This is a genomic window from Halomonas sp. WWR20 (assembly GCF_054602495.1).
Genome location: NZ_JBTRHR010000007.1, coordinates 1 through 57,671, shown reverse-complemented (window position 1 = coordinate 57,671; position 57,671 = coordinate 1). Strand labels below are relative to the sequence as shown.

Below are 57,671 nucleotides of genomic sequence, written 5' to 3'. Positions count from 1 at the left end.
TCCAGAGCCTCGCGAGGCGCCAGACTGTCGAGATCCAACTGCATCAGGGCATCCACGACCGGATGCGGGGTGGCGGCGAACAGGTCGGCCTGCTGAGGGACGTTCGCCGCTTTCGGGGCATGCAGCGTCTGATGCACTTCCTGCTGTTCGAGGCCTGCGAGCTTCTCCCGGGCGCGTTGGATGACGCTCTGCGGGACGCCGGCCAGTTGGGCGACCTGCAGGCCATAGCTCTGACTGGCGGGACCCTCCTCCACGCGATGCATGAAGACGATGCCGTCCTGATGTTCGGCGGCGGTCAGGTGCACGTTGGCCACACCGTCGGCGTGTTCGGCCAGCGCGGTCATCTCGAAATAGTGCGTGGCGAACAGCGTGAACGCGCGGGTGCGGGTCAGATGCTCGGCGCTCGCCCAGGCCAGCGACAGACCGTCGAAGGTGCTGGTGCCGCGGCCGATTTCGTCCATCAGTACCAGACTTTCGGCCGTGGCATTATGCAAAATGCTGGCGGTTTCGGTCATCTCGACCATGAAGGTGGAGCGTCCGCCGGCCAGGTCGTCCGAGGAGCCGATGCGCGTGAAGATGCGATCCACTGGCCCGATCTCGGCGCTATCGGCGGGCACGAAGCTGCCGGTATAGGCGAGCAGCACGATCAACGCCGCCTGGCGCATGTAGGTGGATTTGCCGCCCATGTTGGGGCCGGTGATCACCAGCATGCGGCGATGATCGTCGAGGTGCAGGTCGTTGGGCACGAACGGGTGGGTACTGACCTGTTCGACTACCGGATGGCGTCCGCCGCGGATGCATAAGCCCGTAGTGTCGTTGAGCTGGGGGCGAACCAGATCCAGGGACAGGGCGCGCTCGGCGAAGGCAGCCAGCACGTCGAGCGTCGCCAGCGCTCGGCCGGTGGCCTGCAATGTGTGCAGGTCGGCATTCAGCGTGTCGATCAGCGCTTCATAGAGCAACTTCTCGCGTGCCAGGGCGCGCGATTTGGCGGACAGTGCCTTGTCCTCGAACTCCTTGAGTTCGGGAATGATGAAGCGCTCGGCGTTTTTCAGCGTCTGACGACGGATATAATCGGCAGGCACTTCACGTGCCTGGGCCCGGGGAATCTCGATGAAATAGCCGTGTACCCGATTGAAGCCGACCTTGAGTCCGGCGAGGCCGGTCCGGGCGCGTTCGCGACTTTCGAGCTCGACCAGATAGTCTCCGGCATGCTCTGCCAGGCCGCGGTATTCGTCGAGCTCGGCATCGAAACCGTCGGCGATCACGCCGCCTTCGCGAATCACTACCGGCGGGCTCTCGAACAGGGCGCGTACCAGCGTATCGGCCAGCTCGGGATAGGGGCGAATATGCCGACGCAGCTCATCGAGAACGGAACCCTCCTCCAGGCCCGCCAGGTTCTGCTGCAGGCCGGGCAGGGCGACCAGCGCGTCGCGCAGGCGGGCGAGATCCCGCGGCCGGGCGCTGCGTAGGGCGACGCGTGCCAGAATGCGCTCGATATCACCGATCTGCTTGAGGTCGTCGCGGATCGTCAGGTAGTGATCGCTGTCGATCAACAGCTGTACGGCGGCCTGGCGGGCGTTCACCTGCGTCCTGTCGCGCAACGGCCGGTTCAACCAGCGCTTGAGCAGGCGCGAGCCCATCGCGGTGGCGGTAGTGTCGAGGACACTGGCCAGGGTGTTTTCACTGCCACCGCCGAGGTTGATATCGATCTCGAGATTGCGCCGGCTGGCGGCGTCGATGACCACCGACTCGTCACGCGCTTCCACGGTCAGTACCGTGACGTGGGGAAGCTGGGAGCGCTGGGTGTCGCGGACGTAATCCAGCAGCACGCCGGCCGCGGTGATGGCGCGGGTGAGGTGCGCGCAGCCAAAGCCGCGAAGATCGGCGACGCCGAACTGATCGCACAACAGGCGCTCGGCGGTTTCGCAGTCGAACAGCCAGTCGCTCTGACGCTTGAGTCCCGCCCGCTCGGCCAGAGGCGCGGGCAGGTCGAGACTCTCCGCGGCGAGCAATTCCGCCGGGGCCAGACGATGGATCTCGGCCAGCATGTCGGCATCGCTTTCGACTTCGAGCACACTGAAGTGGCCGCTGGAGAGCTCCAGCCAAGCCAGTCCCCAGTGCTCGCCCTGGGCGTGCAGCGCGACCAGCAGATTGTCGCGGCGTGCGTCGAGCAGGGCCTCGTCATGCAGCGTTCCAGGCGTGACGATACGCACTACCTGACGCTCGACGGGGCCCTTGGCCGTGGCCGGGTCGCCGATCTGTTCGCAGATGGCTACCGATTCACCGGTCTTGACCAGGCGCGCCAGGTAACCTTCGGCGCTATGATAGGGAACGCCGGCCATGGGAATCGGTTTGCCTGCCGATTGACCACGACTGGTCAGGGTGATATCGAGCAGTTGGGCAGCACGCTTGGCGTCGTCAAAGAACAGCTCATAGAAGTCCCCCATGCGATAGAAGAGCAGGACATCGGGGTGCTCGCGCTTGATTTTGAGATACTGCGCCATCATCGGCGTATGCTGAGTCGCGGTGGCCTGTGCCATGCGCATCCTTGTCGGGTCTGCAAACAGTTGCGAATGGCACTATTCTACGCGCTCAGGGGGCCATCGTCAGGAGGCTGGCGATGCCGGATAACGATTTTGCCGACGGCGCCTCGACACAGTTTCCGCCTTATTGGAGCCATGCATGCCTGCGATTCCCGACGCACTGGTCAGTCTCGATCCCGTTATTCTCAGCCAGCGGCTCGCACGCGCCTGTCTGGCGCGTGGCGTGGCGGTGACCACGGCCGAGTCGTGTACCGGCGGCGGTGTCGCCAGCGCCATTACCGCAATTGCCGGCAGCTCGGGTTATTTCGAAACCGGCTATGTGACCTATGCCAACGCCGCCAAGACGCGCCTGCTGGGGGTGAGCGAATCGATCCTGGCCACGCATGGCGCGGTCAGTCGTGAGACGGTGGCGGCCATGGTAGCGGGAGCCTGTCGGGAAAGCGGCGCGGCGCTGGGCGTGGCGGTGAGCGGCGTCGCCGGGCCGGGAGGCGGCAGTGCCGACAAGCCGGTGGGAACGGTCTGGTTCGCTTGGGGTAACGCCTCGGCACAGGACACGCTTTGCCAGTGTTTTGCCGGGGATCGGCAGGCGGTGCGTGAACAGGCGGTACGCATGGCTCTAGCCGGCTTGGTGCGGCAGCTGGAGGCCTCGTGATGGGGGCGGCTCAGTAAATTCAGCAGCTTATACGAGAGGCGTGAATCTCTCGTTCAGACATGGGCCTTTGCTATAGGCGGCGAGGAATTTTTTCGTCATAATACTGTCTAGTCATACAGTATTTTTTCGCAGTATCGAGACCGGCCGGTGTGCTGCGTCTCTCTTTTCATGTCCTCACAGGAGACGTTCATGGCACAGGACGATAACCGTTCCAAAGCTCTCAATGCGGCACTGTCCCAGATCGAGCGTCAGTTCGGCAAGGGCACCGTAATGCGCCTTGGCGATACGCCGCGGGTCATCATGCCTTCGGTATCCACCGGTTCATTGGGGCTGGATATCGCATTGGGCATCGGGGGGCTGCCGCTGGGCCGCGTCGTCGAGATCTTCGGGCCGGAATCCTCGGGCAAGACCACGCTGACCCTTTCGGTCATAGCGCAGGCGCAGAAGCAGGGCAAGACCTGTGCCTTCATCGATGCCGAACATGCGCTGGACCCGAGCTACGCCGAGAAGCTGGGCGTCAACCTCGACGACCTGCTGGTCTCGCAGCCGGATACCGGTGAGCAGGCCCTGGAAATCTGCGACATGCTGGTGCGTTCCGGCGGTGTCGACGTGATCATCATCGATTCGGTGGCGGCACTGACGCCACGCGCGGAAATCGAAGGCGAGATGGGCGATTCCCACGTCGGCCTGCAGGCGCGTCTGATGTCTCAGGCGCTGCGCAAGATCACCGGCAATATCAAGAATGCCAACTGCATGGTGGTGTTCATCAACCAGATCCGCATGAAGATCGGCGTGATGTTCGGCAGTCCCGAAACCACCACCGGCGGTAACGCGCTGAAGTTCTATGCCAGTGTGCGCCTGGATATCCGCCGCACCGGGTCGGTCAAGCAGGGCGATGAGGTCACCGGTAACGAAACCCGCGTCAAGGTGGTCAAGAACAAGGTGGCGCCGCCGTTCCGTCAGGCCGAGTTCCAGATCCTCTACGGCAAGGGCATCTACCATGCCGGTGAAGTGGTCGACCTCGGCGTGCAGTGCAAGTTGGTCGACAAGGCGGGTGCCTGGTACAGCTATCAGGGCAACAAGATCGGCCAAGGCAAGGCCAATGCCGCGCAGTTCCTCGAGGACAACCCGGCGATCATGGAAGAGATCGAGACTCAGATCCGCGCGCAGCTTTTGGCTACGCTGGAGACCAAGGACAAGAGTGAAGCTGAGCCTGCCGAAACCGAGGATCTGGGTGACGACACGCTGTTGTAAGCCATGAAGGATCGCAATGCACCGGAATCGCCGCCGCGTGACGATGCCATCCGCCTGCTGGCCCGGCGCGAGTACTCTCGCGCCGAGCTGGAACGACGCTTGGCCGCCAAGGGGCATGACGCCGAGACGCTGAGCGAAGCGTTGGATGCGCTGGCCGACGAAGGCCTGCAATCCGACGCGCGCTTCGCCGAGGTCTTCGTGCGCTCGCGAGTGGCGCGCGGGCAGGGGCCGATGAAGATCCGTGCCGAGCTCAATGAGCGCGGCATCGAGCGTGAACTGGCACGCAACGCACTCGATAACGCCCAGTCGTCCGGGGAGATCGACTGGCACTCGCTGGCGTGCGAAACCCTTGCCAAGCGGTTTGCCGGCCCCGGTGGCGAGCCGCGCGAACGTGCGCGCCGCGAGCGCTTTCTGGCCGGGCGCGGCTTCGACTTCGCGCAGGTCCGTTACGCACTTGAACATGCCTGGCAGTAAGCCTATCCCGATACCCTGAGTCCGCTGCCGCTCTCTCGCTTTTCCTTACGGGGGTCGGCCATGCCGATACCCTCTCTTGCCCTCCCTCGGGAGTGTTTCGCACTGCGCCTCCTCTTTAGTCCCTCGCTGAACGCGTTATACTAATGCGCTTTGCGACGGCTCAGGGTGCAGGGCCGCCATCATTTCTTCGGTGTTTTGCCCCGTAAGCCGCAGGGAAGAACTGCGTGCCCGCAGTGCCCCAACACCGCCACGGATTTTCTATGAAAAGCGCAGACATCAGACAGGCCTTTCTGACCTTCTTCGAGGAGCAGGGGCACACCATCGTACCGTCGAGCTCGCTGGTGCCGGGCAACGATCCGACGCTGCTGTTCACCAACGCCGGCATGGTACCGTTCAAGGACGTGTTCCTCGGCCGCGACCCGCGCCCCTATGTGCGCGCAACGTCAGCCCAGCGCTGCGTACGTGCCGGTGGCAAGCACAATGACCTGGACAACGTCGGCTATACCGCACGCCACCACACGTTCTTCGAAATGCTGGGTAACTTCAGTTTCGGCGATTACTTCAAGCGCGACGCCATCCGTTTCGCCTGGCGCTTCCTGACCGAGACGCTGGGACTGCCCAAGGAGAAACTGTGGGTCACCGTGCACGTCAGTGACGATGAGGCCGAGCGCATCTGGAAGGATGAGGTGGGCATCGACCCCGAGCGTTTCTCCAGGCTCGACGAGGACAACTTCTGGCAGATGGGCGATACCGGCCCCTGCGGGCCGTCTTCCGAGATCTTCTTCGATCACGGCCCCGAGGTTTTCGGCGGGCCTCCTGGCAGCCCCGACGAGGATGGCGATCGCTACATCGAGATCTGGAATCTGGTGTTCATGCAATTCGATCGCGACAGCGCGGGGAATCTGAACCCCTTGCCCAAGCCGTCGATCGACACCGGCATGGGATTGGAACGCGTTGCCGCGGTCATGCAGGGCGTGCACTCCAACTACGAAATCGACCTGTTCGAGAACCTGCTCAAGGCCGCTGCCGAGATTATCGGTCATGACGATATCGCCACGCCGTCGTTGCGCGTCATCGCCGATCACATTCGCTCCTGCGCCTTCTTGATCGTCGATGGCGTCCTGCCCTCCAACGAGGGGCGCGGCTACGTGCTGCGCCGTATCGTTCGGCGTGCCGTGCGCCACGGTCACAAGCTGGGCGCCAGCGAGCCGTTTTTCCACAAGCTCGTCGCCGCTCTGGATGCCGAGATGGGCGAGGCCTACCCGGAACTGCGTCGCGCCCGCGAGCAGATCGAGAAGGTACTGCTCAAGGAAGAGCAGCAGTTCGCCCGGACGTTGGATCACGGCATGGGGCTGCTGGATGCGGCGCTCACGGAACTCACCGGTGACGTGCTGTCGGGCGAGACGGTATTCAAGCTCTACGATACCTATGGCTTTCCCTTCGACCTGACCGCCGATGTGTGCCGTGAGCGCGGCGTGACGCTCGATGAAGTCGGCTTTCAACGCGAACTCCAGGCACAGCGTGAGCGTGCCCGGGCGGCCAGTCAGTTCGGCGCCGATTATACCGCCGGGCTGGAGCTGGAGGGTGAGACGACGTTCACCGGTTACGAGCAACTCGATGACGCGGCGCGCATCACCGCCATGGTCGATGAAAACGGTAATGCCCTGGCCGCGCTTGAGGAAGGGCAGCGGGGCATTGTGGTACTCGATCGTACGCCCTTCTATGGCGAGTCCGGCGGCCAGGCGGGCGATACCGGCTATCTCGAGGCCGAGTCCGGCCGCTTCCAGGTTACCGACACCCAGAAGCAGGGTGGACATCACCTGCATCACGGGGTGCTGGTCTCCGGCACTCTGGACGTCGGTAGCCACGTCACGCCGCAGGTGGATGCCAGCCTGCGCGCCGCGACCATGCGCAACCATTCGGCCACGCACCTGATGCACGAGGCACTCAAGCGCGTACTCGGCGAACACGTCCAGCAGAAGGGCTCGCTGGTGAGTGCGGAGCGCCTGCGTTTCGACTTCAGCCATTTCGAGGCCATGACGCCGGAGCAGCTCGAGCAGGTCGAGGCGATCGTCAATCAGCAGATCCTGCTCAACGCCGCGACCACGGTCGAGCAGATGACGCTCGACGAAGCCAAAGCCAGAGGCGCCAAGGCGCTGTTCGAGGCCAAGTATGCCGATCGTGTCCGGGTATTGACCATTGGTGCAGATGATTTCTCCATCGAGTTGTGTGGCGGCACCCACGTGGCCCGCAGCGGCGATATCGGTTGTTTTCACATTCTTGCCGAGACCGGCATCGCGGCAGGTGTACGGCGTATCGAGGCGGTCACCGGCGATAGCGCGCTGGCATATTTCCGTGACCAGGAAGCGCGGGTGGCACGCATTGGCGAGCGGCTGAAAGCCAAGCCCGAGCAGGTCGAGGAGCGCGTCGAGGCGTTGCTGGAGCGCAACCGCGGCCTCGAGAAGGAGCTGGAGCGCTTGAAGGCCAAGCTGGCCAGTGCCGCAGGCAGCGACATGCTTGCCGAGGCGCGCGAGGTGGCGGGCATCAAGGTACTGGCCAAACAGGTCGAGGGCGTCTCGGGCAAGGAGCTGCGCGGCCTGATGGACCAGCTCAAGCAGAAACTCGGTTCCGGAGTGCTGGTGCTAGGCGTCGGCGAGGGCGACAAGGTCAGCCTGATTGCCGGTGTCACCCAGGACCTGACCGGTCGTATCAGGGCGGGCGACCTGGTCAACCACGTGGCCGCGCAGGTCGGTGGCAAGGGTGGGGGCCGGGCGGACATGGCGCAGGCGGGCGGCAGCGATGCCGCGGCCTTGCCGGCAGCACTCGAGAGCGTGCCGGCATGGGTCGAGTCTCAGCTACACTAAGCTCTTTCAAGGGTCGAGCAGGGCAACCCTCGACCCTTTTTCACATCAGCGATACGGACATAACATTCATCCAACTACGGATACCCCTATGGCGCTATACGTTCAGAAGTTTGGCGGCACGTCGGTGGGCTCGGTGGAGCGCATCAAGGCGGTTGCCGAGAAGGTCAAGCGATTCCGCGACGATGGTCACCAGATCGTGGTTGTGGTTTCCGCCATGAGTGGCGAAACCAACCGGCTCATCGAACTGGCCGGACAGATCAATGACGAGCCGACGCCGCGTGAAATGGACATGCTGGTGTCCACCGGCGAGCAGGTGACGATTTCGCTGCTGGCCATGGCATTGCAGAAGCTGGGCGTGCCGGCGACCTCGTATACCGGTGCGCAGGTCGGCATTCAGACCGACAGTGCACACACCAAGGCCCGCATCCAGCGCATCGAGACCGATGATCTGCGCCAGGATCTCGCCGAAGGTCAGGTCGTGGTCGTGGCCGGATTCCAGGGAGTCGACGACGAAGGCAACATCACCACGTTGGGTCGCGGCGGCTCGGATACCACCGGCGTTGCGCTGGCGGCGGCGCTCAAGGCCGACGAATGCCAGATCTACACCGATGTGGATGGCGTGTATACCACCGACCCGCGGGTCTGCTCGAAGGCGCAGCGTCTCGAGAGCATCACCGTGGAAGAGATGCTCGAGCTGGCCAGCCTGGGCTCCAAGGTATTGCAGATCCGCGCGGTGGAGTTCGCCGGCAAGTACAATGTTCCCCTGCGTGTGCTGTCCAGTTTCGAGGATGGCCCGGGCACCCTGATCGTCGCTGACGCTGATGAAGAAGAGGATTCCATGGAAGAACCGCTGATTTCCGGTATTGCCTTTACCTCCAACGAAGCCAAGTTGACCCTGCTCAACACGCCGGACGTGCCGGGCGTTGCCTCGCGCATTCTGGGCCCCATCGCCGACGCCAATATCGAAGTCGACATGATTGTCCAGAACGTCGCGCCGGCCGGTGACTATACCGATTTCACCTTTACGGTGGCCAAGGGCGATTACAAGCAGACCATGAGGATCCTCAAGGAGCAAGTGATTCCTGACCTGGGAGGCGGCGAACTGCGCGGTGATGACAATATCGCCAAGGTGTCGCTGGTGGGGGTGGGCATGCGCTCACATGCCGGGGTGGCGTCGAAAATGTTCCGTGTGCTGGCTCAGGAAAACATCAACATCCGCATGGTTTCGACTTCAGAAATCAAGATTTCGGTCGTTATTGATCAAAAGACCATGGAGTTGGCGGTACGCGCACTGCACAGCGCTTTCGGTCTCGATAATGACACTATTCAAGGCGACTAAAACTTGCTTTGTGCCCTAACGTTCTACGCTTATGGGGAAGGAACGCTGGAGAGGCCGGATTGGCCTTTCTTTTAACGAGGTTGCGATAATGTCAGAATGGCATGTCGTTGGCCTCGCGGTAGGGGATGTCGCATAATTTGTGCCCGTGCTGTCGTGTGACGATATGCGCATCCCATAGGAGAAGCCCTGAAAGGAGATCAGCCATGCTCATCCTGACCCGCCGAGTCGGTGAAACGCTCATGATTGGTGACGATGTCACGGTCACCGTGCTAGGCGTAAAAGGTAATCAAGTCCGTATTGGCGTTAACGCGCCCAAAGATGTATCTGTCCATCGCGAAGAGATCTACCAGCGCATCCAGCGCGAAAAGACCGAGAGCGAAGATGGCAGCGGTTCGCTCGTTTGAAGTAAAAAGCGTTACCGGGAGGCTGAGTTCGTTCGCTCCCTATGCGGTCTTGGCGTGGTCTGGCAGCATGACTTGTGGCGCTCTTGCCTTTTCCAGTGCAGCGGACCAAGGCGGAATCGGTGCCACCGAAGCTAAAAAGTTCATGCGGTCTCTAGACAAGTTGCTTCAGAAACGGTAACATACGCGCCGTGTTGATGAGGGAGAGGTGGCCGAGTGGCTGAAGGCGCTCCCCTGCTAAGGGAGTATGGGGTTTATAGCCTCATCGAGGGTTCGAATCCCTCCCTCTCCGCCATTAAGCCCTGATAGGGCTTGACCATCAACGTTGTGAAGACACGCGCCCGTAGCTCAGCTGGATAGAGTACCTGACTACGAATCAGGTGGTCGGAGGTTCGAATCCTCCCGGGCGCGCCATCTTCCAGATAGATGTCATCGTTATCGAGATGATGAGGGCGAATGTACAAGCCCTGTTTGCAATAAGCGCCCGTAGCTCAGCTGGATAGAGTACCTGACTACGAATCAGGTGGTCGGAGGTTCGAATCCTCCCGGGCGCGCCAAATTCAACCCGTCCTCGTCAGAGGGCGGGTTTCTCGTTTTTAGAGGCCAGAATCTTCGGGCTCTCGCGCGGATACTCAGGCACGCCAATGCGTGCCTTTTTTGTGCCTCTCTTATCTCATCTGCCGCAGCGTTAACTGTTAGCTGGCTCGCTCACGGCCTGGCAGGGTGGCGCTGAGGTCGCCATCCCGCAGGGCCGGGAGCGACGAAGGGCGCTCAGAAACGCCTCAAGCTCGGTTTGGCGTTTAAGTTCAATGAAGTGGCGCGCCGCCTCGTGGTTGCGATTACGCATCTGTCCCAGCCATTGCTTCAAGAGGGCCAGCACGATTTTATCGGGCAGCGTTGGGCGCTGTCGGGCGGCATAGTCGATGAGCGTATCGGCGCGCGCCGACCAGGGCGTCGCCGGCAGGCGCTCGCCGGTCAGTTGCCAGTGGCGGATGCGTCGTGCCAGCCACGGGTCGGCGAGCATGCCACGTCCGAGCATGACATCGCGGCAGCCGGACAGCGTGCGCGCCTTCCAGTAGTCCTCGAGGGTCCAGATGTCGCCATTGGCCACCACCGGGATCGTCAGCCGCGAACGGATCCGGCCGATCCATTCCCAATGGGCGGGCGGGCGATAGCCTTCCCGGCGAGTCCGGGCGTGTACCACCAGTTGGCTGGCTCCGGCGGCTTCGACGGCCTCGGCACAGGCCAGCGCCAGGCGGCGGTCCTCGAAGCCCAGACGGATCTTGGCGGTGACCGGCGTGTCCCGCGGCGCCAGTGCGTCATGTACGGCACGCACGGCTCGGTAGACGCGCTGCGGGTCGCGCAGCAATGAAGCGCCACCATCGTGACGGTTCACCGTCTTGGCCGGGCAGCCGAAGTTGAGGTCCAGGCTGGTGGCGCCCAGCGCTTGCGCCTGCAGGGCATTTTCCGCCAGTGCCTGCGGGCCGGAGCCGAGCAACTGCACATGCACCGGTATCCCGTTGGGCGTCGTGACCTCGGGGTGGGCAAGTTCCGGGCAATGGCGCAGAAAGACGCGTGGAGGGAGCCGTACATCCACTACGCGGATGAATTCCGTGACGGTCCAATCCAGAGCGCCATCGGCGGACAACAGGGCCCGGGTCGTGGCGTCAATGACGCCTTCCATGGGGGCCAGGCCGAGACGGCCATAAGGGGATGAAATCAACAGCGAATACTCAACAATGGTGCCATTGCAAAAAATCATGGATCAGGCAGATTAGACTAATAGCCGTTTAGAGCGCCGTCATACCCGCAATGCCGGGTGACCATCACCAGGGAGCAACCGAGATGGAAGGATCACAACTGGTACAGGAAGGCTTCAGCCTGATGGCTTTCGGCATGGGCTTTGTCTTCGTGTTCCTGAGTGTGCTGGTCATTGCCATGAGCGTCATGTCGCGACTGGTCATGCGCTTCGCCCCGCAAGCCGCTCCGGCGCCCCGCAAGGCCCGTGCCGCCGCCAGTGACGATACCGAACTGGTGGCGGTGATCAGTGCCGCGGTCCAGCGGTATCGTCGGCAGCGCGACCGGCACTGACAACGGCATCGCCAAGGCCGCAGGAAGCGACCGGCAGTCTATTCGAACACTAGCATAATCACGAGTGGGAAACCCTTCATGAGCGAGAACAAGCGCCCCCTGGGCATTACCGACGTGGTGCTGCGCGACGCGCACCAATCGCTGTTTGCCACGCGCATGCGTCTTGATGACATGCTGCCCATCGCCGAGAAGCTTGACCGGGTCGGCTTCTGGTCGGTGGAATCCTGGGGAGGCGCGACCTTCGATGCGTGTATCCGCTACCTGGGCGAAGACCCCTGGGCACGGATCCGGGCGCTCAAGGAGGCCATGCCCAACACGCGTCAGCAGATGCTGCTGCGGGCCCAGAACCTGCTGGGCTATCGCCATTACGCCGACGATGTGGTCGACACTTTCGTCGAGCGTGCCCGGGCCAACGGCGTCGACGTGTTCCGCGTCTTCGATGCCATGAATGACCTACGCAACCTGGAGCAGCCGATCAGGGCAGTGCTCAAGCACGACGGTCACGCCCAGGGCACGATCTCGTACACGGTCAGCCCGGTGCACACGCTGGAAAGCTGGGTGGACCTTGCCAAGCGTCTCGAGGATATGGGCGCGCACTCGCTGGCAATCAAGGACATGGCGGGGCTGCTGACGCCCTATACGGCATTCGAACTGGTCTCCCGGCTCAAGGCCAGTCTGTCGATTCCCATCCAGTTGCACTGTCATGCCACCACCGGGCTCTCCACCGCGACCATCCTCAAGGCCGTGGAAGCCGGCATCGATAACGTCGATACCGCGATCTCTTCGATGTCGATGACCTATGGTCATAGCCCCACCGAATCGGTGGTGGCGATCATGCAGGGCACCGGCCGCGATACCGGGCTCGATCTGGCGCTGCTCGAGGACATCGCCGCCTACTTTCGCGAAGTGCGCAAGAAATACGCTGTCTTCGAAGGCTCGCTTAGAGGCATCGACTCGCGCATCCTGCTGGCGCAGGTGCCGGGTGGCATGCTGACCAACATGGAAGGCCAGCTCAAGGAGCAGGGCGCCGGCGACAAGCTCGACGAGGTGCTGGAGGAAATTCCCAAGGTGCGCGAGGACCTCGGCTTCATTCCGCTGGTCACGCCCACCTCGCAGATCGTCGGCACCCAGGCGGTGATGAACGTGATGATGGGCGAGCGCTACAAGTCCATCTCCAAGGAAGTGCAGGCGCTGCTCAGGGGCGAATATGGCGTCGCGCCGGCCCCGTTCAATCCGGAGCTTCAGCGTCGCGTGCTGGAAGGCGGCGAGCCGATCACCTGCCGCCCGGCGGACAACCTCGAGCCGGAAATGCAGCGTCTGGCTCAGGAGTTGCGTGGCAAGGCCCAGGAAGAGGGTATTCGCCTGGCACCGGGCGAGCGCGAAGTGGACGATGTGCTGACCTACGCGCTGTTCCCGCAGATCGGCCTGAAGTTTCTCAAGAACCGCGACAATCCCGAGGCCTTCGAACCCGTACCCCAGGCGGCGCAGTCCCAGCCGCCGGCGACCACGCCCAATCCCGCCGCGCCTGTCAAGACGGCCCCCGCAGGGCCCGAGACCTACACCGTGACGGTCAACGGCAAGCAGTATGTCGTCGAGGTCAACGAAGGCGGCGAGATCGGTCAGGTACAGGCCAGCCACTCATCCTCCGCAAGCCATACCGCCGCGGTGTCCCGCGACGAGACTTCCGCGCCCGCGACGGGCGAGGCGATCACCGCGCCGTTGGCGGGCAATATCTTCAAGGTCGTCGTCAAGCCGGGCGACGAGGTGGCCGAAGGCGATGTGGTGATCATTCTCGAGGCCATGAAGATGGAGACCGAGGTTCGCGCCAGCCAGGCCGGCAGCGTTTCCGAAGTCAAGGTCAAGGAAGGCGATAGCGTAGCTGTCGGCGACGAACTGATTCTCCTCTAAGGCGCTCTCATGGATAAGTTGCTTAGTCTCTGGCAGGGCTCGGGACTGTATAATCTGTCGTGGGGGCAGGCGGCGATGATCATCGTGGGCCTGCTGCTGCTCTATCTCGCGATTCGCAAGGGGTTCGAGCCGTTGCTGCTGGTGCCGATCGGCTTTGGTGGCATTCTGGCCAACATTCCCCAGGCCGGGCTGGCACTCTCGGCCGCCGAGCAGGCCGCGCATCTGGCGCGGCCCGAGGTGCTCGAAGGGATGGCCAATGCTCTGAACCTGTCCCTGGCGCCTGGCGCGACGCTCGAAACCTGGCGGCATGCGCTGGCCGAGGTGCTGCATGGCGATACTTCACCGGCGCTGCTGCGCGCGGCGAGCGATGTGGCGGTGGACGCCGGTTACAGCAACGGCATGCTCTACAACTTCTACAGCGTGGCCATCGCCTCGGGTATCGCGCCGCTGGTGATCTTCATGGGCGTCGGGGCGATGACCGACTTCGGCCCGCTGCTGGCCAATCCCAAGACCCTGTTTCTGGGCGCCGCAGCCCAGTTCGGCATTTTCGCCACGCTGTTGGGCGCGGTGGGGCTGTCCGCCGCCGGCATCATGGATTTCACGCTGCAGCAGTCCGCCGCCATCGGCATCATCGGGGGCGCGGACGGCCCCACCTCCATTTATGTCTCGAGCCTGCTGGCGCCGGAGTTGCTGGGGGCGATCGCCGTGGCCTCCTACTCCTACATGGCGTTGGTGCCGTTGATTCAGCCGCCGATCATGCGCGCGCTGACCAGCGAGAAGGAGCGCCGGATCGTCATGACCCAGCTGCGGCCCGTCTCCAAGCTCGAGAAGATCCTCTTTCCGCTGGTGCTGTTGATTCTGGTGGTGCTGTTCCTGCCCGACGCCGCGCCACTGCTGGGGATGTTCTGCTTCGGTAACCTGATGCGCGAGTGTGGCGTGGTCGAGCGTCTGTCCGATACCACGCAGAACGCCCTGATCAATATCACCACGATCTTCCTCGGGCTCTCGGTGGGCTCCAAGCTGGTCGCCGACCGCTTCCTGGCCGTGGAGACGCTGGGCATCCTGGGACTGGGCGTGGTGGCGTTCGGCATCGGCACGGCGTGTGGTGTGCTGATGGCCAAGCTGATGAACCGCATGACCCGGGAGCCGATCAATCCGCTCATCGGTTCCGCCGGGGTGTCGGCAGTGCCCATGGCGGCGCGCGTGTCGAACAAGATCGGGCTGGAGTACAACCAGCACAACTTTCTGCTCATGCACGCCATGGGGCCCAACGTGGCCGGGGTCATCGGCTCGGCCGTCGCGGCCGGGGTGATGATCAAGTATCTGGGCTGAGGACCTGCTGCACGCGGTGCCGCTCGTTGCGGTCGCGTGGGGCTTTTTTGCCGCGGGGGTTATTTGCCGGGGCGTTACTCTTCTAGCAGGAGGAGGCGTCCCTTGAGGCGTGCCTCCAAGCTGCTCAGGTCGATGTCGTATTCACTGGGCCAGGCGATGTGCAGAGTGACGCCATCGCCGGTGTAGTCGGCATGTTCGACCTGAGCTTGCTGTGTGTCGAACCAGGCGCGGGCCTGCGCTTCGCCGGCAAAGTCGACACGCACGCGAAGTGGGCGGCGTTCGATGAACTCGCGCCGGGGCAGCGTTTCGAGCGCCTGCTGTACGGCCTGGGTATAGGCGCGTACCAGGCCGCCGGTGCCCAGCTTGATGCCGCCAAAATAACGGCTGACCACGCAGCCGACCTGGCCGATGCCGCTGCCTTCGAGCGCCTGGTACATCGGACGTCCGGCAGTGCCGCCGGGTTCGCCGTCGTCGGAAAAGCCGATGGCGACCTGTTCGCCGGGAGGGCCGGCGATGAAGGCACTGCAATGGTGACTGGCGCCGGGGTAGTGCTGGCGGGCCTGGGCGAGCAAGGTCGCGAAATCGGCTTCATGAGGGGCATGGCACAGCCAGGCAATGAAGCGGCTCTTGTCGATGACCAGCTCGGTCTGATGCCTGGCGCCTTGAGAGAGATCGGGGATGGGATAGCGCATCAGGCCGCGGCGCTGGGAGAGTGACGCATCACTCCCATGACCAGCCCCAGCACCTGCACGTCATCATTCTTCAGGTAGATGGGAGGCATCGTTTCGTTAGCGGGTTGCAGGCGAACGCCGGACTTCTCGATGTAGAGCTTCTTCAGCGTGACTTCCTGATCATTGATCAAGACCACCGCCGTTTCACCGTTCTCGGCAGACTCGTAGCGCTCGATAATGATGATGTCGCCATCGAAAATATTGCTGTCGATCATGGAATCGCCACGTACGCGCAAGGCGTAGGTGTTACGCCGCACCATTCGTGATGGAATACGCACGGTGACATTGTCGGGGCAGGCTTCCATCGGCAAGCCGGCCGCGACTTGACCGAGCAGGGGAACGTCGACCAGGTCGATGGCGTCGACTTCCTCCCAGGCACTCTCGGATAATGGCAGGTTGGGTAGACGATGCAGGTAGTGCGGCGTGTCTTGCAGCATGGATCTCTCCTCGGGATGAGACGTGAGCCCCAGATACGACATTGGGCATCATATCAAGCCTTCCTGCTGCGGCAAGCCTGGTTTCGCTCGAGAGCGCGGAAACCCCGCCCAGTACGGCCTGCAACCGTTGCCGCGGTGCCTGCCGCAGCGCGGTTGTCTGGTAGAATATGGGCTTTGCGTGTAGAGTCCCGGCCTGATTGGAGAGAGCGAACAGTCGTATGAATGCTGCAGCGGCGATCCGCCTGGAGACACGAAAGCTGGGGTGCGAGCGGGACGACCGCTGGCTCTTTAGCGGGCTGGATATCCAGGTCGGCGACGGCGAAATCGTGCGAATCGAAGGTCCCAACGGCAGCGGCAAAACCACGTTGCTGAAGATCCTCTCCGGCCAGCTCGGCGACTACGCGGGCGAAGTGTTCTGGCAACAGCGTCCGATGCGTAAGGTGCGCGGCGATTTCCTGGGCAATCTGCTCTACCTGGGACACTCGCCGGGCCTCAAGGCGGCGCTGACGCCACTGGAAAATCTCGCCTGGTATCAAGCGCTGGCCGGCGAGAGGGGCGATGAGGCCGCACGCTTCACGGCGCTTTCCGGCGTCGGGCTGCACGGTTTCGAGGATGTTCCCGTTCATCAGCTATCCGCCGGACAGCAGCGTCGCGTGGCGCTGGCCAGACTCGACCTGACGCCCCGTCCACTGTGGATACTCGATGAGCCATTTACGGCCATCGATCAGGATGGCGTGGCGGCACTGGAGCAGCGCTTGCTGCGCCATGCCCGGGAGGGAGGAAGCGTGCTGCTGACGACGCACCACGATCTGGCCCCGTTGGGTGCCATCCGGCGCGTGTCGTTGGGAGAGCGACGTACACGGGGCAGGGCTGGCCATGACATCGATTGAACCGAAGGGCAGGCTTGGGGTCGCACTGGCGGCAATGGTTCGTCGCGACCTGATCCTGATGCTGCGTCGGGGCAGCGAAGTCATGAATCCACTGGTGTTCTTCGCGCTGGTGATTACGTTGTTTCCGCTGGGCATCGCGCCGCAGCCGGATTTGCTGGCGACCATTGCCCCGGGTCTGTTGTGGGTGGCGGCGTTGTTGTCCACGCTGCTATCGCTGGATTCACTGTTTCGTGCCGATTTCGATGATGGCAGCCTGGAGCAGATGTTGCTCGCGCCTCAGCCGCTGGCGGCCCTGGTCCTGGCCAAGGTGGCCGTGCACTGGTTGCTGAGCGGGTTGCCGCTGGCACTGATGGCGCCGCTGCTGGGCATCCTGCTGTCGCTGCCGGCCGGCAGTTACGGGGTTCTGGCCATGTCGCTGGCACTGGGCAGCGCTACCTTGAGCTTGATCGGGGCCATCGGCGCCGCGCTGACGGTAGGGCTCGCGCGTGGCGGCGTATTGTTGTCGCTGCTGGTGTTGCCGCTGTATATCCCCGTGCTGATCTTCGGCGCCGGCGCGGTGCAGGCGGCCATCCTCGGCATGAACGTCGCGCCTTACCTGGCCATTCTCGGTGCGCTGCTGGCCACCGCACTTGCGCTTTCGCCCTGGGCCATTGCCGCGGCGCTGCGTATCAGTATCAACGGTTGAGGACATAACGGTGTGGGCCTTTATTCATAAGCTTGGTTCCCCCAAGTGGTTTTACGCCATCAGTGGACGCTGGCAGCCCTGGTTCTGGGCCGCGGCGGTAATCTTGTTGACGGTCGGCAGTGTCTGGAGCCTGGCCTTCGCTCCCGCCGACTATCAGCAGGGCAATAGTTTTCGGATTATCTATGTCCACGTCCCGGCGGCGATCCTCGCGCAATCCTGTTTCATCCTTCTGGCCGCGGCCGGCATCATCCATCTGGTGTGGAAGATCAAGCTGGCCGACATGGTGGCCACGGTGGTGGCGCCGTTCGGCGCGGCGATGACTTTCATCGCACTGTTCTCCGGCGCGGTGTGGGGCGTGCCCACCTGGGGCACCTGGTGGGTATGGGATGCCCGCCTGACCTCGATGCTGATTCAGCTGTTTTTGTATCTAGGCGTCATTGCCCTGCGCGGCGCCTTTGCCAGCCGCGACAGCGGCGCGCGTGCCGCCTCGATCCTGGCGATCGTCGGGATGGTCAATATTCCGATCATCAAGTATTCGGTCGAGTGGTGGAATACGCTGCATCAGCCGGCCACCTTCACCCTGACCCAACGGCCGGGGATGCCCAGCGAGATGTGGCTGCCGCTGCTGATCATGGTGCTGGGCTTTTACTGTTTCTTCGTGGCGCTGTTGCTGATGCGCACCCGCAACGAAATTCTCAGGCGCGAATCTCGTTCACGCTGGGTGCGTGAGCTAGCCGACGATCCGGCCAGGGGGACACGCTGATGGCCTTCGACTCCTTTTCCCAACTGCTGGCGATGGGGGGGCATGCCGTGTACGTGTGGAGCGCCTGGGGGGTAAGCGCGAGCCTGCTTGTCGCCAGCGTGGTGCATGCCCGCATCGAACGTCGCCGCCTGATCCGTGACCTGCAGCGCCGCAACCGCCGGGAGCGTTTGAACGATGAAGCCTAAACGCAAGCAACGTCTATATATCCTGCTGGGGCTGGTCGCCCTGGCGGCCATCGCCGTGGGGTTGACCCTGTATGCCCTGCGTTCGAACATCAATTTGTTTTTTTCTCCCGAGCAGATTGCCGCCGGCGAAGCGCCACAAGGGCGTACGCTGCGTGCCGGGGGAATGGTCAAGGAGGGTAGCGTCCAGCGCGACGCGCAAAGTCTCGATGTGTCGTTCGTGATCACCGACTATCACAACGATCTCGAGGTGCGCTACAGCGGCATCCTGCCGGACCTTTTTCGCGAGGGGCAGGGCGTGGTCGTGGTCGGGCAGCTCGAACGGGACCGTCTGCTGCGGGCGGATCAGGTGCTGGCCAAGCACGACGAGAACTACATGCCGCCCGAAGTGGCTGAAGCCATGAAGGGCAAGATGCCGCCCGAAGCCACCGAATAGCGCCGAAGCCAGTCGACGGTTGCCGTCTCGGCCGCCGCCAAACCGAAACGTGGAGCCGTCATGCTCACTAAAATCATCCCCGAACTCGGCCACTTCGCGCTGCTTATCGCGCTGGGTCTGGCCTGCCTGCAAGCGCTGGTGCCCCTGGCGGGCGCCGCCACGCGCCGTCCGCTGTGGATGGCCTTTGCCCAGCCCATGGCCTGGGGACAGTTCGCATTCCTGCTGGCGGCCTATCTATGTCTGGCGGCAAGTTTCCTGCTCGACGACTTCAGCGTGGCCTATGTGGCCAACAATTCCAACTCGATGCTGCCCTGGTATTACAAGTTCAGTGCCGTGTGGGGCAGCCATGAGGGCTCGGTGCTGTTGTGGAGCCTGATGCTTGGCGGCTGGGGGTTCGCGGTGAGCATTTTTTCACGCAACCTGCCGCGCGATATGCTGGCCCGGGTGCTGGGGGTGATGGGCGTGGTCAGCGCCGGCTTCCTGCTGTTCATCATCGCCACGTCCAACCCCTTCGCGCGGTTGCTGCCCGACATGCCCCAGGACGGTGCCGATCTCAATCCGCTGCTGCAGGACTTCGGCCTGGTGATCCATCCGCCCATGCTCTACATGGGCTATGTGGGGTTCTCGGTGGTCTTCGCTTTCGCCATGGCGGCGCTGATCGGTGGACGCCTCGATGCCGCCTGGACGCGCTGGGCGCGGCCCTGGACCAATATCGCCTGGGCCTTTTTGACCGTGGGCATCGCCCTGGGCAGCTGGTGGGCCTATTACGAACTGGGCTGGGGCGGCTGGTGGTTCTGGGATCCGGTGGAAAACGCCTCGTTGCTGCCCTGGCTGTGCGGCACGGCACTGATCCACTCGCTGGCGGTCACCGAAAAGCGCGGCACTTTCAAGAGCTGGACCGTGCTGCTGGCGATCTTCACCTTCTCGTTGTCGCTGCTGGGCACGTTCCTGGTGCGTTCTGGCGTGCTGACCTCGGTTCACGCTTTTGCCAACGACCCCTCGCGGGGCACGTTCATCCTCGTGCTGCTGGGGTTGACCGTGGGGGTGTCGTTGCTGATCTTCGCGCTGAGAGCGCCACGCGTCAGCGCTACGGTCGGTTTTGGCTGGCTGTCTCGGGATGCACTGCTGCTGATCAACAACATCGTTCTGATCATCATGACCGTAACCGTGCTGCTGGGCACCGTCTATCCCTTGCTGCTCGATGCGCTGGGGCTGGGCAAGATCAGTGTCGGTCCACCGTACTTCAACGCGTTGTTCGTGCCGTTGACGACACTCTTGTGCCTGTTCATGGGGCTGGGCCCGGTGGCGCGCTGGAAGCATATGTCCGGGCGCGAGCTGCTGCGCCGGCTGTGTTGGTCCGGCGTCGCGGCGCTGGTCGTCGCCGCCCTGTTCCCGCTGCTGTATGCCGGAAAGTGGAATCTCGCCGTCACGCTGGGATTCGCCGCCGCGCTGTGGATCGTGCTGCCGCTGCTGCGCGATCTTTACGACAAGGCGCGTAACGCCGGGTCGCCTGGGGCGGGACTGCGCAGATTATCGCTGTCGCACTGGGGCATGGTGGTCGGACACGTGGGGCTGGCCGTGACCATCATCGGCGTGACGATGGTGTCGAACTACGCCATCGAGAGCAACGTTCGCCTGGCGCCGGGCGGGCAGGCCGAGGTGGGCGGATATACCTTCGCCATGACGGCCCTGGGCGAGCGGCGCGGCCCCAACTTCATCGCCGACACGGCGACGATCGAGGTGACTCGCGATGGCCAGGCGATCACCACCATGCATCCCGAAAAACGTCTGTATCTGGCGCGAGGCATGCCGATGACCGATGTGGCACTGCAGCCGGGGCTGCTGCGGGACCTGTATGTGGCAATGGGCGAAGACCTGGGTGACGGTGCCTGGGCCATGCGTATCCAGGTCAAGCCGTTCGTGCGCTGGCTATGGCTGGGCGCTTTGCTGATGGCTGCCGGTGGACTATTGGCGGTGTGCGATCGCCGTTACCGTCGCCAACGCCGTGAGGCCCGGTCGACGTCCGCCGTTCGCAGCGTTCAGGAGGTGCACGCATGAAACGACGTCTGTTGCTGCTGATTCCCCTGGCGCTGTTCGTGGTGCTGGGTATCTTTCTGTATCGCGGCCTGGCGCTGGATCCCAGCGCTCGCGACTCGGCGATGCTGACGCGTGAATTTCCGACCTTTACGCTGGCGACGCTGGAAGATCCCGACGCGAAAGTGGACGAGTCGCTGCTCAAGGGCGAGGTCACGCTGGTCAACGTATGGGGCGAGTGGTGCCCGACCTGCAAGCAGGAGATGCCCCAACTGCTTGAACTGGCCGAACGGGAAGTGCGCTTGGTGGGGGTGGACTACAAAGACACCCGCGAGAATGGGCAGCGTTTTCTCGAGGAGTTCGGCAATCCCTTTGTACTCAACCTGTTCGACCCTGACGGCACGCTGGGCTTCGACCTCGGCGTTTACGGGGCTCCGGAAACCTTCCTGGTCGATGCCGAAGGTATCATCCGTTATCACCATACCGGCTATATCACGCCCGAAGACGTCGAACAGGTCATTTTGCCGGAGGTACGCAAATGGCAATGATCTTGCGTCTGGGCGTGCTGCTCTCGGCGCTGCTGATGGCGGGTGCCTCGTTGGCGGCGATCGAGGTGCGTCAGTTCGACGACCCGGTTCTCGAGCGGCGCTACGATGACCTCACCGATTCGTTACGCTGTCCCAAATGCCAGAATCAGGCGATCGGCGATTCCGACTCGCCGATCGCCGCCGACATGCGTGAACGGGTCGCCCAACAACTCGAGGCGGGCCGCTCGGATCGCGAAATCCAGGATTTCATGATCCAGCGTTTTGGTGACTACGTGCTCTACAATCCGCGCCTCGACGAGCGTACCTGGCTGCTCTGGGGGCTGCCGGCCGGCCTGGTGGTGCTGGGCGCGCTGCTTATCGCCTTCATCGTGCGGCTGCGCCGCCATGCCCGCGTGCGGGCGCTCTCCGACGCCGAGCGTGCCCGCCTCGATGCCCTTATCGATCAGCATCGCGAGAGGTCTGAATGAATCTGCTCTGGTTGGGCATAGCCCTATTGTTACTGCCGGCGCTGTGGCTGGTAGTGCTGCCGCTGCGCCGTGCCGCGCGCCTGCGCGAAGAGCAGCAGGCCTTCGAGCGTCAGGAGCGCGGCAACGCCGATAACGTTGCCGTCTACCGGCACCGCCTGGCGGCCCTGGAGTCGGCCCTGGCCGAAGGACAGATCGAACGCGCCCGCTTTGATGAAGGCCGCCTCGAACTCGAGCGCAGCCTGCTCGAGGATACCCAGGCGGCACGCCAAGCGCCGCTCAAGTCGGCGCAGGCCGGACGCATTGCCGTGCCGCTGCTGCTGCTGGCGCTTGCCGCAGGCAGTCTGTATGCCTATCAACGCCTGGGCGCTGAGGGCGATCTGTCGCTGTATGCCGTGCAGCAAGAGGTGATGCGCTCTCCGCAGGGCTCGCTGAAGATGCTTATCGAGCGTTACGAGCAGGAGGCTGCACGTCAGCCCGACAACCCCAAGGTATGGCTGAGCCTGTTCCCGCTGTATCGCGATACCGGGATGCTCGCCAAGGCCGGTGACGCCATCGAGCACCTGATCGCACTGGAGGGGCGTCGCGCCGACCTGCTGGCTCAGCTGGCACAGATCAAGTTCTTCGAAGCCAGCCGAACGTTGACCGACGAAGTGCAGGCGCTGGTCGCCGAGACCCTGGAGCGGGACCCGCGTCAGCCCACCCTGCTCAGCATGCTGGGGATCGAGGCCTTCGATCATGGCCGCTATCAACAGGCTATCGATTACTGGCGCCGCGCCATCGCCGGTTTCGAGGACGAAGGCACCGCCTCGGCGCTGCGCGAGGGGATTGCCGAAGCCCAGACCCGGCTGGGGGGGGCGCCGCAACAGGATGGCTCCGTGGTGGCCGGAGAGGATGCCGCCGTGCGGGTCAGCGTCACGCTTGCCGCGGCCCTGCAGGACAGGGTGGCCGAGGGCGCGACGGTCTTCATCGTCGCGCGTGACGTCGACGGCCAACTGCCGCCGCTGGCTATCGCCCAGGCACCGGTGGCCGACTTGCCACTGACCGTGACGCTGGACGACGCTGATGCCATGGCGCCGATGGCACGGCTTTCCCAGGTCGATCGGGTACGCCTGGTGGCGCGGATCTCGGCCTCCGGCCAGGCCACGCCGCAGCCCGGGGACCTCTACGGCGAGCATGCGCCGGTACCGGTGGGCAACAGCGCCGACGAGCCGGTCAGTATCGAGATCGACCGCATCGTCGAGTAAACCTTCCTCGCGGCGCATGTCACATGTCGACATGCGCCGTCACCACATCTTGGGGAACGCCGGCGGCTCCGGTAGACTCCTCCACGTTGCTATCTGAACCCTCCGGAGCGGTGTGAGGGGTGCCTGACGGTGCCCGAAACGGTTTCGGCAGGCTCAGCGTCTATCGTTTCAAAGGACTTCGCCCGCGCATGCGCCTCAAATCCATCAAGCTGGTCGGCTTCAAGTCGTTCGTCGACGCCGTCACAGTCCCGTTCGACGGCAACATGACGGCGATCGTCGGGCCCAACGGGTGCGGCAAGTCCAACGTCATCGATGCCGTGCGCTGGGTCATGGGCGAATCCTCGGCCAAGACGCTGCGTGGCGAGTCGATGACCGACGTCATCTTCAATGGCTCCACCGGTCGCCAGCCGGTGGGCCAGGCCTCCATCGAACTGGTATTCGACAATCGCAGCGGAGGATTGGGCGGAGTCTATGCCCAGTACGCCGAGATCGCCGTCAAGCGCGTGGTTACCCGCGACAGCCAGTCCAGCTACTTCTTCAACAGCCAGAAATGCCGGCGTCGCGATATCGCCGACCTGTTTCTGGGCACGGGGCTGGGGCCGCGCTCCTACGCCATCATCGGCCAGGGCATGATCTCGCGGCTGATCGAGGCGCGCCCCGAGGAGCTGCGCTCGACATTGGAAGAAGCCGCGGGTATCTCCAAGTACAAGGAGCGTCGCCGCGAGACCGAAAATCGCATGCGTCGCACCCAGGAGAACCTCGAGCGCCTGGACGATATTCGCGAGGAACTCGACAAGCAGCTCGAGCGCTTGAAGCGCCAGGCCGAGGCCGCGCGACGCTACCAGACGCTCAAGCAGCAGGAGCATCGGCTAAAGGCCGAACTGGCCTTGCTGCGCGGCCGGGCGCTGCGCGCTCAGCAGCGAGAGCAGGAAGGGCGGGTGCGCGACTTCGAGACCCAGGTCGAACGCGAGATTCTCGGCCAGCGCCAGTGCGAATCGCAGCTCGAGCAGGCGCGTTATGAACACGATGAGATCGCCGAACAGCTCGAGGCCCATCAGGCGCGTTTCTACGAGACGGGAGCCGCGATCGCGCGTCTCGAGCAATCTCTCGAGCATGCCCGATCACGGGATCAGCAACTGGCCCAGGATCTCGAAGCGGCCCGGCGCGAGCTGCGCGAACTCGAGCACCTTCTCGACGACGATGGCGCGAGGCGCGCCGCGCTCGATGAGCGTCTGGAAACGCTGGAGCCGGAGCTTGAGGAGGCGGCCGAGGCGCTGGAACTGCTCGAAGCCGCGCTCGAGGAAGCCGAGCAGCGCACCGAGGCCACACGACACGCCTGGGAGCGGTTCAGCGAGCAGGATCGCAGCATGACGCATGCCGCCGAACGCGCCCAGAGCGAGGTCCAGCGGCTCGAGCGTGGGCTGGACGAGCTGACGGCCCAAACCCAGCGCCGTCTGCAGCAGAAACGCGAGCTGCCGGAAGTGGCGGACCTGCACGACAGCCGCGACGCTCTACGAGAGTCGTTGGAAGAGTGCGACCTCGCCCAGGAAACGCTCGAAACCCGGCGCGAAGAGTGCCGCCGTGCCCGCGAGCAGGCGCAGAGCACGCTCGAGACCGTCGAGGCGGCCCGGGATGCCGATCGCCAGCGCCAGCATCGTCTACAGGGCGAGCTGGCCTCGTTGGAAGCGCTGCTCAAGGCGGCGCTGGAAGACGAGGACGATCAACTGGAGACGCATCTCGAAACGCATGGCCTGTCCCAAGCTCCGCGCTTGGCCGAGACATTGCAGGTGGCTCCGCCGTGGGACAGCGTCACGGCCTGGGTCCTGGCGCCATGGCTAAAGGCGCGGATCGCCGCGCCCGAGGCGGCACATCAGGCGCTGGAGACCCTGCAGCGCGGCGGGCTGGCGCTACTCGCCGATACCGTGCATGACGCCGCGCCGAGCAGTCTGGCCGAACAGGTACGGGGTGCCGGTGCCGCATCCCAACTGCTGGGGCATATCCAATGTGCGCCGACACAGCAGCAGGCCTGGGAACGCCTGGCCTCGCTGGCGCCGGGGGAGAGCGTCATCACGCCTGACGGGTTGTGGCTGGGGGCGGGCTGGGCGCGCCGGCGTGGCGCAGGCGAGACGGCCGATAGCGTCATCGCCCAGCGTCAGCGCCAAGAGCAGGCCGAGCGGGAATTGGCCGAGCTTGACGCACGCCAGGCGCGGCATGAGGATGCCATCGCTGAAGCCCGCGAGGCCATGGCCGGGGCGGAATCGAGTCTCGAGCAACTGCGTCTGGAAGAGCGCGAACTGGCGCAGCGCCGTCAGCAGTGGGCCACGCAGGAAGCGAGCCTGGCCAGCCGCCTCGAGCACGTCGACAGCCGCGCCCGCGATCTCGACGAGGAACTGGCCCTGCTGAGCGAGCAGCACGAGACGCAACTGCTGGAACTTGAAGAGGTCCGTGAGCGCTGGCAGGCCGCGATGAGCGACGTCGAAGCCAACTCCCAGGAGCGGGACACGCTCGAGCGTCAGCGGCGGGAGGCGCAGGAGAGTCTGGCCAACTTGCGTGCACGGCTACTGCCGGCCCGCGAACACCAGCAGCGTCTGGCCCTGGAACAGCAACGCCTGGCCACCGAGCGTGGTGGACTCGAGCAGCAACGTTCGCGCAGCGACGATCAGCGCTTACGCCTGCAAGAAAAATGCGCCTTGCTCGAAGAGCAGCGTGAAACGCTGCGTGAGCCGGAAGATGTCAGCCGCGAGCAGCTCGACGAATTGTTGGATCGGCGCAGCCACGAGGAAGCGCGACTGAATGCCAGCCGCGATCAGGCTCATCGTCTGGCGGAAACCCTGCGCGAGACGGAGCAGCAGCGTCAGACCCACGAACGCAACCTGGAGGCCATTCGCGGCCATCTCGAAGAGGGGCGCATGCAGGTTCAGGCTCTGAAGCTCAAGGCCGATGCCCAGGACGAACAGCTCGCCGAGCTCGGCTATGATGACTCGGGAAATGACGACGCTGGCCATGATGTCGCGGCGTTGCGGGAGTCTCTCGATCCCAATGCCACCGAATCGGCTTGGCAGACCCGGCTCGAAGAGACGACGGATCGGATCCGCCGCCTGGGTGCCATCAACCTGGCGGCCATCGAGGAGTACGACCAACAGGCCGAGCGGAGAGATTATCTCGAAGCGCAGCATGCCGAACTCAGCGAGGCGCTGGAAACGCTCGACCGCGCGATTCGCAAGATCGATCAGGAGACGCGGACGCGCTTTCGGCAGACGTTCGACGAGGTCAACACCGGGCTGCAAGCGCTGTTCCCCAAGGTATTCGGGGGTGGAGCCGCATGGCTGACGCTGACCGGGGACGACCTGTTGGAAACGGGCGTGGCGATCATGGCGCGTCCGCCGGGCAAGAAGAACAGCACCATCCATTTGCTCTCGGGGGGCGAAAAGGCCCTGACGGCACTATCGCTGGTCTTCGCCATCTTTCAGCTCAATCCGGCGCCGTTTTGCATGCTCGACGAGGTCGATGCCCCGCTCGACGACGCCAATGTCGGACGCTATGCCAGGCTCGTCAAGGATATGTCGGCGTCGGTGCAGTTCATCTATATCACCCATAACAAGATCGCCATGGAGGCTGCCGAGCGGCTAATGGGTGTCACCATGCAAGAGCCCGGCGTCTCGCGTCTTGTCTCGGTCGGCGTCGAAGAAGCGGCGGCCCTCGCCGAGGCCTGAGCCTAAAAGTGTTGCCTGAGAAAGACACTTAACCCCGTTACTAACACCCAACATAATATAACGCAGAGTGCCTGGGTATTCGGGGTTAGAATGGGTCCAATTCAGTAGGGTTAATGCAGGGAATTGCACCGCACTTATCAAGCTGAGAGAACTGCTTGACAATTAAAAAAAGTAGCTCATTTTTTGTTAATCGCGTTATGCTACTTATTAACGAGCATGTTTTCAGGCATGGCGCCATAGCGAACAGGCAAGACAACTCATGGAACTACGAGAATGGCTGATCATCCTGGGGCTGGTACTGGTCACGATCATCGTTATTGACGGTGTGCGTCGCCTCCAGCGTCAGCGGCGTGTCCCCCGGCTCGATCTGGCCGCGAGCGACAAGGATACGGAAGGTGCGGATTCGGCCGCGCCGGTGCAGGATCCCGAGGACGCGGCCCGCGAGGCGGAGGTCAACTGGGAACTGCCCAATGGCGGCGCGCGGGTGGTCAGACCCGCGACCTTCGACCCATCCGGTGGGGCCAGGCGGACTCACCCCGAGTCGCCGCGTCGTACCGAGAGGATTCCCGAAGATCAGCTCAAGCCCAGCGTCATCAAGAAGCGGCGTGGTTTCAAGGAAGCGATGCGCTCGCGAACGTTGCGACGTGACGTTGCCGAACCGCATCAAGAGGTCCGGCGCGCTGAGGATGACTTCGCGCAGCCTCCCGAGGCTCACGCCAATGCGCAGGAGACTTCCCCGCTGCGCGCCGAGCGTGACGAGCCGACGGAATTGACGGCGCGGGAAAACGTGGCGGATCAAGAGCGTGTCACCGCAAGGCAGGACGCGCGCGAGGCGCCCCGCTATTCACAAGACCCGCAGGCCCCGGACGAGGTCGGTGTCGAAGACGATATCGAATTCGGCCAGGCAGAAGCGCCGCGTCACGAGGTCGTCACTCAGCATCCCGCCGTGGAGCGCGCCAAGCGCCACCACGTGAGCGCGGCTCGGGCACGCGAGACCCTGGCCGATGCTGATGAGGTCATCGTCATCAGTGTGCTGTCGCGCAACGAGGAGGGGTTCCATGGCCCCGACCTGTTGCACTTGGTGCTGGCGTGTGGACTGCGTTACAGCGAAATGGGCATCTTCCACCGTTACGAAACGGAAGCCGAAGATAGCGAGCTGCAATTTTCGATGGTCAACGTGCTCAAGCCGGGCGTCTTCGATCTGGATGCCATGGACGAGGGGTTCTCCACACCGGGCGTGACCTTCCTGATGCCCCTGCCGGGAGCCAACGACACGGCGGCGGCGTTCGAGGCGATGATCGAGACGGCGATGGTGCTGGTGCGCAATCTCGGCGGCGAGCTCAAGGACGAGAACCGCAGCGTCATGACGGCGCAGACCATCGAATTCGCCCGTCAACGGGTTCAGGAATTCGAGCGTCGCCATCGGCTGCATCGCTATCAGGCCAACTGAGCGAATCGGCGAGTGTGTTTTGTGCGGTATCCATGACGGGGGCTTCGGCCCCCGTCGACATTGTAGAGGGGGATGGGGCTGGGCCAAGGGTTTGGCTACAATGTGGCCACTGCGAACCTATTGATCCAGAGCCTCCGACTCGCCATGAGCCAGATTCCCCAGGATGTCCTCGATGAAACCGCCCAGCTGCGCGCCGAGCTGCTCGAGGCCAACCACCGTTACTACATTCTCGATGACCCGACCCTGACCGATGTCGACTACGACACACGGCTACGCCGTCTGCAGACGCTCGAGACCGAATACCCCGATATCGTGACACCCGATTCGCCGACGCAGCGCGTCGGCGCGCCCTTGGTCGGAGGCTTTCCCGAAATTCGTCATGCCGTGCCCATGCTGTCGTTGGACAACGCCTTCGATGACGAGGAGCTGCGCGCGTTCGTCAGGCGTGTCAGCGACAAGCTGGAGAGTCGTGACGAGGATATCGCCTTCTGCTGCGAGCCCAAGCTCGATGGTCTGGCCGTTTCGCTGGTGTATGAAAATGGCGTGCTGATTCAGGGGGCGACACGCGGCGATGGCCGCACCGGCGAGGGCATCACCGCGAACCTGCGCACGTTACCCTCGGTGCCCCTGCGACTGCGGGGAACGGCCTTACCCGAGCTGCTCGAAGTGCGCGGTGAGGTCTACATGAACCACTCGGGGTTCGAGCGGTTGAATGCCCGTAACCGCGAAGAGGGCGCGAAGCCCTTCGCCAATCCCCGCAATGCGGCGGCAGGCAGCCTGCGCCAGCTGGATCCGCAGATCACCGCGACGCGTCCGCTGGAGTTCTGCGCCTATCAGGTGGCGCGCATCGATGATGCCTTCCAGCAGCCGTCGCACTCGGCGCTGATGTCGCGGCTGCGCGACTTCGGTTTTCGCACCAGTCCGGAACTGGATGTGGTGCAGGGCAGCGAAGGCGTGATCGGCTTCTGCCGACGCCTCGGCGAGCGCCGCGAGATGCTCGACTACGATATCGATGGCGCCGTGCTCAAGGTTGATGACCTGCGTGACCAGCGTGAGCTCGGCTTCGTCTCGCGCGCGCCGCGTTGGGCGATCGCCTTCAAGTTTCCCGCCCAGGAGCAGACCACGGTGATCAACGACGTGGTCTTTCAGGTGGGCCGCACCGGCAAGCTGACCCCGGTGGCCAAGCTGGAGCCGGTGCCCGTCGCGGGGGTCACGGTGTCCAACGCCTCGCTGCACAACATGGACGAGATCGCGCGGCTCGGCGTTTGTATCGGCGATAGCGTGATCGTCCGGCGCGCCGGCGACGTGATTCCGCAGATCGTCAAAGTCATCGAGGACAAGCGCCCTGAAAATGCCCGAACGATCGTGCTGCCCGAACATTGTCCGGTATGCGGCTCCCAGGTCGAGCGCGTCGGCGAGGAGGTCGACGCGCGCTGCTCGGGAGGGCTGTATTGCCCAGCGCAGCGCAAGGAGGCCTTCAAGCATTTTGCCAGTCGGCGGGCCATGGACATCGATGGCCTCGGCGACAAGCTGATCGACCAGCTCGTCGAGCGGGCATGGGTCGCCACGCCTGCCGACCTGTTCCGCCTCCAAGCGGTTCAACTGGCCGAGTTGCCGCGCCTGGGCGAGAAGTCGGCCGCCAACCTGGTCAATGCGCTGGAGAGTGCCAAGCGTACTACCTTGGCACGCTTCGTTTACGCGCTGGGAATCGCTGAAGTCGGCGAGGCGACCGCCAACGCGCTGGCTCGGCATTTCGGCTCGCTGAAGGCGCTGATGAATGCCTCTCTCGAGGACTTGATCGCGATCAGCGATATCGGCCCGATAGTGGCCAGTCATATCCATACCTTCTTTGCCGAAACGCATAACCGCGACACCATCGACGATCTCATTGCGGTGGGCGTTCAGTGGGATGAGGTCGAGATGGGCGAGCGCGCCCAGCCGTTGGCGGGACAGAGTTGGGTGCTGACCGGCACTCTGGAAAGCATGACCCGTGACGAGGGCAAGGCGCGCCTGCAGGCACTGGGCGCCAAGGTGGCGAACAGCGTATCGAAGAAGACCGCCTGCGTGGTCGCCGGCCCAGGGGCGGGCAGCAAGCTGGAAAAAGCCGCTCAGCTGGGCGTCACGGTGATCGACGAGCCGGAGTTTCTCAATCGCCTGAACGGTTTCGAAAATACCCAGGAGGCCTCATGAGCGGTCGTTTTGTCGAAGTCCCCTATCGCATGCTGCCCGGCGAGACATTGAATGCTCTGCTCGAGACGTTCGTCACGCGTCAGGGCTACGATACCACCGATACCGGTGAAGGCATGCGCGGCTGGGTGAACGAGCTGCATCGCCAGCTCGAACGCGGCGAGTTGCTCATCGTTCACGACCTTCAGACGGAGTCCACCGAAGTGATGACGCTGACGCAGTGGCGTGCCTTCGGGCGTGATATCGCCGATGATGAAGAGGGCTGAAAAGCACCGCTTCGCAATGCGAAAGGCGCCCCATGGGGCGCCTTTCGCGTCTGATGGCATACTCGATTAAGCGAAGAAGAGTGGTACGAGCAGACTGGAGATCAGCAGGATCAGCGCACCGCCCAGGCGCGAGGAGATCTGCGCGAAGGGCATCAGCTGCATGCGGCGTGCCGCGGAGAGGACCGCAACGTCACCGGTGCCGCCCATGTTGGCCATGCACAGTCCTGCGGTGATTGCCGATTCGACCGGGTAAAAGCCGACCAGCTTGCCGAGCAGGCCGGCACCGAAGGCCGCACCGGCGACCACGGCGAAGACGATCAGCACGTAGGTGAGCGAGATGGCGTCGATGACCTGGCCCAGGTCGGTATAGGCGACACCGATGCCGAACAGCAGAGCGAAGGTCCAGTTGCCGGCGACGAACTTGAACCAGTGTGCCGCGGCGTCGTTAATCGCTGCGGGGACGAGGTTGAACACCTTCATCGCCGCGACCAGAATGATCATCAGGGCATAGGGATGTAGCGGAATCAGATCGCCCAGCAATTGGCCGGCGACGAAGAAGGTCAGGGCGATGACCAAGCCGATACCCAGCTTGGAAATATCCACCGGCGTGTGCTCTTCCTGGATTTCGACGCCCGGCATCATCTGGCCGTTACCGCTCAATGACGGCATCCGGTTGGCCAAGCCATTGAGCAGGCCGGCGATGATGATGGCGAAGACGTTACCCAGGGCTAGCGCCGGGACCAGGATCGAGATGTAGTAGCTGGCCGGTTGGCCCAGCAGTTCCTGATAGATTTGGCTCATGGGTACGGCACCGGCGCCCATGCCGCCGCCCATGATCGGCAGCGCGATGACGACGACGGCATCCTGAGCGGAGAAACCGGTCAGCAGGCCCATGCCCATGGCAAACAGCGCGGCGAAGAGCACCGCCGCCAGCAATGGCAGGGCGAAGCGTGCGCCGACCTTGACCAGGATGCGCGAATCCATGCCGAGAATGCTGCCGGTGATCAGCGCGGCAATGTAGAAATTGAGAAAGCCGCCACTCTTCATGAAGGTGGTGATGTTTTCACCCACCCCTGCGGGCAACACCGGAAAATACATCAGGGCCGCCGCCCCGAAGATGGCCAGGATGGCACCGCCGCCCAGATAGGTGCGCACGATAGGCAGGCGGTCGCCGACGAAACCCAGCAGCTCGCCGAAGATCATCATCACCAACAGGCTGCCGATCATCCCGGCCGGCAGATTATCGGTATAGATGGCCGTGAGCAGGACTAGGGTCAGCACGGCGAAAATCGGCAGTGACATACCGAAGATGCGCAACGTGTCTGGCCGCTGAGTGGCGGTAGCGGCCGAATTCGCTGTGGAGTTAATGGGTCGATTCATGGATGTCTCCTGAAATGCGGCTTGCCCGACAGGGCCTGCGACAGTTTCGGATAGGCCCGGACCTCACGACGTATTGTCAGATTGGCGTGGTGGGACCGGCTGGCGTCAGGGTGTAGTGCCTTACGGCCTGTCTGGAAAATGTCTGAGCGTGTCCATGCGTGTTAACGATCGGCTTAAAATCGCCATTTCCACTACATGAAATCGCGAGTCCAAACCGTTCTTGCGTCCTGGGCTGCACTCGTCGATTTTTCAGGTACGACCTAGGGCTAGACGCGAGGATAAGCGCGACACACTGGGCGCCAAGTTTTGCCAAGTTATTAAAGCGTTTTGAAAATATTGAAAGCGTTGTCGCAACGTGCGGCATAATCCACCGGTGGCGGGGTATCCCACCAAGGTCGAAGGTGGCGACATTATTGCCCCGGTCATCAACGGCGCTCTGTCGTCAGCGTCACTGCCTAAGCGGAGGCCACTTGCCGGTCAATCGTCTGCGTCTGAATAGCCTCATTTCCCTGCTGGTGACGTTCATGGTCGTGCTGTCGCTGGGGTTGGCGCTGTGGATCTTCACTTTGCAACTGCGGGCCAACGTCGAGCAGGCGCAGCAGAGCCGGGTCGTGGACCTCGCCCAGGTCATCGCCAGCAAGGGCGCGGTGCGGAACGCCCTGCAGCAGAGGCGACTGACGCCGGGGGACACTCCAAGCGCTATCTCCCGGACGAGTGCCTTGCAGCGACAGATCGAGGACCTGCGCCGTAAGCTGGGGGTCGATTTCATCGTGGTCATGGACACGCAGGCGCTGCGGCTCACCCATCCTGAACCCGAGCGTATCGGGCGGCACTTCATCGGCGGCGACGAGGGGCCGGCCCTGGCCGGAAACACGTATGCCTCGCGCTCGCAGGGGTCGCTGGGCGTCAGCATTCGCGGCTTTTCGCCGGTGCGCGGCGGGAATGACGAAGTCATCGGGGCCGTCTCGGTCGGGGTGACGCTCGCCACGCTGGCGTCGATCCTCGCGGACAATCGTCATTGGGTCGTGCTCGGGGTAGTGGCGCTGATGATAATCGGCGCGCTGGGGGCCGGTGGGCTGGCACGCTATATCAAGCGCGTGCTGCTCGGTCTCGAGCCTTATCAGATCACGCGGTTGGTGGAGGAGCGCCAGGCAATGCTGGCCTCGGTGCACGAAGGCATCGTGGCGGTGGACCGGCAGGCGCGCATTACCCTGATCAACCCGGCGGCACGCCAGCTGTTGGCGCGAGCGGGCCTGGGCGGCCCGCCCTTGGGCGAGACGCTGCGGGATTATCTTCCGCAACTGGAACTGAGCGACATGCTGCATGGCGCGGACCCGGTTCTCGATCAGGAAATCATCCTTCATGGTCAGGCCCTGCTGGCCAATCGCATGCCGATCTACCATCACGGCGAAGTGATCGGCGCGCTGGCCTCGTTTCGCGACAAGACCGAAGTGCATGTGCTGGCCGAGGCGCTGACCGGCGTGCGCCGCTACGCCGAGGCTCTGCGGGCCTCGACACACGAATTCAAGAACCAGCTGCATGTCATCCTGGGGCTGGTGCAGCGTGAAGACCTGACCAGCCTGCGAGGCTATCTGCGCGAACTGGCGGATCATCAGTTGGCGTCTTCGGCGGCGCTGGTCGAAGGGGTGCGCGAGCCGGTGTTGGCGGGGTTTCTGGTCGGTAAAGCCAGCGAGGCGCGCGAGCGGGGCATCCAGTTGAACATCGAGGTGGAAGCGGGATTGCCGGTAGCGGACGACCCGACGCTGGTACATACCCTGGTTACCATCATCGGCAATCTGCTGGAAAATGCCTTCGAGGCCGTGGAAGCGGGGAACACGCGGCAGGTGACTTTGACGCTGAGCTACGACGAGGCCGTGCTGATGATCGTGATCCAGGACACAGGTCCGGGGATTCCCGAGGGGCTGCAGGCGCAGATCTTCACGCGCGGGATGTCGACCAAGGGACAGCAGCGCGGCCTGGGCATGGCCCTGGTGCAAGAGCAGCTCGAGGTCCGCGGCGGCGATCTGTCGCTGTATTCCGAGCCGGGGCGGGGCACCATGATCGAAGTGTTCCTGCCCTATCGAGCGGCGGCCGACGTCGCGCCATTCTCCGATGACGAGGGCTGAACATGCGCGTTTTGATCGTCGAAGACGACCCCATGGTCATGCGGCTCAACGTCGAATACTTGAACCGTCTGGACGGCGTCAGCCTGGTCGCCCAGTGCGGCGACGTGCCCTCGGCCCTCGATGTACTCGAACGTGAAGCGGTGGACCTGGTACTGCTGGACATCTATCTGCGTAACCGCAGCGGTCTCGAGGTCGTGCGCTATCTGCATCGCCAGGGCAGCGACGCGGATGTGATCCTGATCACCGCGGCTGCCGAAATGGAGACCGTGCGCGCGGCGCGGCGGCTGGGCGTCAGCGATTATCTGGTCAAACCGTTCGAGTTCGAACGCTTCCGCGAGGCGCTGCTGGCCTGCGCCCATGCCCGGGCCACGCTGCATGCCCTGCCCGAGCAGGTCGCCCAGCGCGACATCGACCGTCTGTTCCAGCCGGTGTCCCCACCTGCGCCTGTTCGGCGCGAAGGCATGCCCAAGGGACTCACGGTGCCGTCCCTGGCCCAGGTGGCGACTGCCATCCTGGCGCAGCAGGAGGAGACGCTCACCACCGAGGCATTGATACCCGCGACCGGCATGTCTCGGGTCTCGGTGCGCAAGTATCTCAAGTACCTGGCCGAGAGCGGTGCGCTGGCCGAATCGTTCCATTACGGGCAGGTGGGACGCCCGTCCTTTACCTATCGCTGCCTGGATCGCGCGGCCCTGGAGGCACTGGCCAGCGCCCCTCCATGAGGGCTAGCGCTTGACGGCGTCCGCCTTGCCCTGGATCAGATCGGCGATCAGGCGGCGCCCGGGATGCAGATGATCGACCAACTCGCGCTCCAGCGGCATGGGCTCGTCGCAGATGCGCGAGGCGATGACCTCGGCACACAGCGGGGCGCTGGCCAAGCCTCGCGAGCCATGCGCGGCGCTGACCCACAGCCCGGCATGGTGAACTCCGTCAACCGCGGGCGCGCGACGGGCGTTCTTGCGCAGTGCGGCGTAATCGCGTCGCCAGGCCTGGGCGTCCGGCGCCGGGCCGGCAAAGGGCGACTTGTCGGGGCTGGCGGCACGCAGGCCGACGCGACCGGTCAGCGCCTCGGGGGTAAGCTCGGCGCCGGCAGCGCGTAGCGCCGCGACGAATGCCGGCAGGGTGCGCTCGAGTTCGGCGAGGTTGGCGAGGTGATCCGACTCGCGCAGTGTCATATCGCTATCGCCGGGCGCGAAGGTGGCTCCGAAGCACAGCACGTCGTCCAGGGCAGGAGAGACGTAGCCACCGGCACACACCACCTGCCTGAGGCGCGGGGCGGCGGCGGGCAGGGGGAGCTCGCTGACCTGGCCGCGAATCGGCTTGAGCGGCAAATGCGTCAACGGGGCAAAGTTGCGCGAGGCATGCGCCGTCGCGACCACGACTTGATCGCAGTCCAACACCGCGCCATCCGCCAGGCTCAGCCGCCAGCCGTCCTCTTGCGGGGCCAGTGCCTTCACCTCGGCGCAGCGAAAATGAATCCTCTCGGTCGCGGCCAGCCGCTGACACAGCGCCGCCGGACGTACCCACCCCGCTTGTGGATAAGCCAGCCCCGCGTGGTCACATTCCTCACGGGGCAGCGGCGTACCGGCTGCGGCCGACGCCGCTTGACCGTTCACGCTATGCACAAGGGCTGGCGGCAAGGGGTGGCGCTGCAGAAAGCGCTTCTGACGGCGAGTCTCCGCGTCGTGCGTCGCCAGTTGCAGAACGCCGCAGTCCTGCCACAGCGTATGTTGCGGGTCGAGGCGTTCCAGCCAGCGCCGGGTCAGCATCAGCCCGGCCAGATAGAAGCGGCTTTGAGGGTTGGTTTCGGCGGCCAGCTTGACGTATAGCGCCCCCTGACGGTTGCCCGAGGCGCCACTGCCCGGCGCTTGGCGGTCGATGAGGGTGACGCTCACGCCACGCCGGGCCAGGGCATGCGCCACGCTGGCGCCGGCAATGCCGGCGCCGACTACCGCCACGTGGCGGGCGGGCCGTGCAGGCGGTGGCGTGAACCAGCGAGTACCCGTGCGGCGCTCATCAATGGGCGGTGCGGATATCTCGCCACGCAGCATCTCGCGCTTGCGCCCGAAGCCCGGCACCTTCTCACAACGGAATCCGGCGCTGGCCAGCCCGCGGCGCACGAAACCGGCGCAGGTGAAGGTCGCGAAGGTGGCGCCGGGCCGGCTGCGCGCCGCCATGGTATCGAACAGCGCCTGAGCCCACATGTCGGGGTTTTTGGACGGCGCGAAACCGTCGAGGAACCAGGCGTCCACCTGGCCATCGAGGCGTGACAGGCGTTCGGCGGCGTCGCCCCAATGCAGATCCAGCGTCACCCGCGCGCTCAGCTCCAGACGATGTACGCCCGTCACCGGCGCTGGCCACTGGGCGAGCAAGGGGGCGGCGCGGTCGGCCAGATCGGGCCAGGCGGACAATGCGCGGGCCAGCGAATCGCGGTCAAAGGGGTGCTTTTCGGTCGAGACGAGATGCAGCCGGGTACCGGCCCGTGCATGCGCCTCGAAGCATTCCCAGGCACATAGCATATTGAGCCCGGTGCCGAATCCGCTTTCGGCGATGACGAAAGGCCGCGATTCGCGCCAGGCGGCGAATCGCTCGGGCAGATGGTTGTGCCGCAGAAAGACATGCGCCGTTTCGGCGCGCCCGTTCTGACGCGAAAAGTAGACGTCGTCATAAAGGCTCGAGAAGGGCGAGGCTGACCGGTCGTCGTCGCTGCGCCAATCCAGGCAGGCGGCATCGAGCGCCGCCAGCGGCGGCAGCGGAGCAAGGGCGTTATCGTCCGGCACGGGAGGTCTCTCTTCAGGCCCGAGGGCCTTTGCGGATGGGGTCGGCGGCAAACGGATGCTCAAAAAATAGCCAATGCCCACGCAGCGCCATGCGCTCGGGGCCCGAGAAATTCGTTCGCCGTCTGTTAACAGGCTTGTCCACAATAAGTGTGAGTAAACCGCTTGTGGGTAACTGCATACATGTCGTGCGCCCGGCTCAAGGTGAACCGAGCGCACGAGCGGCCTGGCTGCGATCTACGGCAGCACTTTCTTGAAGGGCTTGACCGTCACCTTGGTATAGACGCCGGCAATCATGTAGGGGTCGGCATCGGCCCAGGCGCGCGCCGCCTGCAGACTATCGAACTCGGCAATGACCAGACTGCCGGTAAAGCCGGCGTCGCCCGGGTCCTCGGCGTCGATGGCCGGGTGAGGGCCCGCCAGGACCAGACGTCCTTCGTCGCGGAGCTTTTCCAGGCGCGCCAGGTGGTCGGGGCGCGCGCTCTTGCGGCGTTCCAGACTGTCTTGGACATCTTCACTGAGAATGGCGTAGAGCATCAGCTTTCATCCTTTTGCGTGTCACGCGGTTTGTGATTTTCTCGTGGAATGTGCCGGGCCAGGAACAGCGACTGGCACAGCACGAAGACGAGTGTCAGGCCCAGCATGCCGAACAGCTTGAAATTGACCCAGGTAGCTTCGTCGAAGGTCTTGAAGACATAGATGTTCAGCGCGCCCATGGCGACGAAGAAGATCACCCAGGCCAGATTCAGCCGTGTCCAGACCGCGGTGGGCAGGGTAAAGGCCTTTTCCATCATGCGCTGGATCAGCGTCTTGCCGCCGAACAGCGGTGAAAACAGGAAGGCCAGGGCGAACAGCCAGTTGACGATGGTCGGTTTCCACTGGATGAAGCTGGCATCATGGAACACCACCGTCGCGCCGCCGAGCACCACGACCAGGGCCAGCGTCACCAGCTGCATCTTCTCGACCCGGCGATACCGCCACCAGACATAGGCCACCTGGGCCAGCGTGGCGGGGATCAGAACCAGCGTGGCCAGCACGATATCCTGGGTCCAGTGATAGACCGCGAAGAAGATCGCGATGGGCAGGAAATCCAATAGCATTTTCATGAGTGTTCCTCAAAAGCGCGGCCATGACGCGAAGGGCGGATGACGGGCGGTGGCCGGCAGCCAGCGCGCGTGGCAACGCGGTCGACATTGACCGAGGCGTTCGCGACGCGCACCATGGAGCGCCTATTCTGACAAAGTCGCCGTCTGGCGTCATGCCGATGATCTCATTGCCTCTTCTGCCGTTACCCGACAGCCTCGACGCGGTTGCCGGTCTCGACCTTCATATGCACTCCACAGCCTCGGACGGGGCGCTGGCGCCTGCCGAACTGGTGACATTGTGTCATACCCGCGGTATCGCGCGACTGGCCCTGACCGATCACGACACGGTGGCGGGAGTGGCTGAAGCGCAGCTGAGTGCCGAAGCGCTGGGTATGCGATTGTTGCCCGGGACCGAACTTTCGGCCCAGTGGCGCGGCATCACCCTGCATGTAGTGGGTCTGCTGCCCGACGGCGCTCAAGGTGCGCTGGCCACAGGATTAACGGCGCAGGCCGAAGCGCGTACGGCGCGTGCGCTGGACATCGCCAAACGGCTGGAGGCGGTGGGGCTCGACGACGCGCTGGCCCGTGCCCGCGAGCAGGCCGGCAGCGAACGTCCCCTCGGGCGCCCCGACTTCGCCCGAGCCCTGGTGGCTGCGGGCATCGTGCCCAACATGGCCGCGGCCTTCAAGAAGCACCTGGGGGCGGGCAAGGCGGGGGACGTCAAGACCCACTGGCCTTACTTGAGTGACGTGGTGGCCTGGATCGTAGCCTCCGGCGGGGTTGCGGTACTCGCGCATCCGCTGCGCTACGGTATGACGCGGCGCAAGCGTGGGCTGCTGCTTGACGCCTTCCGCGAAGCGGGCGGCGAGGCGGCCGAGCTGGTCAGCGGTTTCCAGAATGCTGACGTCACGCGGGACTTGGCTCGCCAGCTTGCCGAGCGCGATCTGCTGGGGTCGTTGGGCAGCGATTTCCATTTTCCCGGCGGCCCGCTGGCGCCGGGCAGCATGAGTGCCGTGCCGCGCTGCCAGGTCATGCCGGTATGGAAACATCCGCGTCTGGCTGACTTCGCGGCCTGATCCGGCTCGCGAGGATGCCGGCGTCGCCCTAGACTGAGCGTAGCGTGTCGTGATGTTTCGTTATGGACGACGCCATCCCCCGTAACCGGACAGGAGTCTCGAATGCCCCAATTTTTTCAGATTCATCCCGACAATCCCCAGAAGCGCCTGATCGATCAGTCCATCGATATCCTGCGTCACGGCGGGGTGATCGCCTACCCCACCGATTCCGGCTATGCCCTGGGGTGTTGTCTGGGCGAGAAGAAGGCCATCGAAAGGATCAAATGGCTGCGTTCGCTGGACGATCGGCATAACTTTACCCTGGTATGCTCGGATCTTTCCGAGATCGGCACCTATGCCAAGGTCGACAATGTCGCCTTTCGCTTGCTCAAGACTCACACACCGGGGCCTTACACCTTCATTCTCAACGCCACCAACGAAGTGCCGCGCCTGTTGTTGCATCCCAAGCGTCGCTCGATTGGGGTGAGGGTTCCCGACCATCGCATTACTCACGACCTGCTCAAGGCACTCGGCCAGCCGCTGATGAGCGTAACGTTGATTCCCGAGGGCGAGGAGTTGCCGATGACCGATGCCGAGGAGATTCGCGAGCGCTTTGGTACCCATCTCGACCTGATCATCGATGGCGGCGCCTGCCATCTGGAGCCGACCAGCGTAATCGATCTGCGCGAGTTGCCACCGGTAGTCGTACGCGAAGGGCGTGGAGACGTGACGCCGTTTCTGAGTTAATCCCCACGTTTGGATGGGCCGGGCTACGCTGGTCAGACGGCCTCAACCGCGCCACGAGACATGGGCGGTTGAGGCAAGTGAGTGACTCGAATCGGTCAGCGGATATCGCTTGAAAGGGAGGGGGGTGTCCCTTCCGCCTGCGATGTCAGCTATCCTGGTCGTTCTGGGAGGCGCTCTGGCTGTCCGTGTCGCTGGATTCCGGCACGGTTGTGGCCGCGCTGTTGCTCTGCTGGGAGCTGGAACTTGATGAACCTGAGCCCTGCTGAGCGCTTGAACCCGACCGGGCACTGGGCCCCTGACGTCCTGGCCCCTGCTGGCTGCCGCTCTGGCTGTTGGAGACCTGCTGGAGGGCTTGGGCATAACCTTGCTGATAGCCTCGCATGAAGCCCTGCTGCAGACCGTCTTCCTTACCTTCCATGTAGCCATGCAGGTAAATGTACTGGAACGCCTGTTGACGGTCCTGCTGCTGCCCCTGGTTGGCGGAGTTGCCCCGAGATCCCTGGCCTCCCCATTGCTGGCTACCCTGGTTGTTGCCGTAGTAGCCCCCTTGATTCGACTGCTGGCCGCTCTGGCCGCCCCACGACTGGCCACCTTGGCTGTTGTCCCCGTAGCGCTGGCCATAATCCTGGCCGGAGCCTTGATTGTAGCTCTGACCAGAGTTCTGGCGACCCCACGACTGGCCATTCTGGTTGCCGTAGTTCTGATCTTGGTTATAGTTCGGGGTGTTCCACTGCTGGCCGCTCTGATCGCTGCCATAGCGATTCTGCTGGCTCTGCTGGCTGCTTTGGCCATTATTTTGGCCGCTATCGTATCGGCTCTGGCTGCCATCCACCGGCTGGGCGGTGGCCGTACCGGCCGCCAGTGCCGCCGAAACGGCGGTGGTCAGGAGTGCTGTCTTGAACATGATCCCTCCTTATCTCGTGCATAGAGAAAGCGTGGCTTTTATTACGCAACATTGATCAAGCTAGATTCTCTGGCCAGGATTGAAAGCCAAGGACGCCGAAGTCGGCTTGTCCGTAACAAGATTCATAACCGACGTTTCCTAAGTGAACAGAAGCGCCTTGTGGCAAAAAGACGGCGTTGATAGCGAAGCGCCTTACCAAATCTGCTTGTAGGCAAAGGCATATAGAGTGGCATGGCTGAGATAAGGCGGGGCCGGACGCGAGTAAGAGGGGATTCTGTTAATCGTTTGAACGGCAATCTATGCTACGCCCGGTCACTCGCACAAAGGCTTTGGCAATGAAGATTATCATCCTGGGAGCCGGCCAGATTGGCAGAAGCCTCGCCGAGCATCTCTCCCACGAGGAGAACGACATCACCGTGGTGGACATCGATGCCGGACGCCTGCAGCGGCTTCAGGATCGCCTCGACTTACGCACCGTCAAGGGCACGGCGTCCTATCCCATGGTTCTGCGCCAGGCCGGCGCCGAGGATGCCGACCTGCTGGTCGCCGTGACCAGCTCCGACGAGATCAACATGATCGCCTGTCAGGTAGCGCATACCCTGTTTCGCACTCCCACCAAGATCGCCCGGGTACGCGCCAGCGCCTACTGGAATCGCAAGGGATTGTTTTCCGGCGATGCGATTCCGATCGATGTGCTGATCAGCCCCGAACAGGTGGTCACCGATTATATCCGGCGCCTGATCGAGTATCCCGGGGCGCTCCAGGTCGTCGACTTCGCCAATGGCCTGGCCCGGCTGGTCGCCGTCAAGGCGTATTACGGCGGACCGTTGGTGGGACAGGAACTGGGCTTCTTGCGCCGCCACATGCCGAATATCGATACCCGCGTGGCGGCCATCTATCGTCGCGACAGGCCGATCATTCCACGTGGCGATACCGTCATCGAGGCGGATGACGAGGTTTTCTTCATTGCCGCACGCAAGGATATCCGCACGGTGATGAACGAGCTGCGCAAGGCCGAACGCGGCTACCGGCGTATTGTCATTGCCGGCGGCGGCAACATTGGCGAGCGCCTGGCCCGGACCCTGGAACACGACCATCACGTCAAGCTTGTCGAACATAACCTGGATCGCTGCGTGGCACTCGCCGAGCGGCTCGACCGTACCGTGGTCCTGCATGGCAGTGCCACCAGCAAGCAGTTGCTTCAGGAAGAGAACATCGAAGATTGCGATGTGTTCTGCGCCGTTACCAATGACGACGAGGACAACATCATGGCCTCGATGCTGGCCAAGCGACTGGGGGCCAAGAAGGTGATGACGCTGATCAACGATGTCTCTTACGTCGACCTGGTGCAGGGCCGCGAGATCGATATCGCCATTTCGCCGCAGCAGGCGACCATCGGCGGGCTGTTGACGCACATTCGCCGCGGCGATTTTGCCAATATTCACTCCCTGCGTCATGGCGCGGCGGAAGCCGTCGAAGCTATTGCCCACGGCGATACCAGCTCTTCGCGAGTGGTCGGGCGGGCCATCGGCGAGATCGAACTCCCCAGCGGCACCACCATCGGCGCTATCGTGCGCGGCAGGGAAGTGTTGATCGCGCACCATGACGTCGTGGTGAAAAGTGGCGATCATGTGATTCTGTTTCTGGTGGACAAGCGTCGCATTCGCGAGGTCGAGCGTTTGTTCCAGGTCGGATTGACGTTCTTCTAGTGGCCCTCGATAAACTTTGGTTACACTTGGCCGCCGCCCCAGATCCTGGCCGGGACAAGCGAGAGGAGAAGGCTGTTGATGAGCGTGATGCGCAGACGCGCCTGGCGTGTCTTTGAGGACGTAGGGCCGGTTGCCAAGGTGCTGGCGGCGCTACTGCTGGTGCTGTCGGCGTTTATGGCAGTGCCTTGGGTCATGTTGCTGCTGGAGGGCGACCCTGACAGCTGGGCGTTCACGTTGTCGCTTGGCATCATTCTCGGCGTGTCTTTGACGCTGCTGGCGATAACGCGGCATATCCAAGTCGAATTGCATCCCCGGCAGATGTTCATTCTGACCACCTTGAGCTGGGTGGTGGTGTGCGGTTTCGCCAGCCTGCCGCTGATCCTGGGGGCTCCTTATCTCTCGTTCACCAATGCCGTCTTCGAGTCGGTCTCGGCAATCACCACCACCGGCTCGACCATCATGGTCGGCATCGAGGGGCTTTCCGACGGCCTCAAACTGTGGCGGGGCATGATGCAGTGGCTGGGCGGTATCGGCATCATCGTCATGGCGATCGCTATTCTACCGTTTTTGAAAGTCGGCGGTATGCGCCTGTTCCACACCGAGTCTTCCGACTGGTCGGACAAGGTACTGCCGCGTGCCGGGGGAATCGCCAAGGCCACCGGGGCGATCTATCTCGGCTTTTCCCTGCTGGCGTTCCTCAGCTACTGGTGGGCCGGCATGTTGCCGCTGGATGCAGTGGTTCACGCGATGAGCTCGGTTTCCACCGGTGGCTTTGCCAATTCCGATGCCTCCTTCGGCGCTTATGCCGACAGCCCGCTGATTCTCTGGCTGGCCTCGTTCTTCATGCTGTGCGGGGCGCTGCCTTTCGTACTCTACATTCGTGCGCTGCGCGACGTCCGCAGCGCGCTGTGGCGCGACCAGCAGGTGCGCGGTCTGCTGTATCTGCTGGCGTTCGTGATCGCCGTGCTCACGCTGTACCGGATATTCCTGGGCATCGGCCCCTTCGAGGCGCTGACCCAGGTCACCTTCAACGTCATCTCGGTAGTGACCACGACAGGCTACGCTTCCGACGACTACACCCTGTGGGGACCCTTCGTGGTAGGTGCCTTCTTCTATCTGACCTTCGTAGGCGGCTGCAGCGGCTCGACCAGCGGCGGCATGAAAATATTCCGCTTCCAGGCCGGGCAGATCATGCTCGCCAACCAGCTGCGCTATCTGGTACATGCCAACGGTGTCTTTTCCCAGCGCTACAATGGCCGGCGCCTGCCCGACGAGGTGGTGCGCGGGGTCATCGCCTTCTCGTTCTTCTTCTTTCTGACCGTGGCGGGGCTGGCGCTGGGGCTGGCGATGATGGGGCTGGATCTGGTGACCGCCCTGTCGGGAGCGGCCACCGCAGTGTCCAATGTCGGGCCGGGGCTGGGAGATATCATCGGCCCGGCGGGTAATTTCTCCTCCCTGCCCGATGCCGCCAAGTGGCTACTATGCATCGGGATGTTGATGGGGCGTCTGGAAATCCTCACCGTGTTGGTGTTGTTCACGCCGATGTTCTGGAAGAAATGACGCCTCTCGCTGCGCAGGCTTCAGCGGGCCTCGGTGCCGTCTTCTGAGTCATCGAGGGTGGCCCTGACGGCTTTCGGGTCGGGGTGGGTTTCGTCCAGCCAGGTGCCGCAGCGCTTGCAGTAGCGTGCGTCGCGCTCGTGGCGGTCGAGACCGCAACCGGGGCAGGCCTCGTTGGAGTAGCGTTCCTCGCGCAGCGAACGGATCACCTCGGCGGAAAATACACCGGTGGGCACGGCGATAATCGAATAGCCAATCAGCATCAGCATGACGGTGATGCTCTTTCCCAACGGAGTGACCGGCACGATGTCGCCATACCCCACCGTGGTCAGGCTGACGATGGCCCAGTAGATGGAGATGGGAATGTTGGCGAAGCCGGCCTCGGCGGGCTCGATCAGATACATTACCGAGGCAAAGATGGTCACCAGCGTGAAAATGCTGAACAGAAACAGCACGATCTGATGCCAGCTGCGTTGCAGGGCATCGATCAACAGCTGTCCTTCGCCGACAAACTGCATCAGCCGCAAGATGCGGAAAATCCGCAGCGACCGCAGCAGCCTTACCACCAACAGCGATTGGGTCCCGGGGACCAGCAGCGCGAGCCAGGTGGGCAGAATCGAGATCAAATCGATAATGCCGTAGAACGAAGTCAGGTACTTAAATGGACGTTCGAGACAGTACAGGCGTACCGCCAGCTCCAGCGTGAACAGCAGTGTGAAGCCCCACTCGATGGCGTAAAACGCCTCACCGAAGCGCTGGTGATAACTGTCGACACTGTCGAGAACGACTACCAGGACACTGGCCAGTATCGAGATGATGAGCGCGATATCGAAGCCCTTGGCCATCCGGGTATCCGACTCGAAGATGATCTGAAACAGCCGGGTGCGCAGGTGCGAGTTGGCAGGCTTAAGGGGTGGAACCAAGGTATCCTCCGGGATTCGTTACGGCTCGATTAGCATAGACGAGGTGACCGCGGGCGGGTTCATGCCGGGGTGAAAGCCTGCATGAGCCGTAGCCAGTGCCCGGCAAGCTCCGGCGTTAGCCAGCCATTGTCGGCGCTGCCCTGGGCCCGCGCGAGCGCTTTACCCAGCGCGTCGAGAGACGCCCCGAGAGCGGGTTCTGCGCCAACGTCGCGTTGCAGGCGCTGCAGTTCGTCCATTGCGGTGGCGTGCCAGTGCGCCTTGCCGCTGTCGTGCCAGGCATCCAGCGCCAGGATCAGCGTGTCCCAGTGGCGGGCCGGGATATCGTCGGCAGGCGTGGGCAGCTCCCAGGCGTTTTCCAGCAGTGCCGCGCCGCGCTGGGCCTTGCTGGCATTGGCGGGGCGCATCGCCACTCGCTCGGCGAGCCGCTCGGCGAGATGCCACAGCGCTTGCGGTTTGCCGCGCTTGAGCTCCAGTTCCAGCTCGTGAATGGCCACCTCGCGTCCCGCCGCAAGTACCTTGCCCAGGTCCAGGGCGATTTCGATGTGTGTCTCGTCGTCCACATATTGCCAGCTCTCGCGCACGAAATCGGTGGTGAAGCGGGCGCTAAGCCGTGCCAGCGTGGCTTCGTCCAGTTGTTCCGGGGCCCGCTGCCTGAGACCGGAAAGGTCGAGTCCCTCGCCTTCGATCGGCCACTCCCACTCGCCACGCGAATGCAGCCCGCCGCTGCCCTTGCCCGCGGTCTTGAGAGTCTGCAGGCGGCCCTCTGGCGTTTCGCGAATGCGCAGCGCCATGCGTGACGCCTCGAGATCGCCGTCGGGAGTGTCGAAGTAGGTGTTGGCCAGCCACTGGCGGTGCACGCTCAACGCCGCGATCAGTGGATGACGGCGAAGCTGTCCGGGCCCCTGCGGGCCGAGCGCCAGCTTGAGTTCGATTTCATCGGGCATGGTGTGTCACATTCTCAAGTCAAAAAAATGAATTTTTCATGACGCAGCAGAGCTCAATCACTATACTTGCCGCTGCCAATCTCAACGGATCGATCCACATTATGGTGACTTCCAATCCTTTTTCCGCGCTGTTCGGGCGTTCGCCTTTTCAGCCGCTGTTGGCCCACATCGTCAAGACCAGCGAATGTGCCGAGCAGTTGCTGCCGTTCTTCGATGCCACTCTGGCAGGAGACTGGGACGAAGCGGCCAAGTACCGCGAAAAGGTAACCAGCCTTGAGCATGACGCGGATATGCTCAAGACCCAACTGCGTCTCAACCTGCCCAACACCATGTTCCTGCCGGTATCGCGCTCCGATCTGCTCGACCTGATCAGTGTACAGGACAAGATCGCCAACAAGGCCCGAGACATTACCGGCATCATGATGGGCCGCTGCATGCAGGTACCGCCATCATTGGCCAAGCCGATGCGCGATTATCTGCAGACGGCGATTGCTACCGTGGCCCAGGCCCGCAAGGCGCTGGAGGAACTCGAGGATCTGCTCGAGTCCGGCTTTGGGCGCAACGTTTCCGACGTCATGCATAACCTGATTCGCGAACTTCACGACCTCGAGCATCAGGCGGACGGACAGGAAGTCCAGATTCGCCGCCAACTGTTCCAACTGGAGAAGGAACTGCCGCCGGTGGATGTGATGTTCCTGTATCAGATCATCGAGTGGATCGGTGAACTGGCCGACCGCGCCGAGCGTGTTGGCAGTCGCCTGCAGATACTGACGGCCCGCTGATGCGGGTCGTTTGCTTCGGCACTCTCTCAAACTCTCGCTAGCCAAATAGAACGCTTGCCTATGTCCATCATTGCGCAATACGGCGATGTCTTCATCATTCTCGCCTGTGTCTTCGGTTTCTTCATGGCCTGGGGGGTCGGCGCCAACGATGTCGCCAACGCCATGGGTACCTCGGTCGGCTCCAAGGCCATCACCATCAAGCAGGCCATCCTGATTGCCGTCGTCTTCGAATTTCTCGGCGCCTGGCTGGCGGGCGGTGCAGTGACGGAGACCATCCGCAAGGGGATCATCGACCCCGCGTTGCTGACCGACGATCCGCATCTGCTGGTCTACGGCATGCTCGCCTCGCTGCTGGCGGCGGGATTATGGCTGATGATTGCCTCCTTCAAGGGCTGGCCGGTTTCCACCACGCACTCGATTGTCGGGGCCATTGTCGGTTTCGCGGTGGCGGGGCTGGGCGTCGATGCCGTGGGATGGGGCAAGGTCGGGCAGATCGCGGCCAGTTGGGTGGTGTCGCCGTTATTGGCGGGAACGATCGCCTTCGTGCTGTTCCGCTCCGTGCAGGTACTGATCTTCGAAAGTGCCGACCCCTTCGTCTCGGCCAAGCGCTATGTGCCGGGCTACATGTTTTTGGTGGGGTTCATCGTCTCGATGGTCACCCTGGTCAAGGGGCTTTCCCATGTCGGCCTGGACATCAACTTTGGCGAAAGCCTGCTGATCGCAGCCGCCATCGGCGTAGTGATCATGGTGCTGGGCATTCTGCTCGAAAACCGTATCGGGCGCGGAAAGAAGGGGGCCGGAGATAACTTCAATTTCTCAGGTGTCGAACGCATTTTCGGCATATTGATGATGTTCACCGCCTGTGCCATGGCCTTCGCTCACGGCTCCAACGATGTCGCCAATGCCGTAGGGCCGCTGGCAGCGGTGATCAGCGTGGTGCAGTCGCATGGCGAGGTAGGCGGCGCCGCGATTCTGCCCTGGTGGGTGCTGGTATTGGGCGGCGGCGGTATCGTGGTCGGCCTGGTCACCTACGGCCACCGAGTCATCGCCACCGTGGGTACCGGCATTACCGAGCTGACACCCAGCCGGGGATTTGCCGCCACTCTGGCCGCGGCGATCACCGTGGTACTGGCCTCGGGCACCGGACTGCCGATCTCCACCACTCACACGCTGGTCGGCGCGGTTCTCGGTGTGGGCCTGGCGCGGGGCATGGCGGCGCTCAACCTGGGAGTGCTGGGAACCATCGTGCTGTCCTGGCTGATCACCCTGCCGGCCGGTGCGCTACTCTCCATCATGTTCTTCTTCATGTTCAAGGGCATGTTCGGCTGATCCCTGTCGAATATCGTGAGAACGCCAGGGCGGGACCATACGGTCCCGCCCTGGCGTTGGCTTTGCTATAGTCAACGTCCCTTTCACCTGCTGCCGGAGCGCGGCCTTGAATACTCGCTTTCCCTTCGTCGACTGGTTCCGCAACTCCTCGCCCTACATCAATGCGCACCGCGGGCGCACGTTCGTCATTCTTGTCGAAGGCGAGGCCATGGCCTCGGGGCGCTGGGAGCAGTTGATCCAGGATCTGGCGTTGCTGCATACGCTGGGCGTGCGGCTGGTGGTGGTGTATGGCGTCCGCCCGCAAGTGGCGCAGGCCCTGGCTGACGCGGAGATCGTCCCGCAGCATATCAATGGCCGCTGGGTGGCCGACCGCGACATCATGTGCCATGTGGAGCGCGTGGCCGCTGACCTGCGTCTGCGGCTCGAGGCCCGTCTGTCGTTGGGCCTGCCCAACACGCCGCAGCATGGCGTCGAGCTGACCGCGGTGTCGGGCAATCTGGTAATGGCCAAGCCGCTCGGCGTGCGGGGAGGTGTCGATTTCGGTCACAGCGGCGAGGTGCGGCGCGTACGTGCCCGGACCATCGAAGGGCTGCTGGAGCGCAACGCCCTGGTCGTGCTGCCACCGCTGGGCTTTTCGAGCACCGGTGAGGTGTTCGATCTCGATGCCGCCGAAGTGGCGCAGCATACGGCGATTGCCTTGAAGGCCGACAAGCTGATTCTGCTCGGCGAGTCGGTGGGCCTGCATGACGAAAGCGGCCAGCTGCAGCGCCAACTGACTCCCGACGATGCCGAGCCGTTGCGCCAGCAGGCCGCGCCCGGCAGCGAACTGGCCCGTCATCTACAGGCCGCCTGCGAGGCGGCACGACATGGCGTGGCGCGTACCCACCTGCTGTCGTGGCACGATCACGATGCCTTGTTGGGCGAGCTGTTCACGCGTGACGGGGTGGGGACGATGATTACCCAGAACCGCTACGAGCAGCTGCGCAAGGCCGAACTCGACGATATTGGCGGGCTACTGGAATTGCTGCACCCCCTGGAAACGCGCGGCATGCTGGTGGCCCGCTCCCGCGAACGCCTCGAGCACGAGATAGAGGATTATTGGGTGATCGAGCGCGATGGCATGGCCATCGGCTGTGCCGCCTTGCATGTGTTTGCCGAGGCGCGGATGGGCGAGTTGGCGTGCGTGGCGGTGCATGGCGACTACCGGGGTGGGGCGAGGGGAGAACTGTTGCTGGCCGAGATAGAGCGCAGCGCGCGTCGTCAGGGCCTGACCGCGCTGTTCGCCCTGACCACGCATACCGCGCACTGGTTTCTGGAACACGGCTTCGTCCTGGCGGATCTCGCGGCGTTGCCACCGTTGCGTCGCGAAGCATACAACCATGCGCGCAAGTCCAAGGTGCTGCTCAAGACCTTGAGCTAAGATATTTCTCGTGCGCGGTGCAGCCTACCCGTTTCCTACTCCGTTGGGTGGCGCTCAATGCAACGATTCTTGACAGAGTGTCTGCCGTTCGGATGCGCTTAAGGTTGCATTTGTAGCCACTCTGCGACACATCAAGCGTATGATTTCATTGGCAAAAACATTTTATTGCCTATTGGCGTCGCTGTTCGGCGACGCTTCTTGACTCCTGCCGACCCTCTCGCGACCCGATTGGCGAGATGACATGCTTCTGTTGGCCAAGCCGTTTTCATAAGTTTTTGAAAAAACGAATATTTTTAAATAGTGGCACGCTAATCGCAATATTTAGGGCGAGCGACGAGAAGCGGTTTAGCTTGGCTCGATCACTTCTCGACTGGTTGTGCTGAAAGGGCGGCGACGCCGCATACCATTAGCCGACTCGATCAGTCAGCGTCTGCTCTACGCGATGTGTGACTTAGGTTGCGATGAGACGGGTACCGCTTACGGGCAAGGATGTGTACCACAAGGGCAAGGATGCCCTAGGCAAGGATGCCTCTCCCCCTTCACGGGGGGCAGTTTACGGCGCAGTGCTACGGCGCTGTTCCACGGTACGGAGCACGGCGACGGAATCGCCGACATGGTGTAGAACGGTTCCTGGTTGACCCAAGTTCTTATCATGGCTTCGGGGCTGCAATGCCCAACCGGTCATTGTTGGTGGTCTGTCCAGGCGGGCTTTCAGGAATGATCTTTTGACCCTTCAGTTCCCTGCGTACCTTGGGCCGGCTCTGCCGGCCCTCTTTTTGTGTGTCCGAATATCCTTTTTTTGTCTCATGGCTGCCTTCAAGGATAGGGCTTGGCCATAACTCTGTTATTCTATGTAGACGGATTCGTAACTCCCACCTTCTTTCTGCGTAGAAACGTTTACATGGCCAACCAGGTCTCGCGCCGCTGGCGCCCCCGCTCCCTGCTGCAACTCGTTCTGCTGGCCTTTGTCGCGGTCATGCTGCCGATTGCCGTACTGATGTTCCAGGCCGGACAGGCCCTGTCCGAGCTTTCTCAGCTTGCCGATGTCAGCGCACGCCAGGCGGTGGAGCAGAATCGGCGCGCACGCATGCTCAGTAGCTTGGCGTTGGAGATGGAGCGCAGCGCCCGTCAATATGCCGTTCTTGAAGAGGAAGGGCTGCTGGATATCTACACCGAGAAGGCGCAGCGCTATCAGGAACTGCTCGAGCGTCATGCCAGCTTGTTGCCGGACGATCCGGATATCCAGGCCCTGCTAGAGCAGGTGCGGCGCCTGCAACGGCTGCCCGAGATGCCCATGGAGGAATTCCAGGCCGCGCTCGACGAGTTCGGCGATTTCGCCAGCCGCACCGATGATGTGGTGATGGCGACCAACGAGCTGGTCGACAACCGTATCGAGCGGATCCGCGAGCAGGCCCAGGGCGTGCGCGACCGGTTGTGGCTGCAGACCACGGCCTCGGTCTCCATCAGCCTGGCGTTGATGCTGCTGTTCACCTGGTTGATCATCCGGCCGATTCGCCAGCTCGAGCGCCGCATTCTGAGCCTGGGCAGCGGTCAGGAGGCCAAGACGGCCAAACGTATCCAGGGGCCGGCGGAGCTGGTCAACCTGGACGAACGACTCTCCTGGCTGTCGGCGCGGCTCGCGGAACTCGAAGCCCAGAAACAGCAGTTTCTGCGTCACATGTCGCATGAACTCAAGACGCCACTGGCCAGCGTGATCGAGGGCACGGCGCTGCTGGCGGATGGCGTGGTCGGCGAAATGACCCCGCGGCAGCAGGAAATCGTCGGATTGATCGACGACAGCGCCGTGGAACTGCAGTCGCTGATCGAACAGCTGCTCGATTACAACCTGCTCCAGCACAATCGCGGGCTGAAACTCTCGCGCTTCGACATGTATGCGGTATTTCAGGAAGTGCTCTCCAAGCATCAGCTGGCGCTGGAGAAGAAGGGGATGGCGGTCGAATGGCCCCGAGCGCCGCTGCAGTGGCAAGCGGATCGTTCGCGCACCATGCGCATTCTCGACAACCTGATCTCCAACGCGATTGCCTACGGCGAGGATGGCGGTGAGCTGGTGATCCGCACGCAGCGCGCGCCGGACAAGCTGGTCATTGAGGTGGCCAACAGTGGCGAGCCGATTGCCGAGGCGGACCGCGAACGCCTGTTCGAAGCGTTCTACCAGGGCAAGACCCAACGCAAGGGGCCGCTCAAGGGTTCGGGCATCGGCCTGTCGGTGGCCGCCGATTGCGCCAAGGTGCAACATGGCGACCTGGCGTTGGTCGAAGATGATACGCTACCGGTCTGTTTCCGCCTGACGCTGCCCTGGGTGACGGCAGATCAGGAACCGGCCCACACTCAAGAAGCGACGCCCGTATCGTAGGCGTCGACGATGATGCGAGGAACTGAGCCCGATGAACATCCATACCCTGCTGGCTGTGGTCCTGGCCGGTTCGCTATTGGCGGGTTGCCAGGGGTTGAATGAGCAGCCTGAGGAGGCGGTCGACACGGTGCCGTCTTCGTGTCTGGGGGACGTCCCGACATTGGCCGACAATTACTGTTTGATAGATGCCTGGGTCGGCTACGGACTCGAGGCCCAGCGCGGCGACGATGCCTGGCGCGAACGTATGCTGGAGCGTCTCGACGACGGTTATCCTCATCAGCGTCTGGCGCGTGCCGTGGTGCTGTCGTGGGGCAATAGTGCCGCCCAGCGGGATGAGGCCTCGGAACTGTTCAAGGCGGATATTTCGGCCGCGCCGAGCCGCCTGCAACCATTGCTGCAACAGTGGCTCAACGGTCTCGAGGCCCGCCGCCAACTGAATGAGAAACTTGTCCATAGCCAGGCCCAGAATCGCACCCTGCAACAGCAAAATGCGGAACTTGCACAGAAGATCGAAGCTCTGACCGCTATCGAACAGAGTATTAATTCGCGTCAGTCACCCTGAAGGCTGGCGCTTCATGTCTAAGGTGAATGCCAAGGAGCTCGACGTGATGCAAGCCGCTGCCCATATCCTGCTGGTGGATGACGATACCAGCCTGCTCAGGCTATTAAGCGTACGCCTCGAGAGTCGCGGATACCGGGTGACAACGGCGACCAGCGGCCGCCGGGCAATGGAATTGCTGGCCGAGAATCGCCCCGACCTGGTGCTGACGGATTTGCGCATGGACGAAATGGACGGTCTGGCGTTGTTTCATGATATCCAACGCCAGGCACCGGGCCTGCCGGTGATCCTGATAACCGCCCACGGCTCGATTCCCGATGCGGTCAGCGCCACGCGCCAGGGCGTGTTCAGTTTCCTGACCAAACCGGTCGACCGCGATGAGTTGTTTCTCGCCCTCGACGAAGCCTTGGCGCAGACGCCACGCACCGGCGGCGCGGCCGACGAGGCCTGGCGCTCCAGCATCATCACGCGCAGCCCGCAGATGGAGCGCATTCTCGAGCAGGCGCGCATGGTCGCGGCCTCGGATGTCAGCGTGCTGATCACCGGGCCCAGCGGCAGCGGCAAGGAGCTGTTGGCCAACGCCATTCACCAGGCCAGCGGCCGCGCCGACAAGCCTTTCATCGCCATCAACTGCGGTGCATTGCCCGAGCAACTGCTGGAAAGCGAACTGTTCGGCCATGCCAAGGGCGCCTTTACCGGGGCGGTCAGCCAGCACGAGGGGCTATTTTTGGCCGCCGATGGCGGTAGCCTGTTTCTCGACGAGATTGGCGACATGCCGCTGGCGCTGCAAGTCAAACTGCTGCGAGCCCTGCAGGAGCGCCAAATCCGTCCGCTGGGTTCGACCGCTTCGGTGCCCATCGACGTGCGGATCATCTCGGCGACGCACCGCGATCTCGACCGTGCCATGCACGACGGCGACTTCCGTGAAGATCTCTATTACCGGCTGAATGTCGTCAACCTGCGCCTGCCGCCGCTCAAGGAACGTGCCGAAGACGTACCGTTGCTGGCCAAGCACTTGGTTGCCCAGTCCGCCGCGCGCCACAAGCCGTTCGTCAAAGGCTTCTCGCCGGAAGCGATCAACCTGCTTGCCGCCAGCGCCTGGCCCGGCAACGTACGTCAACTGGTCAACGTGGTCGAACAGTGCGTGGCACTGACCAGCTCGGCGATCATTCCCGACGCCCTGGTAGCCCAGGCCCTGGCCAGCGAGGAGAGTGCGTTGCCATCGTTCGCCGATGCGCGGGCGGGGTTCGAGCGCAGCTACCTGATCAAGGTCCTCAAGATTACCGAGGGCAACGTCACCCAGGCGGCACGTATCGCCGGACGCAACCGTACCGACTTCTACAAGTTGCTGGCTCGCCACGACCTCGAGCCGGGCATGTTCAAGCCGGGCGCCGAAGAAATCAGCTAATCTCGATAGTGAGAGCCATTCGGGGCAGAAAAGCTTGGTGACGCGCGGTATCTCTGCGTAATCTCCTCTATAGTGGACAGACAAGGTTCGACAAGGAGATAAGTATGTCAGTGCACAAGGAAATGCTTCGTATCGGTTTAGGCGCGGGACTGTTCGCGCTGACGACGACGATGGCGTCAACCACGCTGGCGGTGGAAAGAACGCCCAAGCAGGAGCAACCGCTGGTCGAGGAGTGTCATCAGCAGGCCCTGGAAAGTGGCGATGACGATCAGTTGGAAGGCAAGAACCTGAAGGACAGCAATTATCCCGACTATAAGCCGGGCGAGGAGTATGAGCTTCGTCTCAGCTTTCTGGGGGGAGGTAATACCTTTCATAACGTGACCTGCCATATCAGCCCGGAAGGCGAGGTCAGCTATAAAGAAGTCGATCAGGAAGGTCTTCCTAGTGTGAGCACCGACTAACCGGGTGGGTGTTCTGACCAGGGTTGTGCAACCCTCAACGTACTTTGGATAATCGCGCCGAGATTTCCCGACCGGATAGCTTCTCGGCGCGTCTGATGCCATTCCTCCGCTGTTTTCGGTATCCCCTAGCCACTCGCCGGAGTGGCTCCGGCCTGAGCGCACGCCACCATGTAGTTAAACGGCGCCCGGCATCCGATGATCCAGCAGGCCGTCTGTCCCGCTAGGAAATGATGAAGAACAGGTTTTCCTGGCCGTTTCTTATCGGTTCCTGGGCGAACTTATAGCCCCTGCGCAGGGCTTCCTCCGGCACATTCCTGAATGAGCCAGGACAGTCGGTAATGACCTGAAGCAGCTGGCCTTTGGGCATGTCTGCCAGCGTCTCGAGCGTATAGATCACCGGGTAGGGGCAGGACTCCCCCCGGAGATCCAGGGTGAAGTCCGCCTTCAGTTCAGTTTGCAAGGCCCTTCTCCTTGACTGGCGTGGCACCGAGATGGCTTCTCGGATACCACCGCGTGATGCCATAAAGCAATCCCAGCATCGCCAGGGTCATGGTGAGTGCCGTGATCGGACCTACCGTATGGATCAGGTTGATCTTTTCGCCGCTGGCCACGAGCGTGCTGTAAATGCCTAGATGATCCCAGGCGTAAGCCAGCAGCGTGGCGCCTGCGACATTGCCGATGAAAACCGTCAGATAGAGCACCTGGCCTTCCATGAGGCGATACATCATGCCGGTTTCGCAGCTGGAGGCCATCACGATTCCCAGCCCGAACAATACGCCCCCGACGAAAGTGCTGGGAGCCGCTATCTGGGTAATGGGAGAGAGGCCGTTGAGCATGATGAACCCAAGTGTCATGACTGAGCTGATCGCCATGCCGGCGATGATGGCCTTGGCCATGACGCCACGCCCCATGAGCCACAGATCGCGAAACGCCGAGGTAAAACAGATCTGGCCACGTTCGATGAGAATGCCGAACAGCATCCCGAACAATGCCGCAATGCCCAGCTTGACCTGCCCGGAAAGAAAGAAATAAGCGATCAGCCCGAAATACGTGAGGGCGAGCAGGCTGCCCAGCAGTGGCTGGATGCGGGAGGAGCCGGGTCGACTCGGTGCCGTCTGGCCTTTGGTCAGATTGGGCCGGCCCTTCCACCAGCGCATTCTGACGACCTTGGTCCCCCACCAGGTGCCTATTCCGGTAGCGACGATGAAAATCCAGGCATGCAGGGAGAACTGGGGAACGCCGGTGAAGAAAGCCGCCAGGTTGCAGCCCAGCGCAAGTCGCGCGCCGAAGCCGGCGATAACGCCACCGACCAGCCCTTGAACCAAGCGTCTCTTCTGTTGAGGCACTCGAATCTTGAAGCTGTTACTCAGCAGCACCATCATCAGCGCACCGATGAACATGCCCCAGACGATCCAGCCATCGGTGCGCGTAAGCGTAGTCCCTTCCAGCTTGACGATATCGAAGTAGGCCCAGTCCGATGTATCGACACCCATGAGGTGGAGAACATGGCCTCCCAGCCGGGTGAACTCACCGGTCACGGCCCATACGGTGCCGGTCAGGCCGAAGTAGATGGCACTCAGGATACCGGCCAGCATGAGCGCCGGTAGCGGGTTCCAGTATTGAGTCAGAAGGCTATAGCCGCGCCATGACGGTTGTTTCATGATTTCTCCCTGGCAGGGACGCTGTGCGTGACCCGCATGCATCCCCGATGGCGAACGTGGGTATCGCCGCCCCAGTATCGATGACGATCATCGGCGCAACGGAGGGCAGCGTTATTATCGTGAAATTATTGCATCTGCTAATTTAAGCTAGGACGAATGGATTTGAAAAGTGCCGGAGGCACTTTCATGCCAATATCGTCAGGAAGAGGCAATAGACAGGCACCGCGAACCATCGGCCCGCTCGCTCGTGTCTTCAGGATGTTCCAATCGCGTAGATGAAGTCAGGGAGAAAATATTCATGCAGATCAAAGCCGCTGTTACGGCCGCGCAGGGCGAGGACTTCACGCTTCAGCCTGTCGAGCTGGCACAGCCGAAAGGCAACGAAGTTCTGGTCAGGATCGTGGCGACCGGTGTCTGCCATACCGATGCTGTCGCTCGCGACCAAGGCATCTCGCCGTATCCCATCGTGCTGGGGCATGAGGGGGCAGGCATTATCGAGCAGGTTGGGGAGAGTGTCGCCGGGCTTGCCGCAGGTGACCATGTGGTGCTCTCCTTCTCCCATTGCGGCCAGTGCCACAATTGCCTGACGGGGCATCCTTCTGTCTGCAAGGATCTCAACCAGTTGAACTTCGGCGGGCAAATGGCGGACCAGACGTACCGCCTATCCAGCGGTGAACAGCCGCTGGCGACTTTCTTCGGCCAGTCCTCCTTTGCCACTTATGCCGTAGCCAACGCACGTAACGTAGTCAAAGTGGATAAAGAGGTGGATCTGTCACTGCTTGGCCCGCTGGGTTGCGGTATCCAGACGGGTAGCGGCACGGTACTCAACCGGCTCAAGCCCTCCTTCGGCTCGGCGATAGCCATCTATGGCTGCGGGGCGGTGGGGATGAGCGCCATCATGGCCGCAAGGATTGCCGGATGCCGACAGATCATTGCGGTAGACAGGCATGAAGGTCGCCTGGAATTGGCCAGCGAACTGGGCGCGACCCATACCCTGAACGGCAGCGAGGTCGATGTGGTCGACGAGATCAAGGCCATCACCGAAGGCGGGGCACTCTATGCGGTGGAGACGACAGGCGTGCCTTCGGTGGTTCGCCAGTCCCTGCAAGCCCTTTGCCCCTTGGGGCAGGTGGCCATCGTCGGTGTGACACCCGAGGTGACCCTGGATGTCCACAACGACTTGATGGCCGAGGGAAAGTCGATGATCGGCGTGATCGAGGGCGATGCCGTTCCGGCCGTCTTCATTCCTCAACTCATCGCCTACTACAAGGACGGCAGGTTTCCCTTCGACAAGCTGGTCAAATTCTATGACTTCGACCAGATCAATCAGGCTTTCGAGGATTCGAAGAACGGCGAAACCATCAAGCCGATACTGCGTGTCGGGTGACGCCTGGCTTAGCGCTTGCCTTTGGCGACAGACGAGAGAACATTCCAGCCTTTAGCGGCTCTTGAAGCGTCGCTTCACTTCCACCTTCAGCTTTCCCTCTCCCAACCGGGCTGTCAGCAACTGGCCCGGTTGCGTCTCGTGTGACCCACGCACGACCTGTCCCTTGTCGTCTTCGAGAATCGCGTAGCCGCG

The 57,671-nt window shown here is 62.9% G+C and carries 49 protein-coding genes, 3 tRNA genes and 1 pseudogene (1 of these 53 running past the window's edge); 39 read left to right on the top strand and 14 right to left on the bottom strand.

The genetic code is table 11. The annotated features are described in order from the left end of the window. On the bottom strand, positions 1-2,540 hold the 5' portion of the coding sequence (gene mutS / locus ACW4DH_RS13820) for a DNA mismatch repair protein MutS (RefSeq protein ID WP_459636978.1). 31 nt of this gene lie to the left of the window's left edge; the window shows 2,540 of its 2,571 coding nt (coding positions 1-2,540); the start codon lies at positions 2,538-2,540; the stop codon falls past the left edge of the window. Positions 2,541-2,682: 142 nt separating this feature from the next. Between mutS and ACW4DH_RS13815 the strand changes: the two genes are divergently transcribed. The 9 genes from ACW4DH_RS13815 (at position 2,683) to ACW4DH_RS13775 (ending at position 10,084) form a co-directional block, all read left to right on the top strand. Next, positions 2,683-3,195, top strand: coding sequence for a CinA family protein (locus ACW4DH_RS13815; protein ID WP_459636977.1), 513 nt, complete (start codon positions 2,683-2,685; stop codon positions 3,193-3,195). Between the two features lie 189 nt (positions 3,196-3,384). Beyond that, positions 3,385-4,449, top strand: a complete 1,065-nt coding sequence (gene recA, locus ACW4DH_RS13810) for a recombinase RecA (protein ID WP_459636976.1) — start codon at positions 3,385-3,387, stop codon at positions 4,447-4,449. Positions 4,450-4,452: 3 nt separating this feature from the next. Continuing rightward, positions 4,453-4,923 (top strand): regulatory protein RecX, encoded by a 471-nt coding sequence (locus tag ACW4DH_RS13805; protein ID WP_459636975.1) that lies wholly within the window; start codon positions 4,453-4,455, stop codon positions 4,921-4,923. 260 nt (positions 4,924-5,183) lie between these two features. After that, entirely contained in the window at positions 5,184-7,787 is a 2,604-nt protein-coding gene (gene alaS, locus ACW4DH_RS13800) for an alanine--tRNA ligase (RefSeq protein WP_459636974.1), read from the top strand. A gap of 88 nt (positions 7,788-7,875) precedes the next feature. Continuing rightward, positions 7,876-9,126, top strand: a complete 1,251-nt coding sequence (locus tag ACW4DH_RS13795) for an aspartate kinase (protein ID WP_459636973.1) — start codon at positions 7,876-7,878, stop codon at positions 9,124-9,126. Between the two features lie 203 nt (positions 9,127-9,329). Then, positions 9,330-9,530, top strand: a complete 201-nt coding sequence (gene csrA / locus ACW4DH_RS13790) for a carbon storage regulator CsrA (protein WP_459636972.1) — start codon at positions 9,330-9,332, stop codon at positions 9,528-9,530. Between the two features lie 199 nt (positions 9,531-9,729). Beyond that, positions 9,730-9,822: transfer RNA gene (locus ACW4DH_RS13785), tRNA-Ser, on the top strand. 42 nt (positions 9,823-9,864) lie between these two features. Beyond that, a tRNA-Arg gene (locus ACW4DH_RS13780) sits at positions 9,865-9,941 on the top strand. Between the two features lie 66 nt (positions 9,942-10,007). Next, positions 10,008-10,084, top strand: a tRNA-Arg gene (locus ACW4DH_RS13775). Positions 10,085-10,215: 131 nt separating this feature from the next. On the opposite strand, the gene ACW4DH_RS13770 is transcribed toward ACW4DH_RS13775, so the two are convergent. After that, positions 10,216-11,211 (bottom strand): tRNA dihydrouridine synthase, encoded by a 996-nt coding sequence (locus tag ACW4DH_RS13770; RefSeq protein WP_459637189.1) that lies wholly within the window; start codon positions 11,209-11,211, stop codon positions 10,216-10,218. A 161-nt stretch (positions 11,212-11,372) separates the two neighbouring features. Here ACW4DH_RS13770 and ACW4DH_RS13765 point away from each other — a divergent pair, with 161 nt between their 5' ends. The 3 genes from ACW4DH_RS13765 (at position 11,373) to ACW4DH_RS13755 (ending at position 14,858) form a co-directional block, all read left to right on the top strand. Next, positions 11,373-11,618, top strand: coding sequence for an OadG family protein (locus ACW4DH_RS13765; RefSeq protein ID WP_459636971.1), 246 nt, complete (start codon positions 11,373-11,375; stop codon positions 11,616-11,618). Between the two features lie 78 nt (positions 11,619-11,696). After that, entirely contained in the window at positions 11,697-13,526 is a 1,830-nt protein-coding gene (gene oadA, locus ACW4DH_RS13760; protein ID WP_459636970.1) for a sodium-extruding oxaloacetate decarboxylase subunit alpha, read from the top strand. A gap of 9 nt (positions 13,527-13,535) precedes the next feature. Beyond that, positions 13,536-14,858, top strand: a complete 1,323-nt coding sequence (locus tag ACW4DH_RS13755; protein ID WP_459636969.1) for a sodium ion-translocating decarboxylase subunit beta — start codon at positions 13,536-13,538, stop codon at positions 14,856-14,858. A gap of 74 nt (positions 14,859-14,932) precedes the next feature. On the opposite strand, the gene ACW4DH_RS13750 is transcribed toward ACW4DH_RS13755, so the two are convergent. Continuing rightward, entirely contained in the window at positions 14,933-15,550 is a 618-nt protein-coding gene (locus tag ACW4DH_RS13750) for an IMPACT family protein (RefSeq protein ID WP_459636968.1), read from the bottom strand. Then, complete coding sequence (locus tag ACW4DH_RS13745) at positions 15,550-16,026, bottom strand: LexA family protein (RefSeq protein WP_459636967.1); 477 nt, start codon at positions 16,024-16,026, stop codon at positions 15,550-15,552. Before ACW4DH_RS13745 ends, ACW4DH_RS13750 begins: the two co-directional genes overlap by 1 nt. Before the next feature lie 218 nt (positions 16,027-16,244). Between ACW4DH_RS13745 and ccmA the strand changes: the two genes are divergently transcribed. The 13 genes from ccmA (at position 16,245) to ACW4DH_RS13680 (ending at position 30,891) form a co-directional block, all read left to right on the top strand. Continuing rightward, positions 16,245-16,916, top strand: coding sequence for a cytochrome c biogenesis heme-transporting ATPase CcmA (gene ccmA, locus ACW4DH_RS13740; RefSeq protein ID WP_459636966.1), 672 nt, complete (start codon positions 16,245-16,247; stop codon positions 16,914-16,916). Then, positions 16,903-17,601, top strand: a complete 699-nt coding sequence (gene ccmB / locus ACW4DH_RS13735) for a heme exporter protein CcmB (RefSeq protein ID WP_459636965.1) — start codon at positions 16,903-16,905, stop codon at positions 17,599-17,601. The genes ccmA and ccmB overlap by 14 nt, the downstream gene beginning before the upstream one ends. A 10-nt stretch (positions 17,602-17,611) precedes the next feature. After that, a complete protein-coding gene (locus ACW4DH_RS13730) occupies positions 17,612-18,364 on the top strand; it encodes a heme ABC transporter permease (RefSeq protein ID WP_459636964.1) in 753 nt (250 codons plus the stop codon). Then, on the top strand, positions 18,364-18,549 hold the full coding sequence (gene ccmD, locus ACW4DH_RS13725; protein WP_459636963.1) for a heme exporter protein CcmD: 186 nt from the start codon (positions 18,364-18,366) through the stop codon (positions 18,547-18,549). The genes ACW4DH_RS13730 and ccmD overlap by 1 nt, the downstream gene beginning before the upstream one ends. Continuing rightward, the gene (ccmE, locus tag ACW4DH_RS13720) at positions 18,539-18,982 is read left to right on the top strand and encodes a cytochrome c maturation protein CcmE (protein ID WP_459636962.1); all 444 of its coding nucleotides are present in this window, start codon (positions 18,539-18,541) and stop codon (positions 18,980-18,982) included. Before ccmD ends, ccmE begins: the two co-directional genes overlap by 11 nt. 60 nt (positions 18,983-19,042) lie before the next feature. Further along, a complete protein-coding gene (locus ACW4DH_RS13715) occupies positions 19,043-21,040 on the top strand; it encodes a heme lyase CcmF/NrfE family subunit (RefSeq protein WP_459636961.1) in 1,998 nt (665 codons plus the stop codon). Continuing rightward, a complete protein-coding gene (locus ACW4DH_RS13710) occupies positions 21,037-21,564 on the top strand; it encodes a DsbE family thiol:disulfide interchange protein (RefSeq protein WP_459636960.1) in 528 nt (175 codons plus the stop codon). The genes ACW4DH_RS13715 and ACW4DH_RS13710 overlap by 4 nt, the downstream gene beginning before the upstream one ends. After that, the gene (locus ACW4DH_RS13705) at positions 21,555-22,031 is read left to right on the top strand and encodes a cytochrome c-type biogenesis protein (protein WP_459636959.1); all 477 of its coding nucleotides are present in this window, start codon (positions 21,555-21,557) and stop codon (positions 22,029-22,031) included. Before ACW4DH_RS13710 ends, ACW4DH_RS13705 begins: the two co-directional genes overlap by 10 nt. Then, positions 22,028-23,275 carry a c-type cytochrome biogenesis protein CcmI gene (gene ccmI, locus ACW4DH_RS13700; RefSeq protein ID WP_459636958.1) on the top strand — a complete coding sequence of 416 codons (1,248 nt, stop codon included), beginning with the start codon at positions 22,028-22,030 and terminating at the stop codon, positions 23,273-23,275. Before ACW4DH_RS13705 ends, ccmI begins: the two co-directional genes overlap by 4 nt. Positions 23,276-23,463: 188 nt before the next feature. Further along, positions 23,464-26,988, top strand: a complete 3,525-nt coding sequence (gene smc / locus ACW4DH_RS13695) for a chromosome segregation protein SMC (protein ID WP_459636957.1) — start codon at positions 23,464-23,466, stop codon at positions 26,986-26,988. A 259-nt stretch (positions 26,989-27,247) separates the two neighbouring features. Beyond that, the gene (gene zipA, locus ACW4DH_RS13690; protein ID WP_459636956.1) at positions 27,248-28,438 is read left to right on the top strand and encodes a cell division protein ZipA; all 1,191 of its coding nucleotides are present in this window, start codon (positions 27,248-27,250) and stop codon (positions 28,436-28,438) included. Positions 28,439-28,582: 144 nt separating this feature from the next. After that, complete coding sequence (gene ligA, locus ACW4DH_RS13685) at positions 28,583-30,628, top strand: NAD-dependent DNA ligase LigA (protein ID WP_459636955.1); 2,046 nt, start codon at positions 28,583-28,585, stop codon at positions 30,626-30,628. Then, positions 30,625-30,891: a YheU family protein gene (locus ACW4DH_RS13680; RefSeq protein ID WP_459636954.1), complete on the top strand. Its 267-nt coding sequence runs from the start codon at positions 30,625-30,627 to the stop codon at positions 30,889-30,891. Before ligA ends, ACW4DH_RS13680 begins: the two co-directional genes overlap by 4 nt. Before the next feature lie 66 nt (positions 30,892-30,957). On the opposite strand, the gene ACW4DH_RS13675 is transcribed toward ACW4DH_RS13680, so the two are convergent. Next, on the bottom strand, positions 30,958-32,271 hold the full coding sequence (locus ACW4DH_RS13675; protein WP_459636953.1) for a 2-hydroxycarboxylate transporter family protein: 1,314 nt from the start codon (positions 32,269-32,271) through the stop codon (positions 30,958-30,960). A 470-nt stretch (positions 32,272-32,741) separates the two neighbouring features. Between ACW4DH_RS13675 and dcuS the strand changes: the two genes are divergently transcribed. Both dcuS and ACW4DH_RS13665 read left to right on the top strand, forming a co-directional pair. Beyond that, entirely contained in the window at positions 32,742-34,397 is a 1,656-nt protein-coding gene (gene dcuS, locus ACW4DH_RS13670) for a DcuS/MalK family sensor histidine kinase (RefSeq protein WP_459636952.1), read from the top strand. A gap of 2 nt (positions 34,398-34,399) precedes the next feature. Further along, entirely contained in the window at positions 34,400-35,119 is a 720-nt protein-coding gene (locus ACW4DH_RS13665; protein ID WP_459636951.1) for a response regulator, read from the top strand. Between the two features lie 3 nt (positions 35,120-35,122). Here ACW4DH_RS13665 and mnmC read toward each other — a convergent pair whose 3' ends face one another. The 3 genes from mnmC to ACW4DH_RS13650 all read right to left on the bottom strand — a co-directional run bounded on the left by mnmC (position 35,123) and on the right by ACW4DH_RS13650 (position 38,280). Beyond that, positions 35,123-37,177, bottom strand: a complete 2,055-nt coding sequence (gene mnmC / locus ACW4DH_RS13660) for a bifunctional tRNA (5-methylaminomethyl-2-thiouridine)(34)-methyltransferase MnmD/FAD-dependent 5-carboxymethylaminomethyl-2-thiouridine(34) oxidoreductase MnmC (RefSeq protein WP_459636950.1) — start codon at positions 37,175-37,177, stop codon at positions 35,123-35,125. Positions 37,178-37,411: 234 nt separating this feature from the next. Then, positions 37,412-37,711, bottom strand: coding sequence for a YciI family protein (locus tag ACW4DH_RS13655; RefSeq protein WP_459636949.1), 300 nt, complete (start codon positions 37,709-37,711; stop codon positions 37,412-37,414). Next, the gene (locus tag ACW4DH_RS13650) at positions 37,711-38,280 is read right to left on the bottom strand and encodes a septation protein A (RefSeq protein ID WP_459636948.1); all 570 of its coding nucleotides are present in this window, start codon (positions 38,278-38,280) and stop codon (positions 37,711-37,713) included. The genes ACW4DH_RS13655 and ACW4DH_RS13650 overlap by 1 nt, the downstream gene beginning before the upstream one ends. Before the next feature lie 152 nt (positions 38,281-38,432). Here ACW4DH_RS13650 and ACW4DH_RS13645 point away from each other — a divergent pair, with 152 nt between their 5' ends. Continuing rightward, on the top strand, positions 38,433-39,335 hold the full coding sequence (locus ACW4DH_RS13645) for a PHP domain-containing protein (RefSeq protein ID WP_459636947.1): 903 nt from the start codon (positions 38,433-38,435) through the stop codon (positions 39,333-39,335). Between the two features lie 102 nt (positions 39,336-39,437). After that, positions 39,438-40,061, top strand: a complete 624-nt coding sequence (locus ACW4DH_RS13640) for an L-threonylcarbamoyladenylate synthase (RefSeq protein ID WP_459636946.1) — start codon at positions 39,438-39,440, stop codon at positions 40,059-40,061. A gap of 145 nt (positions 40,062-40,206) precedes the next feature. Here the strand turns inward: ACW4DH_RS13640 and ACW4DH_RS13635 are convergent, their stop codons facing one another. Further along, positions 40,207-40,965: a hypothetical protein gene (locus tag ACW4DH_RS13635; protein ID WP_459636945.1), complete on the bottom strand. Its 759-nt coding sequence runs from the start codon at positions 40,963-40,965 to the stop codon at positions 40,207-40,209. A gap of 335 nt (positions 40,966-41,300) precedes the next feature. Here ACW4DH_RS13635 and trkA point away from each other — a divergent pair, with 335 nt between their 5' ends. Beyond that, complete coding sequence (gene trkA / locus ACW4DH_RS13630) at positions 41,301-42,674, top strand: Trk system potassium transporter TrkA (protein ID WP_459636944.1); 1,374 nt, start codon at positions 41,301-41,303, stop codon at positions 42,672-42,674. An 87-nt stretch (positions 42,675-42,761) separates the two neighbouring features. Then, on the top strand, positions 42,762-44,234 hold the full coding sequence (locus ACW4DH_RS13625) for a TrkH family potassium uptake protein (protein ID WP_459637188.1): 1,473 nt from the start codon (positions 42,762-42,764) through the stop codon (positions 44,232-44,234). A 20-nt stretch (positions 44,235-44,254) separates the two neighbouring features. Here ACW4DH_RS13625 and ACW4DH_RS13620 read toward each other — a convergent pair whose 3' ends face one another. Beyond that, complete coding sequence (locus ACW4DH_RS13620; protein WP_459636943.1) at positions 44,255-45,154, bottom strand: ion transporter; 900 nt, start codon at positions 45,152-45,154, stop codon at positions 44,255-44,257. Positions 45,155-45,213: 59 nt separating this feature from the next. Further along, positions 45,214-46,098 (bottom strand): CYTH domain-containing protein, encoded by an 885-nt coding sequence (locus ACW4DH_RS13615; RefSeq protein ID WP_459636942.1) that lies wholly within the window; start codon positions 46,096-46,098, stop codon positions 45,214-45,216. A gap of 101 nt (positions 46,099-46,199) precedes the next feature. On the opposite strand from ACW4DH_RS13615, the gene ACW4DH_RS13610 reads away from it, so the two are divergent. The 7 genes from ACW4DH_RS13610 (at position 46,200) to ACW4DH_RS13580 (ending at position 54,431) form a co-directional block, all read left to right on the top strand. Next, the gene (locus ACW4DH_RS13610; RefSeq protein WP_459636941.1) at positions 46,200-46,880 is read left to right on the top strand and encodes a TIGR00153 family protein; all 681 of its coding nucleotides are present in this window, start codon (positions 46,200-46,202) and stop codon (positions 46,878-46,880) included. A 60-nt stretch (positions 46,881-46,940) separates the two neighbouring features. Next, a complete protein-coding gene (locus tag ACW4DH_RS13605; RefSeq protein WP_459636940.1) occupies positions 46,941-48,209 on the top strand; it encodes an inorganic phosphate transporter in 1,269 nt (422 codons plus the stop codon). 106 nt (positions 48,210-48,315) lie between these two features. Continuing rightward, positions 48,316-49,629: an amino-acid N-acetyltransferase gene (argA, locus tag ACW4DH_RS13600; protein WP_459636939.1), complete on the top strand. Its 1,314-nt coding sequence runs from the start codon at positions 48,316-48,318 to the stop codon at positions 49,627-49,629. 901 nt (positions 49,630-50,530) lie between these two features. Further along, positions 50,531-52,003, top strand: coding sequence for a sensor histidine kinase (locus ACW4DH_RS13595; RefSeq protein WP_459636938.1), 1,473 nt, complete (start codon positions 50,531-50,533; stop codon positions 52,001-52,003). A 31-nt stretch (positions 52,004-52,034) separates the two neighbouring features. Beyond that, positions 52,035-52,565, top strand: a complete 531-nt coding sequence (locus ACW4DH_RS13590) for a hypothetical protein (protein WP_459636937.1) — start codon at positions 52,035-52,037, stop codon at positions 52,563-52,565. Positions 52,566-52,578: 13 nt separating this feature from the next. After that, positions 52,579-53,970: a two-component system response regulator GlrR gene (gene glrR, locus ACW4DH_RS13585; RefSeq protein WP_459636936.1), complete on the top strand. Its 1,392-nt coding sequence runs from the start codon at positions 52,579-52,581 to the stop codon at positions 53,968-53,970. 104 nt (positions 53,971-54,074) lie between these two features. After that, positions 54,075-54,431, top strand: coding sequence for a hypothetical protein (locus ACW4DH_RS13580; protein WP_459636935.1), 357 nt, complete (start codon positions 54,075-54,077; stop codon positions 54,429-54,431). 220 nt (positions 54,432-54,651) lie between these two features. Here the strand turns inward: ACW4DH_RS13580 and yedF are convergent, their stop codons facing one another. Continuing rightward, positions 54,652-54,891 carry a sulfurtransferase-like selenium metabolism protein YedF gene (yedF, locus tag ACW4DH_RS13575; protein ID WP_459636934.1) on the bottom strand — a complete coding sequence of 80 codons (240 nt, stop codon included), beginning with the start codon at positions 54,889-54,891 and terminating at the stop codon, positions 54,652-54,654. Next, positions 54,881-56,092, bottom strand: coding sequence for a selenium metabolism membrane protein YedE/FdhT (gene yedE, locus ACW4DH_RS13570; protein ID WP_459636933.1), 1,212 nt, complete (start codon positions 56,090-56,092; stop codon positions 54,881-54,883). The genes yedF and yedE overlap by 11 nt, the downstream gene beginning before the upstream one ends. 298 nt (positions 56,093-56,390) lie before the next feature. Here yedE and ACW4DH_RS13565 point away from each other — a divergent pair, with 298 nt between their 5' ends. Continuing rightward, positions 56,391-57,479: an NAD(P)-dependent alcohol dehydrogenase gene (locus ACW4DH_RS13565; protein WP_459636932.1), complete on the top strand. Its 1,089-nt coding sequence runs from the start codon at positions 56,391-56,393 to the stop codon at positions 57,477-57,479. Between the two features lie 51 nt (positions 57,480-57,530). Here the strand turns inward: ACW4DH_RS13565 and ACW4DH_RS13560 are convergent. Then, positions 57,531-57,671: pseudogene (locus tag ACW4DH_RS13560) on the bottom strand (exodeoxyribonuclease VII large subunit); the annotation flags it as partial.

Bases quoted from the DNA above. Each gene is read 5' to 3' on its own strand.
- ACW4DH_RS13815 (WP_459636977.1), top strand. From the start codon at position 2,683: ATGCCTGCGATTCCCGACGCACTGGTCAGTCTCGATCCCGTTATTCTC.
- recA (WP_459636976.1), top strand. From the start codon at position 3,385: ATGGCACAGGACGATAACCGTTCCAAAGCTCTCAATGCGGCACTGTCC.
- ACW4DH_RS13805 (WP_459636975.1), top strand. From the start codon at position 4,453: ATGAAGGATCGCAATGCACCGGAATCGCCGCCGCGTGACGATGCCATC.
- alaS (WP_459636974.1), top strand. From the start codon at position 5,184: ATGAAAAGCGCAGACATCAGACAGGCCTTTCTGACCTTCTTCGAGGAG.
- ACW4DH_RS13795 (WP_459636973.1), top strand. From the start codon at position 7,876: ATGGCGCTATACGTTCAGAAGTTTGGCGGCACGTCGGTGGGCTCGGTG.
- csrA (WP_459636972.1), top strand. From the start codon at position 9,330: ATGCTCATCCTGACCCGCCGAGTCGGTGAAACGCTCATGATTGGTGAC.
- ACW4DH_RS13770 (WP_459637189.1), bottom strand. From the start codon at position 11,211: ATGGAAGGCGTCATTGACGCCACGACCCGGGCCCTGTTGTCCGCCGAT.
- ACW4DH_RS13765 (WP_459636971.1), top strand. From the start codon at position 11,373: ATGGAAGGATCACAACTGGTACAGGAAGGCTTCAGCCTGATGGCTTTC.
- oadA (WP_459636970.1), top strand. From the start codon at position 11,697: ATGAGCGAGAACAAGCGCCCCCTGGGCATTACCGACGTGGTGCTGCGC.
- ACW4DH_RS13755 (WP_459636969.1), top strand. From the start codon at position 13,536: ATGGATAAGTTGCTTAGTCTCTGGCAGGGCTCGGGACTGTATAATCTG.
- ACW4DH_RS13750 (WP_459636968.1), bottom strand. From the start codon at position 15,550: ATGCGCTATCCCATCCCCGATCTCTCTCAAGGCGCCAGGCATCAGACC.
- ACW4DH_RS13745 (WP_459636967.1), bottom strand. From the start codon at position 16,026: ATGCTGCAAGACACGCCGCACTACCTGCATCGTCTACCCAACCTGCCA.
- ccmA (WP_459636966.1), top strand. From the start codon at position 16,245: ATGAATGCTGCAGCGGCGATCCGCCTGGAGACACGAAAGCTGGGGTGC.
- ccmB (WP_459636965.1), top strand. From the start codon at position 16,903: ATGACATCGATTGAACCGAAGGGCAGGCTTGGGGTCGCACTGGCGGCA.
- ccmD (WP_459636963.1), top strand. From the start codon at position 18,364: ATGGCCTTCGACTCCTTTTCCCAACTGCTGGCGATGGGGGGGCATGCC.
- ccmE (WP_459636962.1), top strand. From the start codon at position 18,539: ATGAAGCCTAAACGCAAGCAACGTCTATATATCCTGCTGGGGCTGGTC.
- ACW4DH_RS13715 (WP_459636961.1), top strand. From the start codon at position 19,043: ATGCTCACTAAAATCATCCCCGAACTCGGCCACTTCGCGCTGCTTATC.
- ACW4DH_RS13710 (WP_459636960.1), top strand. From the start codon at position 21,037: ATGAAACGACGTCTGTTGCTGCTGATTCCCCTGGCGCTGTTCGTGGTG.
- ACW4DH_RS13705 (WP_459636959.1), top strand. From the start codon at position 21,555: ATGGCAATGATCTTGCGTCTGGGCGTGCTGCTCTCGGCGCTGCTGATG.
- ccmI (WP_459636958.1), top strand. From the start codon at position 22,028: ATGAATCTGCTCTGGTTGGGCATAGCCCTATTGTTACTGCCGGCGCTG.
- smc (WP_459636957.1), top strand. From the start codon at position 23,464: ATGCGCCTCAAATCCATCAAGCTGGTCGGCTTCAAGTCGTTCGTCGAC.
- zipA (WP_459636956.1), top strand. From the start codon at position 27,248: ATGGAACTACGAGAATGGCTGATCATCCTGGGGCTGGTACTGGTCACG.
- ligA (WP_459636955.1), top strand. From the start codon at position 28,583: ATGAGCCAGATTCCCCAGGATGTCCTCGATGAAACCGCCCAGCTGCGC.
- ACW4DH_RS13680 (WP_459636954.1), top strand. From the start codon at position 30,625: ATGAGCGGTCGTTTTGTCGAAGTCCCCTATCGCATGCTGCCCGGCGAG.
- ACW4DH_RS13675 (WP_459636953.1), bottom strand. From the start codon at position 32,271: ATGAATCGACCCATTAACTCCACAGCGAATTCGGCCGCTACCGCCACT.
- ACW4DH_RS13665 (WP_459636951.1), top strand. From the start codon at position 34,400: ATGCGCGTTTTGATCGTCGAAGACGACCCCATGGTCATGCGGCTCAAC.
- ACW4DH_RS13655 (WP_459636949.1), bottom strand. From the start codon at position 37,711: ATGCTCTACGCCATTCTCAGTGAAGATGTCCAAGACAGTCTGGAACGC.
- ACW4DH_RS13650 (WP_459636948.1), bottom strand. From the start codon at position 38,280: ATGAAAATGCTATTGGATTTCCTGCCCATCGCGATCTTCTTCGCGGTC.
- ACW4DH_RS13645 (WP_459636947.1), top strand. From the start codon at position 38,433: ATGCCGATGATCTCATTGCCTCTTCTGCCGTTACCCGACAGCCTCGAC.
- ACW4DH_RS13640 (WP_459636946.1), top strand. From the start codon at position 39,438: ATGCCCCAATTTTTTCAGATTCATCCCGACAATCCCCAGAAGCGCCTG.
- ACW4DH_RS13635 (WP_459636945.1), bottom strand. From the start codon at position 40,965: ATGTTCAAGACAGCACTCCTGACCACCGCCGTTTCGGCGGCACTGGCG.
- trkA (WP_459636944.1), top strand. From the start codon at position 41,301: ATGAAGATTATCATCCTGGGAGCCGGCCAGATTGGCAGAAGCCTCGCC.
- ACW4DH_RS13625 (WP_459637188.1), top strand. From the start codon at position 42,762: ATGCGCAGACGCGCCTGGCGTGTCTTTGAGGACGTAGGGCCGGTTGCC.
- ACW4DH_RS13615 (WP_459636942.1), bottom strand. From the start codon at position 46,098: ATGCCCGATGAAATCGAACTCAAGCTGGCGCTCGGCCCGCAGGGGCCC.
- ACW4DH_RS13610 (WP_459636941.1), top strand. From the start codon at position 46,200: ATGGTGACTTCCAATCCTTTTTCCGCGCTGTTCGGGCGTTCGCCTTTT.
- ACW4DH_RS13605 (WP_459636940.1), top strand. From the start codon at position 46,941: ATGTCCATCATTGCGCAATACGGCGATGTCTTCATCATTCTCGCCTGT.
- ACW4DH_RS13595 (WP_459636938.1), top strand. From the start codon at position 50,531: ATGGCCAACCAGGTCTCGCGCCGCTGGCGCCCCCGCTCCCTGCTGCAA.
- ACW4DH_RS13590 (WP_459636937.1), top strand. From the start codon at position 52,035: ATGAACATCCATACCCTGCTGGCTGTGGTCCTGGCCGGTTCGCTATTG.
- glrR (WP_459636936.1), top strand. From the start codon at position 52,579: ATGTCTAAGGTGAATGCCAAGGAGCTCGACGTGATGCAAGCCGCTGCC.
- ACW4DH_RS13580 (WP_459636935.1), top strand. From the start codon at position 54,075: ATGTCAGTGCACAAGGAAATGCTTCGTATCGGTTTAGGCGCGGGACTG.
- yedE (WP_459636933.1), bottom strand. From the start codon at position 56,092: ATGAAACAACCGTCATGGCGCGGCTATAGCCTTCTGACTCAATACTGG.
- ACW4DH_RS13565 (WP_459636932.1), top strand. From the start codon at position 56,391: ATGCAGATCAAAGCCGCTGTTACGGCCGCGCAGGGCGAGGACTTCACG.